The sequence below is a fragment of the Variovorax sp. UC74_104 genome, from assembly GCF_044055375.1.
Lineage (GTDB): Bacteria > Pseudomonadota > Gammaproteobacteria > Burkholderiales > Burkholderiaceae_C > Variovorax.
Map to the genome: position 1 here is coordinate 2,092,315 of NZ_CP171978.1, position 55,573 is coordinate 2,147,887.

Genomic DNA, 55,573 nt, shown 5'->3' on the forward strand with positions numbered 1-55,573 from the left:
GCCGCCGTTCTGGCAGAGCGTCAGCCACCTGAACCCGTTCTTCTACATGATCGACGGTTTCCGCTACGGCTTCTTCGGCGTGAGCGACGCCTCGCCCTGGCTCAGCCTGGGCATCGTCGGCACCGCGTGGCTGGTGGTGAGCGCCATTGCCATCCATCTCCTGCGCATAGGCTACAAAATCCGGGGCTGAACGCCTCCTTCCACGATCCCCATGACCGCTGACCAGCTCCAAGCCATCATCACCGCCCACCTGCCGTGCGAGCACATCTCGCTGGAGGGCGATGGCCGACATTGGTACGCGACCATCGTCTCGGCCGAATTCGAGGGCAAGCGCTCGATCCAGCGCCACCAGCGGGTCTACGCCACCCTGGGTGCGAAAATGCACACCGACGAGGTGCATGCGCTTTCGATGAAGACATACACGCCGGCCGAATGGGCGGCGGTGGAAAAATAACTCCCCGGCCCCTGGCGGCCTCCTGATTTCGCTGGAACTTCGATGGACAAACTTCTGATTCGCGGCGGGCGAGAGCTCCGCGGCGAAGTACTCATTTCCGGCGCCAAGAACGCAGCGCTGCCCGAACTGTGCGCGGCCCTGCTGACCGACCAGCCCGTGGTGCTGCACAACGTGCCGCGCCTGCAGGACGTGTCGACCATGCTCAAGCTGGTGCGCAACATGGGCGTTTCGGCCGAGCGCGACGCGAACGACAAAGATGGCGGCACGGTGCGGCTCAATGCGGCCGAACTCACCAAGCCGGAGGCGCCCTACGAGCTGGTCAAGACCATGCGCGCCTCCGTGCTGGCGCTGGGCCCGCTGCTGGCGCGCTTCGGCCACGCCAAGGTGTCGCTGCCCGGCGGCTGTGCCATCGGCTCGCGGCCGGTCGACCAGCACATCAAGGGCCTGCAGGCCATGGGTGCCGAGATCGTGGTCGATCACGGCTACATGGTCGCGCGCCTGCCGGCCGGGCGCACGCGGCTGAAGGGCGCGCGCATCCTGACCGACATGGTCACCGTCACCGGCACCGAGAACTTCCTCATGGCCGCCGCGCTGGCCGAGGGCGAGACGCTGCTGGAGAACGCCGCGCAGGAGCCCGAGATCGTCGACCTGGCCGAGATGCTGATCCGCATGGGCGCCAAGATCGAAGGCCACGGCACCAGCCACATCCGCATCCAGGGTGTCGAGAAGCTGCACGGCTGCGAACACGCCGTGGTGGCCGACCGCATCGAGGCCGGCACCTTCATGTGCGCCGTGGCGGCGACGGGCGGCGAGGCCTTCCTGCGCCATGCGCGCGGCGACCATCTGGACGCGGTGATCGACAAGCTGCGCGACGCCGGCTGCAAGATCACGTCCGAGAAGGACGGCGTGCGCATCGCCTCCAGGGGGCCGGCCTACGAGCACCTGAAGGCGCAGAGCTTCAGCACCACCGAATACCCGGGCTTCCCGACCGACATGCAGGCCCAGTTCATGGCGCTGAACGTGATCGCGCGCGGCGCCTCGATGGTCACGGAGACCATCTTCGAGAACCGCTTCATGCACGTGAACGAGATGGTGCGCCTGGGCGCCCACATCCACGTCGAAGGCAAGGTGGCGATGGTCGAGGGCGTGCAGCAGCTCTCGGGCGCCACCGTGATGGCCACCGACCTTCGCGCGTCCGCCAGCCTCGTCATCGCCGGCCTCGTGGCCGAGGGCGAGACGCTGGTCGACCGCATCTACCACCTCGACCGGGGCTACGACCGCATGGAAGCCAAACTGCGCGGCCTCGGCGCCGACATCGAACGACTGACCGGAGCCGCAGCCGCATGATTACCTTGGCGCTTTCCAAAGGCCGCATCTTCGAGGAGACGATGCCCCTGCTGGCCGCCGCCGGCATCGAGGTCACCGAAGACCCCGAGAAGTCGCGCAAGCTCATCCTCGGCACCACCCGCCCCGACGTGCGTGTGGTGCTGGTGCGCGCCTCCGACGTGCCGACCTACGTGCAGTACGGCGGCGCCGACCTCGGCGTGACCGGCCTCGACGTTTTGCTCGAACACGGCAACCAGGGCCTCTACCAGCCGCTGGACCTGCGCATCGCCGCCTGCCGCCTGAGCGTGGCCGTGCGCGCCGACTACGACTACGCCTCGGCCGTGAAGCAGGGCTCGCGCCTGCGCGTGGCGACCAAGTACGTGGGCCTGGCGCGCGACTTCTTCGCCAGCAAGGGCGTGCACGTCGACCTGATCAAGCTCTACGGCAGCATGGAGCTGGCGCCGCTCACGGGCCTTGCCGACGCCATCGTCGACCTGGTCTCCACAGGCAACACGCTCAAGGCCAACCACCTCGTCGAGGTGGAACGCATCATGGACATCAGCGCCCGCCTGGTGGTGAACCAGGCCGCGCTGAAGCTCAAGCGCGAGCCGATCCGCCACATCATCGACGCCTTCGCGTCGGCTATTCCGAAGGCTTGAGAAGAGCCATGTCCGAAGAGAACAAGAAGAGCTTCTTTTCGAGACTCGATAGCCACTACGCGGCAGTCGAGATGATCAAGGACGCCTCCAAGGCGCTCTGGATCGTCGCGGCGCTCCAAGCCATTTCGGCGCTGATCGGCGACAGGCTCGGCTTGATCGATGCTGCATTGAATGCCGTCTGTGCGTTCGGCATCGCCCGTTTTCGCAGCCGTGTCGCCGCTGGGTTTGCTCTGATGCTTGCGCTCGGAACCCTGATCTTTGCGGGCTACAGGATGGCCGCCGGTGGCGGCGTAAGCGGAGCGGGAGCCCTGATCGCTGTGTTCGCCGTCTGGGCCTCGGCTCGCGCCCTGGAGGCAACCGTGAAGATCCGGGGCTCGCTGGCCAACAAACCCTCGCACTTTTCGAGCGACTTCGAGTGAGCAACCTCCCAGTCGGATTTTTCCCTCGGTACATACGATGAAATTGAAAGCAGCCCCCCTCCGCCTGTCCACGACTTCAGCCAGCTTCGACGCTGAATTCAAGGCGCGGCTGCATTGGTCGGCGGACGCCGACGCGGCCATCGAGAAGGTGGTGGCGGACATCCTCGCCGACGTGCAAAAGCGCGGCGACGAGGCGGTGCTGGAGTACACCCGCCGCTTCGACGGCCTCGGCGCAGCCGCCATGTCCGAGCTCGAGCTGACGCAGGCCGATTTCAAGGAAGCCTTCGATTCGCTGCCCGCCGCGCAGCGCGATGCGCTGCAGGCCGCCGCTGATCGCGTGCGCAGCTATCACGAGGCCCAGAAGAAGGCCAGCGGCGAGAGCTGGAGCTACCGCGACGCGGACGGCACGCTGCTGGGCCAGAAGGTCACGCCGCTCGATCGCGTCGGCATCTATGTGCCGGGCGGCAAGGCGGCCTATCCGTCGAGCCTGCTGATGAATGCGATCCCGGCCCACGTGGCCGGCGTCGGGGAGATCATCATGGTGGTCCCGACGCCCGTGAAGGGCAGCGTGGCGACGGGCGGCGCGGGCGGGCAGTCGTCCACGAAAGGCGAGCGCAATGTGCTGGTGCTTGCCGCCGCCTACGTGGCCGGCGTGACCCGCGCTTTCACCATCGGCGGCGCCCAGGCCGTGGCCGCGCTGGCCTACGGCACCGCCACCATCCCCGCCGTCGACAAGATCACCGGCCCCGGCAACGCCTACGTGGCCGCCGCCAAGCGCCGCGTGTTCGGCACCGTGGGCATCGACATGATCGCGGGCCCGAGCGAGATCCTGGTGCTGGCCGACGGATCCACGCCGCCCGATTGGGTGGCGATGGACCTGTTCAGCCAGGCCGAGCACGACGAACTGGCCCAGAGCATCCTGCTGTGCCCCGACGCCGCCTACATCGACCGCGTGCAGGCCGAGATCGACCGCCTGCTGCCCACGATGCCGCGTGCGGAGATCATCGCCGCCTCGCTCAACGGCCGCGGCGCGCTGATCCACACGAAGAGCATGGAAGAGGCCTGCGAGATCAGCAACCGCATCGCCCCCGAGCACCTGGAAGTCAGCAGCAGCGAGCCGAACCGCTGGGAGCCGCTGCTGCGCCATGCCGGCGCGATCTTCCTGGGCGCCTTCACCAGCGAGAGCCTGGGCGACTACTGCGCGGGACCGAACCACGTGCTGCCCACCAGCGGCACGGCGCGCTTCTCGAGCCCGCTGGGCGTGTACGACTTCCAGAAGCGATCGAGCCTGATCGAGGTCAGCGAGGCCGGTGCCCAGGTGCTGGGCCCCATCGCCGTGACGCTGGCCGAGGGCGAAGGCCTGCAGGCGCACGCCGAGGCCGCCCGGATGCGGCTGCGTAAGATCTGAAGTCCAACAACAACCCGCATGCGGGAGGAGCACGCCTGATGATCGATCGTCCTTTCGGTTCGCATTTCACCGGTCTCGTCGGTTTCTTCGGTTCGCGCCTGTTCAGGTTCGCCGCCACGGCCATCGCCGGTGCCGCGCTGCTGGCGGCCTGCAGCCAGATGCCGCAGGCACCGCGCGAATCGGTGGCCGCCACGGCCACGCCCAGCGCCGCACCCGCGGCGCCCGCGCCGCAGCTCGGCACGCAGTGGGGCGAGGGCATCGAGTCGAAGACCCGCACGGTCGTCACCAAGCGCCTTTCCGACCGGCCCGACGACGTGGCCTCGCTGGGCTACAACGAAGCTTCCGCCGTTCGGCGCGCGGTGGGCGGCAACCCCGAGCGGCGCCTGAGCCTGATGCTGGCCGACGGCGACGTCGAATGGTCGGTGCTCGACGAGGACGGCCGGCCGCTGCCGCTGCAGCGCGCCCGCCGCGGTGCCGGTGGCGACGACATGTTCCGCCTGGCCGGCGTCGAGGGGGCGCGCTACACGCTGCGTTTTCGCAACCTGAGCGAGCGCAGCTATGAAGTGATCGCCACGGTCGACGGCCTGGACGTGCTCAGCGGCAAGCCCGGCAGCCTGCGCAACGGCGGCTACGTGCTGCAGCCGCTGCAGTCGCTGACCGTCGAGGGCTTCCGCAAGAGCCAGAACGAGGTGGCGGCCTTCCGCTTCTCCGCGCCCGGCCGCGCCTATGCCGCCAACACCGAGGCCGGCGACGTGCGCAACATCGGCGTGATCGGCGCCGCGCTGTTCGAACTCGAGGAGCGCAACGCGCCCCGCCGCCAGCGCCGCGACGCCGCGCCGCAGCAGCCCAGCGCCTTCCCCGCCGACGGTGCCTACGCGCCGCCGCCGCGCTACCGCAAGTGATGTCCATGAAGCGTGCCGCCTTCCTGCTGTTCGCGCTGGCGGCAGCCGCTACCGGCGCGCAGGCCATGAGCATCCGCGAACTGCGCACGCTCGAGGCCGGCGAGAAGGACGGCAAGGCCTACGCCAGCTACTACCTCGTCGGCGTGCTCGAAGGCCTGCGCGAAGGCGTGGAAGCCTCGCAGCGCAACGGGCAGAAGCCCGTGTTCTGCGTCGAGGGCCGCCGCCTCGAGCCCTCCATGGCGCGCTCGCTCTATCAAACGGAGTTGAGCCGCAATTCCGACAGTTACGAAGCCGACATGCCCGTGCAACTGGTCATGATCGGCGCCCTCCGAAACAGCTACCGCTGCACCCGATGACCGCACCTGCCTCCGACTCCGCCCGCCCTTCGCTCGAACGCATCCGAGACGACGTGCGCTCCATGCATGGCTACGCGGTGCAGGACGCCACCGGCTTCATCAAGCTCGACGCGATGGAGAACCCCTTCGGCCTGCCGCCGGCGCTGCAGGCCGAACTCGGCGCGCGGCTCGGTGCGCTGGCGCTCAACCGCTATCCGGGCGAGCGCGGCGCCGACCTGCGCCGCGCGCTGGCCGCGCATGCGCAGATGCCCGAGGGCTTCGAGCTGATGCTGGGCAACGGCTCGGACGAGCTGATCTCGCTGCTGGCCATCGCCTGCGACAAGCCCGGCGCAACGGTGCTGGCGCCGGTGCCGGGCTTCGTCATGTATGCCATGAGCGCGAAGCTGCAGGGCCTGAAGTTCGTCGGCGTGCCGCTCACGGCCGACTTCGAGCTCGACGAGGCCGCCATGCTGGCCGCCATCGAGCGCGAGAAGCCCGCCATCGTCTACCTCGCGTACCCGAACAACCCGACCGCCAACCTCTGGAACGACGCGGTGCTCGAGCGCATCGTCGAGGCCCAGGGCGCGCAGGGCGGCTTGGTCGCCATCGACGAGGCCTACCAGCCCTTCGCCGCGCGCAGCTACATCGACCGGCTCGCGAAGCATGGCCACGTGCTGCTGATGCGCACGCTCAGCAAGTTCGGCCTGGCCGGCATCCGCCTGGGCTATCTGATGGGCCCGGCCGCGCTGGTCGCCGAAATCGACAAGGTGCGCCCGCCCTACAACGTGAGCGTGCTGAACTGCGAGTGCGCGCTCTTCGCGCTGGAGCACGCCGACGTGTTCGAGGCGCAGGCCCGCCAGATCCGCGAGGAGCGCGAGCGCCTGATGATGGGCCTGGGCCGCCTGCCCGGCGTGAAGATCTGGCCGAGTGACGCCAACATGATCCTGCTGCGCGTACCCGATGCAGCCAAGACCTTCGCGGGCATGAAGGCGCACGGGGTGCTGGTGAAGAACGTTTCTAAAATGCACGAACTGCTCGCAAACTGCCTGCGCCTGACCGTCGGAACGGCCGACGAGAATGCGCGGATGCTCGCGGCACTCGAAGCCTCACTATGACCACCCCCACCACCACGGCCCTCGCGGGTGCCGCCGATCGCATTGCGACGGTCACCCGCAACACCGCCGAGACCAAGATCACCGTCAGCGTCAACCTCGACGGCACCGGCAAGGCCAAGCTCTCCACCGGCATCGGCTTCTTCGACCACATGCTCGACCAGATCGCCCGCCACGGGCTGATCGACCTCGAGATCGACTGCCAGGGCGACCTGCACATCGACGGCCACCACACCGTGGAAGACGTCGGCATCACGCTGGGTCAGGCCGTGGCCAAGGCCGTGGGCGACAAGAAGGGCATCCGCCGCTATGGCCACGCCTACGTGCCGCTCGACGAAGCCCTGAGCCGCGTTGTCATCGACTTCTCGGGCCGCCCGGGCCTGGTGATGCACGTGCCCTTCACCAGCGGGATGATCGGCGCCTTCGACAGCCAGCTCACCTACGAGTTCTTCCAGGGCTTCGTGAACCACGCCTTCGTCACTCTGCACATCGACAACCTCAAGGGCGTCAACGCGCACCACCAGTGCGAGACGGTGTTCAAGGCCTTCGCGCGCGCCTTGCGAGGCGCTCTCGAGCTCGATCCGCGCTCGGCGGGGATGATCCCGTCGACCAAGGGCTCGCTCTGAGGACGGCGGCCTGAAAGCTATGAAATCTGTAGCAGCAAACACCGTCGCGGTCGTCGACTACGGCATGGGCAACCTGCACTCCGTGTCGCAGGCCGTGCGCCATGCGGCCGACCAGGTCGGCGTGGAGGTGTTCGTCACCTCCGACCCGGACGTGGTCCGCAAGGCCACCCGCGTGGTTCTGCCGGGGCAGGGCGCGATGCCCGACTGCATGCGCGAGCTGCGTGACTCCGGCCTGCAGGAATCGGTGCTCGAGGCGGCGGCGAGCAAGCCGCTCTTCGGCGTGTGCGTGGGCATGCAGATGATGCTGTCGCGCAGCGACGAAGGTCCGACCGACGGCCTGGGCCTCATTCCCGGCGAGGTGGTCAAGTTCGACCTGGCCGGCCGCCTGCAGCCCGACGGCAGCCGCTTCAAGGTGCCACAGATGGGCTGGAACCAGGTTCGGCAGGCCCAGCCGCACGCGGTGTGGGCGGGGGTTCCCGACCTGAGCTATTTCTATTTCGTGCACAGCTTCTATGCCCGCCCGGCCGACCCCAAACACAGTGTGGGCGAGGCGGAATACGGCGCGAGCTTTACCGCGGCCATCGCACGCGATAACATTTTTGCAACCCAGTTCCACCCGGAGAAGAGTGCGGACCACGGGTTGCAGCTCTATCGCAATTTCCTCCACTGGAAACCCTGAACCTATTTTTCCGACCGGGCCGAACCTCTCACAGCCCGGTTTCCGCACACTCGCGTCACTTCCATGCTCCTCATTCCCGCCATTGATCTCAAAGACGGCCACTGCGTTCGCCTCAAGCAGGGCGACATGGATCAGTCCACCATCTTCAGCGAAGACCCCGCCGCCATGGCGCGCAAGTGGGTCGACGCCGGCGCGAGGCGGCTGCACCTGGTCGACCTGAACGGCGCCTTCGCCGGCAAGCCGCAGAACCACGCGGCGATCAAGGCGATCCTGAAGGAGGTGGGCGACGACATCCCGGTGCAGCTCGGCGGCGGCATCCGCGACCTCGACACCATCGAGCGCTACATCGACGACGGCCTGCGCTACGTGATCATCGGCACCGCCGCGGTCAAGAACCCCGGTTTCCTGAAGGACGCCTGCAGCGCCTTCGGCGGCCACATCATCGTGGGCCTGGACGCCAAGGACGGCAAGGTCGCCACCGACGGCTGGAGCAAGCTCACGGGCCACGAGGTGGCCGACCTGGGCAAGAAGTTCGAGGACTACGGCGTCGAGTCGATCATCTACACCGACATCGGTCGCGACGGCATGCTCTCGGGCATCAACATCGAGGCCACCGTCAAGCTGGCCCAGGCGCTGACCATCCCGGTGATCGCCTCGGGCGGCCTGTCGAACATGGCCGACATCGACCAGCTCTGCGCCGTCGAGTCCGACGGCGTCGAGGGCGTGATCTGCGGCCGCGCCATCTACTCGGGCGACCTCGACTTCGCCGCCGCGCAGGCCCGTGCGGACGAACTGGCCGCCTGACGCCTCCATCGCGCAGCGCGTGCTTTCCGCGCTCGCCATCGCCAATTACCGATCGCTGCGGCAGCTGACCGTGCCGCTGGGCCGGCTCACGGTCGTGACCGGGCCCAACGGCAGCGGCAAGTCCAGCGTGTACCGGGCGATGCGCCTGCTGGCCGACATCGCCAACGGGGGCGTGATCCGCTCGCTGGTGCGCGAAGGCGGGCTTTCATCCACGCTGTGGGCCGGGCCTGAGCGCTTCTCGGCCGCCATGCTGCGCGGCGACGTGCCGGTGCAGGGCACCACGCGCAGCGAGCCCGTGGCGCTCAAGCTGGGCTTTGCCGGTGCCGAGGCGGAAGACTTCGGCTACGCCATCGACATCGGCCTGCCGCCGCCCGTTCCCTCCACCGCCTTTTCGCACGACCCGCAGATCAAGCACGAGGCCATCTGGAGCGGCCCGCTGCTGCGGCCGTCCACGCAGCTGGTCGACCGCAAGGGCGCGGCCCTGCGGCTGCGCGAGGGCAAGGGCTGGCAGGCCGTCGGCCGGCCGATTCCCGCCTTCGCCAGCATGATGACCGAGCACGCCGACCCGCGCGACGCGCCCGAGATGCTCACGCTGCGCGAGCAGATGCGCTCCTGGCGCTTCTACGACCACTTCCGCTCCGACGCCGAGGCGCCGGCGCGCCAGCCGCAGCTGGGCACCTACACGCCGGTGCTGGCCAACGACGGCGCCGACCTGGCCGCCGCGCTGCAGACCATCCGCGAGATCGGTGACGGCGAAGCGCTCGACCGCGCCGTGGACGACGCCTTTCCCGGCGCACGCATCGAAATCCAGGCAACCGGCGATCGCTTCGAGACGCTGATGCACCAGCACGGCCTGCTGAGGCCCCTGACGGCCGCCGAGCTCTCCGACGGCACGCTGCGCTACCTGCTGTGGATCGCGGCGCTGCTCACACCACGCCCGCCCGCGCTGCTGGTACTCAACGAACCCGAAACCAGCCTGCACCCCGATCTGCTTCCCGCGCTGGGCCGCCTCATCGCGCAGGCCGCGCGGCATTCGCAGGTGATCGTGGTGTCGCACGCGGCGCGGCTCATTTCGGCGCTGGACGACAGCGACGGCATGCAGCCGGTGGTGCTGGAGAAGCGCTTTGGCGAGACCCGCATCGCGAACCTCGACATGAGCGAGATTCCGCGATGGGAGTGGCCCGCAAGATAGCGAGCCTGGCTACTCGGCCTTCACCGACATCGTCTGGATGATGGTTTCCAGCTGGGCACTCATCGGCAGGTTGATGCTTTCCCCCGACGGAAGCTTGCGCAAAAACCAGCGCTTGTACTGGCGCTCGATCTCGCCGTCTTCGGCCAGCACCTGGAAGGTGTCGACGACCACCTTGTTGAGCTGCGGATCTCCCTTGCGGTACATGATCCCGTAGGGGTCGTAGGAGAGGAAGTCGCCGACCACCTCGTAGTCGGCCTTGGCTGCGTCCTTGGCGATCAGGCCGTAGAGCAGCACGTCGTCGGTGGCGAAGGCGTCGGCCTGGCCGCTCTTCACGAGCCCGAAGGATTCAGCGTGATCGCGCGCCACCTGCAGGTCGATGTTCAGCTTGAACTTCTGCGAGAGCTCGCGCAGCGTCTTCTCGTTGGTGGTGCCCGCGGTCACGGCCACCTTGCGGTTGGCGAGGTCGCGGAACGACTTGATCGGCGAGCCCTTCTTCACCAGCACCTTGGTGCCGGAGACGAACATCGTGGGCGAGAAGCTCACGCGCTTCTGGCGCTCGAGGTTGTTGGTGGTGGAGCCGCACTCCAGGTCGACCTTGCCGCTCACGACCGCGTCGATCCGCGAATCGGAGGTAACGGGCACCCACTTGATCGTGAGGCTCCTGTTCACCGCGTCCTCGATGGCCGTCACCAGCGCGCGGCACAGCTCGATCGAATAGCCGATGGGCTCGTTGCGCGCATTGAGGTATGAGAACGGCACCGACGACTCGCGGTAGCCGATGGCGATGGTGCCGCTCTCACGGGCCTTGGCCAGCGTGCCGGTGAGTTCCTGCGCCTGCGCCGGCCCTGCCGGCAGGACCGCGAGAACCACGACCGCCAGCAGCGCGGCGAAGAGGGAGGGGAAAGCGGATGGCAGCATGCCGATGCGCTTCATGGCTTTTCTTCGCTTCCGCTCAGGCGTGCGCCGGGTGGGCGAGGGTGGCGTTGGCCTCCTCGTCGAGCGCCTTGGCGTTGACTTCGGCGTCGCTCTCGGAAAGCAGCTCGCCCTCCCACTTGGCAACCACCGCCGTGGCGATGGAGTTGCCCACCGCGTTTGTGGCCGAGCGGCCCATGTCGAGGAAGGTGTCCACGCCCAGGATCAGCAGCAGGCCGGCCTCTGGAATGTCGAAGTGGTTCAGCGTGGCTGCAATCACCACCAGCGAGGCGCGCGGCACGCCTGCCATGCCCTTGGAGGTGAGCATGAGGATCAGCAGCATCGTGATCTGCGTGCTGATCGGCATGTGGATGTTGTAGGCCTGCGCGATGAAGAGCACGGCGAAGGTGCAGTACATCATCGAGCCGTCGAGGTTGAACGAATAGCCCATCGGCATCACGAAGCTGGAGATCTTGCGCTTCACGCCGAAACGATCGAGCGCCTGCAGGATCTTCGGATAAGCAGCTTCCGAACTGGCCGTGGCGAACGACAGCAGGAAGGCCTCCTTGATGAGCACCAGCAGCTTGAACACGCGCGGGCCGAGGAACAGGAAGCCCGCCAGGATCAGCACGCCCCACAGCACGAACAGGCCCAGGTAGAAGTCGCCCATGAACACCGCGAACTTCAGCAGGATGCCCAGGCCGTTGACGGCCACGGTGGCGGCCATTGCGGCCAGCACGGCCAGCGGTGCGAGCTTCATCACGTAGCCGGTGATCTTGAGCATCGCGTGCGAAAGCTCCTCGATGGCGGCGACCAGCGTCTTGGCCTTGTCGCCCAGCGAGGCCAGCGCCACGCCGAAGAACATCGAGAACACCACGATCTGCAGGATCTCGTTGTTGGCCATGGCCTCCACGAAGGACTTGGGCACCGTGTGGCTCACGAAGTCCTTCAGCGTGAATTTCGAGGTGGCGAGGTTGGCGGAGGCGCCGATGTCAGGCAACGGCAGCCCGAGGTTCTCGCCGGGCTTGAGCAGGTTGGCCATGACCAGGCCGATCACCAGCGAGATCAGCGACGCGGTGAGGAACCAGCCGATGGCCTTGCCGAACACGCGGCCGACCGACTTGGCGTCGCCCATATGCGCGATGCCCACCACCAGCGTGGAGAACACCAGCGGGCCGATCAGCATCTTGATGAGGCGCAGGAAGACGTCCGAGACGATGGAGACGTAGTCTGCGATTTCCTTGGCGGCTTTCTTGTCCGGAAAGCTGGTGAAGATCATGTAGCCGACGATGATGCCCAGCACCATCGCGATCAGGATCCATGCGGCCATCGGCAGCTTCTTCATTCGTATCCCCTTTTGTCGTGTGAGAGTGATTCTTTCGGGTACGCGGGACCGAGTTGCACCTTGTCTCCCGATGCAAGCCGCCACAGGGTATCCAAGAAGGCCCCGGCCGCGCAATGGCCCGGGATGCCAGTTCCGTGCCACCGCACGGGCGCTGCCTACAATTCCTCACATGGAAACCAGCCTGATCGAGTTCCGCGGCCAGCCCGCCATGCGCGCCACGGGCGCGGACGGAAGCACCCTCACCGTCGCATTGCATGGCGCCCATGTGCTGTCGTGGACCACGGCCGACGCCGTGGAAAGGCTCTACCTGAGCCCGCGCGCGGTGTTCGACGGACAGGCCGCCATCCGCGGCGGCATACCCATTTGCTGCCCGCAGTTTAACCAGCGCGGCATGCTGCCCAAGCATGGCTTCATGCGCAATTTGCCTTGGGAAAACGCCCCTTCCGACGCCCCCCAGACCCTGCGCCTGGCGCTGCGCGACAACGAAGCCACGCGCAAGCTCTGGCCGCACTCTTTCGAGGCACGGCTGGACGCAACGCTGAGCCCCGGCGGGCTGCGCACGGCGCTCACGCTCGTCAACACCGACGTTGCGCCCTGGTCCTTCACCGCGGCGCTGCACACCTACCTGCGCGTCGACGACATCGCCGAAGCGCGCCTGAAGGGCCTCCAGGGCGCCAATCGCTGGGATTCGCTGACCGACGAGCGCTATGCCGAAAAGGCAGAGGCGCTGCACTTCGACGCCGAATTCGACAGCGTCTACGGCGCTGCCGCCCGGCCGCTGCAGCTGGCGCAGCCCGGCGGCACGGTCGAAATCGCCCAGAGCCCCACCTGCACCGAAACCGTGGTCTGGAACCCCGGCGCCGTGCTCGGTGCGAAACTCGCCGACATGCCCGAAGACGGCTATCGCCACATGCTCTGCGTCGAGGCGGCCCGCATCGACGAGCCCGCGCTGCTCGCGCCCGGCGCCCAATGGCTCGGCTGGCAGCAGCTGCGCGTTCTCTGATTACCCCACCGGTTACTTACACACCATGCTTGCCAAACGCATCATTCCCTGCCTCGACGTCACCGGCGGCCGCGTCGTCAAGGGCGTCAACTTCGTCGAACTGCGCGATGCGGGCGATCCGGTCGAGATCGCCGCGCGCTACAACGCGCAGGGCGCCGACGAACTCACCTTCCTCGACATCACCGCCACCAGCGACGGCCGCGACCTGATCCTGCCGATCATCGAGGCCGTGGCCTCGCAGGTTTTCATTCCGCTGACGGTGGGCGGTGGCGTGCGCACCGTGGCCGACGTGCGCCGGCTGCTCAATGCCGGGGCCGACAAGACCAGCTTCAACTCGGCCGCCATCGCCGATCCGCAGGTGATCAGCGACGCATCGCAGAAATACGGCTCGCAGTGCATCGTGGTCGCCATCGACGCCAAGCGCCGCAGCCCCGAGGAGGCCGCCACGCGCGGCGCGGGCTGGGACGTGTACAGCCACGGCGGGCGCAAGAACACCGGCCTGGACGCCGTCGAATGGGCCGCCGAGATGGCCCGCCGCGGCGCCGGCGAGATCCTCTTGACCAGCATGGACCGCGACGGCACCAAGAGCGGTTTCGACCTGGAGCTGACCCGCGCGGTGAGCAACGCCGTGAACGTGCCCGTGATCGCCTCGGGCGGCGTGGGCAGCCTGGACGACCTGGCCGACGGCATCCAGACCGGCGGCGCCGACGCGGTGCTGGCCGCGAGCATCTTCCACTACGGCGAGCACACGGTGGGCGAGGCCAAGGCTCGCATGGCCGCGCGGGGCATTCCCGTGCGCATCGACCGCTGAATGACCCTGCCGGAGGCCCGCCGAACGACTGTTCGAGGGTCTTTGGCCATCCCCGACAATACCGTCCATGAACTGGCTCGATGAAGTGAAGTGGGACGCGAACGGCCTGGTGCCCGTGATCGCGCAGGAACAGGGCAGCAACGACGTGCTGATGTTCGCCTGGATGAACCGCGAGGCGCTCGAGAAGACCGCCGAGCTGGGCCGCGCGGTGTATTTCAGCCGCTCGCGCAACAAGCTGTGGTTCAAGGGCGAGGAGTCGGGCCACGTGCAGACCGTGCACGAGATCCGCCTGGACTGCGACAGCGACGTGGTGCTGCTCAAGGTCACCCAGCTCGGCCACGAGCCCGGCATCGCCTGCCACACCGGGCGCCACAGCTGCTTCTTCAACAAGTACGAAAAGGGCCAGTGGACGGCGGTCGAACCCGTCTTGAAAGACCCGGAATCGATCTACAAGTGACGGCCACAGTGAACAACGACAGCACCTCCGACGCGCTCGCCCGCCTGGCCGCGGTCATCGAAAGCCGCCTGCCGGCACGTGGCGGCGACCCCGAGAAAAGCTATGTCGCGCGCCTGCTGCACAAGGGCCCCGACGCCTTCCTCAAGAAGATCGGCGAGGAGGCCACCGAGGTCGTGATGGCCGCCAAGGACGCCGACCACGGCGGCGACCGCTCGAAAATAGTGAACGAAGTGGCCGACCTGTGGTTCCACACCATGGTGGCGCTGGCGCACTACGGTTTTTCCCCGTCCGACGTCACGGCCGAACTGGAGCGCCGCGAAGGCACCAGCGGCATCGAGGAAAAGGCGCTGCGCAAGGTGAAGGCACGGGAAGCCGAAGCCCCCAACGATTGAAAGGACACCCGCCATGGCCAACGACATCGTGAACGTGGAACCCGACGACTCCCTCAAGACCTGGGGCTGGGTCAGTTACATCCTGCACCTGATCGTGGCCATCGGCGCCGTCGTGCCGGGGGCACAGGCCTCCGTGCTGCTGCTGCTGATCGCCCTGGTGATCGACTTCGTCAAGCGCGACGACGCGGCCGGCACCTGGCAGGCCTCGCATTTCAGCTGGCGCATCCGCTCGGTGCTGTGGGCGGGGCTGCTGTACATCCTGACTTCGTGGCTCTGGCTGCTGCTCTTCGTGCCGGGCTGGATCGCCTGGAGCCTGATCTCGCTGTGGTTCCTCTACCGGATCGTGAAGGGCATGATCCGGATGAACGACAGCCGTCCCATGGAACCCAAAGATGTCATCTGATCCGAACTGCGTCTTCTGCAAAATCATCGAGGGCAAGATCCCCTCCCGCAAGGTCTACGAGGACGAAGACCTGTTCGGCTTCCACGACATCGCGCCCTGGGCGCCGGTGCATTTCATGCTGGTGCCCAAGAAGCACATTCCCTCGATGGCTCAGCTGACGCCCGAGGATTCGGCGCTCATGGGCAAGATCATGACCCTGGCGCCCAAGCTGGCGCTGGAGCAGGGCTGCAGGCCCTATCCTGACGGCGGCTACCGCGTCGTGGTCAATACTGGCGCCGAGGGCGGGCAGGAGGTCCACCATCTCCATGTCCATGTCATGGGTGGCCCCCGGCCGTGGCTTCGCGGCTGAGCGGCATTAAGCCAAACTGTCACATTCCGCCCGACTAAAATCGGACACATTCTTAGGAGTTCTCCATGGGTTCTTTTTCCATCTGGCACTGGCTGATCGTGCTGCTCGTCGTGGTCATGATCTTCGGCACCAAGAAGCTGCGGAACATGGGTTCGGACCTTGGCGGCGCCGTCAAGGGCTTCAAGGACGGCATGAAGGACGGTTCCTCGTCCGACCCGGCCGCCCCGTCGGCCCCGGCCCAGCAAGTGACCGGCCAGCCGGCCAACAGCGACAAGTCGGCGATCGACGTCGAAGCGCGTCAGAAGTCCTGAGCACGGGCAGCAGCACGTGCTCGACCTCGGCATTGAGAAGCTGGCGCTGATCGGCGTCGTGGCGCTGATCGTCATCGGCCCGGAGAAGCTGCCGCGCGTGGCCCGCACCGTCGGTACGCTGCTGGGCAAGGCGCAGCGCTACGTGAACGACGTCAAGGCCGAAGTCAACCGCTCGATGGAGCTCGACGAGCTCCGCAAGATGAAGACCACGGTCGAGGATGCGGCACGCGACGTCGAGCACAGCATCCACACCGGCGCGAGCGAGTTCGAAAAGCAGTTCAGCGGTTCGGGCGAAACCCTCTCGGCGCTGGCCGAACCCGAGCCGCCACCGCCGCCGGTCTACAAGCACCCCCGCAAGAACTGGCGCCTGAAGCAGGGCGCCACGCCGCAGTGGTACAAGGCGCGCAACGGCGTGCGCACCAAGGCGCTCTCGGGCGCCGCGCGCGTCGCGCGCTTCCGCCCGCACAAGATCAACTAACGGCCGGGCTCCCATTTCCGCGCTCTTCGAGCGTCGGCCGGCGACACGCTATCTTCTTCTTTCCCCAATGGCCGATTCCGACAGCAAGAGCAAAGACAAAGAAGACGAACTCGCGGGCACCGAACAGCCATTCGTCGCGCACCTGGTCGAGCTTCGCGACCGCCTGCTCTATTGCGTCTACGGCCTCGTGGTCGCGGGCATCCTGCTGGCCATCTGGCCCGGCCCCGGCGGGCTGATCGACCTGATCGCGATGCCGATCAAGGCGCACATGCCGCACGATGCGAAGCTGATCGCCATCGGCGTCTTCTCGCCGTTCTTCGTGCCGCTCAAGGTGCTGATGATGGCTGCCGTGCTGCTGGCGCTCCCCTGGCTCATGTACCAGGCCTGGATGTTCATCGCGCCGGGCCTCTACAGCCATGAAAAGCGCTTCGCGCTGCCGCTGATCTTCTTCGGCAGCCTGCTCGCCTATGCCGGCATCGCCTTCGTGCAGCTGTTCGTGCTGGACAAGATGTTCAGCTTCATCCAGCGATTCGCGCCGGCGGCGGTGCAGGCTACGCCCGACATCTCCTCGTACGTCGAGGCGATCCTGTCGCTCTACATCGCCTTCGGCGTGGCGTTCCAGGTGCCGATCGTCGTGATGCTGCTGGTGCGCTTCGAGATGGTGACCATCGAGAAGCTGCGCTCGTTCCGGGGCTACTTCATCGTGGTCGCGTTCGTCGTCGCCGCGGTGCTCACACCGCCCGACGTGGTGTCGCAGCTGGCGCTGGCGGTGCCGATGTGCCTGCTTTACGAGGTGGGCATCATCGGCGCCAAGTATTTCGCGAGCACCGGCAGGAAGCCGGAAGACGAAGAGAGCAGCGGCACCGACTCGGCTTCGAGCAGCTGACCCGGGCGCCGATCGTTCAGCCAGCCCGGGCCTTGCACCCGGGCTTTTTCTTTTTTATTCCTGCTGATTCGGGGGCACCTGCCGCACCGGGCTCTTCGGCCGCAGGCCCGGCGTCACGTCCAGTTCCATCTTGTCGCTGCCGCGCTGCAGCGCGAAGCGCGAGGTGCTGCCCGGCTTCAGGCCGGCCACTGCCGTCAGCAGCGCCTGCACGTTGTCCGTCTTCTTCTCGCCCACCGAGGTGATCACGTCGCCCGGGCGGATGCCGGCCTTGGCGGCGGGGCCGTTCTGCAGCACGCCGGTGATGATCACGCCGGAGTCGGCCTTCACGCCGAAGGTCTCGGCCAGTTCGGGCGACAGGTCGCTCGGCTCCACGCCGATCCAGCCGCGGCGCACCTGGCCTTCCTTGACGATGCCTTCGAGCACGATCTTGGCCATCGACACCGGAATGGCGAAGCCGATGCCCATGCTGCCGCCCGAGCGGGAGTAGATCGCGGTGTTGATGCCCTGCAGGTTGCCGTTGACGTCGATCAGCGCGCCGCCCGAGTTGCCGGGGTTGATGGCCGCGTCGGTCTGGATGAAGTTCTCGAAGTTGTTGATGCCCAGCTGGTTGCGGCCCAGCGCCGAGACGATGCCGCTGGTCACGGTCTGGCCCACGCCGAAGGGGTTGCCGATGGCCAGCACCTGGTCGCCCACCTGCAGCGCGTCGGAGTCGCCCAGCACGATCACCGGCAGCTTGTCGAGCTCGATCTTCAGCACGGCCAGGTCGGTGTCGGGGTCGGTGCCGATCACCTTGCCGCGTGCGTGGCGGCTGTCGTTGAGCGTCACCTCGATTTCGTCGGCGCCTTCCACCACGTGGTTGTTGGTGAGGATGTAGCCGTCGGGGCTCACGATCACGCCGCTGCCCAGGCCCACCTGCGGCTGGTCGTCCTGATCGCCGAAGAAGAAGCGGAACCACGGGTCGTTGCTGCGCGGATGGCGCTGCGCGGCCTTGCTCGTGTTGATGCTCACCACGGCCGGCGAGGCCTTCTTGGCCGGCACGCTCAGGCTGCCGGGCGCAGCTACGCCCGGGTTGTTGCCGGCCGGGGCTTCGACGATCGACACCACGCCGCCCAGCGAGGTCGCGCGCTTGTTGAGCCATTCGGGCTTGAGCGTCGCGACGACGAAGTAGGCCGCCAGCAGGACGGTCACGGCTTGGGCGAAGAGCAGCCAGGTGCGTTTCATGAAAGATTGGTGAAAAAGACGTTGGAAGCCGCAGTGCAACGCGGCAATGTTGTCAATTGTCCCTCAACCGCATCGACCAGAAACCGCTCGCCGAGGTCGAGATTAAGACTTACTGTGTACGTAAACCCGGGTTAACACCTAGCATTGCGGGTCGGACCCATCCGGTCCGGGCTTTTCCGGCCTCCCGCGCTGCCCACCCGGTGGAAGCGGCAGGCATTTCGCCCGCAGCGCGCCATTCTTCGTCTTCTCACCCGGCCTTGCGGCTGGCGCGCGGCCAAGACCTCCCTGCCAGCCATGACTTCAGAAGCAAACTTCCCGGACGGCGCGCAGCCGGCACCGGCGCGCACGCTCGGTTCGAGCGACTACAAGACCCTCGGCCTGTCCGCCCTCGGCGGCACGCTGGAGTTCTACGATTTCGTCATCTACGTGTTCTTCGCCACCGTGCTGGGAGCGCTTTTCTTCCCCACGGACATGCCCGACTGGCTGCGCCAGCTGCAGACCTTCGGCATCTTCGCCGCCGGCTACCTGGCGCGTCCGGTGGGCGGCATCGTCATCGCGCATTTCGGCGACATCTTCGGCCGCAAGCGTATGTTCACGCTGTCGATCTTCCTGATGGCGGCGCCCACGCTGGTGATCGGCCTGCTGCCGACCTACGCGAGCATCGGTGTGGCGGCGCCGCTGCTGCTGCTGGCGATGCGCGTGCTGCAGGGCGCGGCCATCGGCGGCGAGATGCCTGGGGCCTGGGTGTTCGTGGGCGAGCACGTGCCGGAAAAGCGCTACGGCCTGGGCATCGGCGTGCTGACTTCGGGCATCACCGGCGGCATCCTGCTGGGCTCGCTGATCGCGGTGGCCATCAACCGCCACTATTCGCCCGAGCAGGTGAGCGACTTCGCCTGGCGCATCCCGTTCATCCTGGGCGGCGTGTTCGGGCTGGTGTCGGTGTACCTGCGCCGCTTCCTGCATGAGACGCCGGTGTTCAAGGAACTGGCCGGCCGCCGCAGCTCCGCGCGCGAGCTGCCGCTGCGCACCGTGCTGCGCGAGCATCGGCTGGCCTGCGTCTACGTCGCGCTGCTGACCTGGGTGCTGTCGGCCGCCATCGTGGTCGTGGTGCTCTACACGCCCACCTACCTGCAGAAGGTGCATCACATTCCCGCCGCGATGGCGCTGGAGGCCAACGCGCTCGCCACGCTCACCCTGACGCTGGGCTGCGTGCTGGCCGGCTGGGCGAGCGACCGCATCGGCACCCGCACCGTGATGCTGATCGGCTGGGGCGGGCTGTTCGTCACCGCCTACCTGTTCTACAGCGGCCTGCCCGGCACCCCGGCCACGCTCTTCTGGCACTACGGGCTGGTGGGCCTGTTCGTGGGCACCATCGCCACCGTGCCGATCGCCGGCGTGCGCGCTTTCCCGGCGCCGGTGCGCTTTACCGGGCTCTCGTTCGCCTACAACATGTCGTACGCGGTGTTCGGCGGGCTCACGCCGGTGATCCTCACGCTCTGGCTGCAGCGCGACACGATGGCGCCCGCGCACTACGTGGCGGCGCTGGCCGCGCTGGGCTTCCTGCTGGCTCTGCTGCCCATGGCCGCGCGCGGCCATGCGATGCGCGACGGTGGCGTGGCCCCCGCGCGCGGCGCGACAATGGCGCGATGAGCACCACCCGCCACGAACTGCTTCACGCATTCGACCTGCTGCTGGCCCCCGGGCGCTTCAAGGACTACGGACCCAACGGCCTGCAGGTCGAAGGGCGCACCGTGGTCCGCAAGATCGTCTCGGGCGTGACCGCCAGCCGCGCGCTGATCGAGGCCGCGATCAGCGCCGAAGCCGACGCCATCTTCGTCCACCACGGCCTGTTCTGGCGCGGCCAGGACGGCTGCGTCACCGGCTGGATGAAGCAGCGACTGGGCCTGCTTCTGGGCGACGACGTCAACCTCTTCGCCTACCACCTGCCGCTCGATGCGCACCCCGAACTCGGCAACAACGCCCAGCTCGGCCTGAAGCTGGGGCTCGTGGCGCATGCCGGCTCGGCCGGGCGCTTCGGCGAGCAGGAGCTGGGCTTTCTCGGCGCGCCGGAAAGCGGCGAGAGCTTCGGCAGCGCCAAGGCGCTCGCCACGCATGTCGAGAGCGTGCTGAAGCGGCCGGTCACCCTCGTCGACACGGCGCATCGTCCCATCCGGAACGTGGCCTGGTGCACGGGCGGCGCGCAGGGCTACTTCGAGGCCGCCATCGCGGCCGGCGCCGATGCCTTCATCACCGGCGAAATATCCGAGCCGCAGGCCCACTACGCGCGGGAGATGGGCGTGGCCTTCCTGGCCTGCGGGCACCACGCCACCGAGCGCTACGGCGCGCCGGCGGTGGCCGGGCACGTGGCGGCGCAGCTCGGGCTGAAGCACGAGTTCATCGACATCGACAACCCGGCATGAGCGCGGCGCGCAGCACGGAGGTGCCTTTCCAATGAGCGGCCCCATCGCCATCACGCTGGGCGACCCCGCCGGCATCGGCCCCGAGATCATCGTCAAGGCCTTCCGCGACGCACCCGAAGCGACGCGTGGCGCTTTCGTCGCCGGCGACGTGGGCACGCTGCGCAAGGCGTCGCAGGCGCTGGCAGCAGACGGCCGGCCGGGCTGGCCGGTGCTGGAGATCGAATCCGTCGCCGAGGCCGCGACCGTGCCGCCGGGCTGCATTCCGGTGCTGCAGGTGATCGCGCCGCCTTCGCACGTCGAAACGGGCCGCATCAGCGCCGAAGCCGGCCGCGTGGCGGGCGAATGCGTGGTGTGGGCCGCACGGGCCGCGCTGCGCGGCGAGATCGGCGCCATCGTGACCGCGCCGCTGCACAAGGAGGCGCTGTCGGCCGCCGGCTTTCCGTACCCCGGCCATACCGAGCTGCTGCAGGCCGAGGCGGCCGCGCACCTGGGCCGCACGGTGGCCGACGTGCCGGTGCGCATGATGCTGGCCAACGACGAGCTGCGCACCGTGCTCGTCAGCATCCACATGTCGCTGCGCAAGGCCATCGAGGCGGTGCGCTTCGAGGGCGTGCTGGAGACGCTGCGCATCACGCACCGCGCGCTGAGCCATGCGCTGGGCCGCGCGCCGCGCGTCGGCGTGGCGGGCCTCAATCCGCATGCGGGCGAGGGCGGGCTCTTCGGTTCGGAAGAGCGGGAGATCATCGCGCCGGCCGTCGAGGCCGCGCGCGCCGAGGGCATCGACGCCAGCGGGCCTCACGCGCCCGACACCATCTTCATGCGCGCTCGCGCCAGGAACGGCGTGCCGTCCAGCGGCGAATTCGACGTGGTGGTCGCGATGTACCACGACCAGGGACTGATCCCGGTCAAGTACCTGGGGGTGGAGAAGGGCGTGAACGTGACGCTGGGGCTGCCGCTGGTGCGCACCAGCCCCGATCACGGCACCGCGTTCGACATTGCCGGAACGGGGCGGGCCGATGCGTCCAGCCTCGTGGAGGCGCTGCGCATGGCCCGGGTGCTCGGGGGCGTTTGATCAGGAGCGTTTGAGGCTGTCGCGGATCTCGCGCAGCAGCACCACGTCTTCGGGCGTTTCGGGTGCTGCGGCGGGGGCCGGCTCCTCGGTGCGCTTCAGGCGGTTGATCTGCTTGACCATCATGAAGATGATGAAGGCGAGGATCACGAAGTTGACCGCGATGGTGATGAAGTTGCCGTACGCCAGCACCGGGACGCCTGCCTTCTTCAGGTCTGCCAGCGTGTTCGTCACACCTGGCGGCACGGTGCCCAGCACGACATAGAGATTCGAGAAGTCGAGCTTGCCGAACACCACGCCTACCAGCGGCATGATGATGTCGGCCACGAGCGAGTCGACGATCTTGCCGAAGGCGGCGCCGATGATCACGCCGACCGCGAGGTCGATGACGTTGCCCTTGACGGCAAATTCCTTGAATTCACTGAGGATGCTCATGATTCAAAAGGCTGCTGGAGCTCTGCTGTTGAAGGAGAGCCGAGTATGCCCGCGATTGCTCACTTCTCCAGCGCACGCGGCGCCACATCGACATGCGCGGCCGGCAAACCTTCACGACTGCGCGCGGCAATCTGCCGGTAGCCGTCTTCCAGGTGGCGCACGAAGCGCGGCGTGTCGAAGTAGCCGCGGCGCGCGTCCTTGGCCGCGGCGATCCGGCCGCGCAGGTCGGCCAGTTCATCGGGGTGCGTGGCGTAGTGGACGGCCTTGTGCACGTATTCCTCGTGGCTCGCGGCCACCAGTTCCGGCAGCCCGATGGCACGCAGCAGGCTGCCCGCCATGCGCGACACCATCGTCGTGCCCGTGAGCGCCAGCAGCGGCACGCCCGACCACAGCACGTCGTTCGCGGTGGCGCCGCTGCTGTAGGGGAAGGTGTCGATGAACAGGTCGGCCAGGCCGATGCGCGCGAGGTGCTGGTCGACCGGCATGCGCGGCGACACGATCAGGCGCTCGGCCGGCAGGCCCGCCTTCTCCCATTGCGCGCGCAGGTTCTGCTCGAAGCCGTTCGGGCCTTGCGCCAGCCACAGCACCGAGTTTGGAATGCCCTGCACGATGCGCACCCAGGCCTCGAAGGTCTCGGGCTGGATCTTGAAGGACTGCGAGAAGTTGCACAGCACGAAGGCGTCCTCGGGCAGGCCGTGCTCGGCGCGCGTGGGCCTGTGCGGATTGACTGGGCGCCTGGTGTCGATCACCTGGAAGGTCTCGGGCAGGCGCAGCAGTTTCTCGGAGTAGCAGTCTTCCGTGCCCGGCGGCGAGAGGAAGTTGTCGGACACCAGGTAGTCGTAGTTGGGCGTGCCGCTGGTGCCCATGTAGCCCAGCCACATGAGCTGCGCGGGCGCCGCGTGGTAGGCCATCACCTGCGGCTTGGCGCCGCGCGTGTCGCCCGAGAGGTCGACCAGGATGTCGATCTCGTCCTCGCGGATGCGCTCGGCCATCTGCTGGATCGACTGGCCCTGCAGGTCGACGAAATGCTCGGCCGACGCGGCAATGCGTGCCCGCGCCGGATGGCCGTCGTCCGGACCGTAGGAGTAGACGAAGACTTCGAAGTCCTTGCGGTCGTGCTGGCCGTAGAGCTCGGCCGTCAGGTGCGCTACGGGATGGTTGCGGAAGTCGAACGAGTAGTAGCCCACGCGGATGCGCGGCGACGTGCGGCGCGCGCCCGCGTCGGCAAAGGGCCTGATAGCCGCGTTGCGGTCGGCCAGCAGGGCGGAGCGCTGCGTCCAGTTCATGAGGCGGCGCGCGTCGTCGTAGTTCGACATCAGGATGAAGGACGACACCGTCTGGTCGTTGCTCGGGTTGTCGAGCAGCGCCGCGATCCGCTCGCGCAGTTCGGGCACGCCGTTCCAGTCGGCGATGTGCGCCTTCTCGCCCAGCATCCACACCATGGCGGGCATGAAGTCGGGGTCGTCGCGCAGGCACTGTTCGAACTCCGCGATGGCCTCCTTCGACTGGCCAGCCATCACGTAGGTCACGCCCAGGTTGCAGCGCGCGAGCACCTGGCGCGGATGTACCTTCGAGCGCTTTCTTCAGCACTTCGATGGCAGTGTCGAAGCGGCCGAGCCGGAAGTTCGCCGTGCCCAGGTTGTTCAGCAGCAGCTCGTGCTCGGGCAGGCTTTCGAGCGCGAGCCTGTAGAGCTCGGCCGATTCGGCGAAGCGCATCGACACGCCCTCGAGCGCGCCGCACACGCCGTAGAGCGCGGCCACGCCCTCGGGGTCGGACAGCGCCTTGTGGCGCTCCTCGGCCGGCCAGTTGCGCATGGCGCGCTGCATGGGTTCGATGGCTTCCTCGATGCGTCCGCAGGCCTGCAGCGCGCGGGAAAGCATGAAGGCGGCCTCGCAGTCCAGCGGATCGGCGGCGGCGTGCGCGTACGAGTCGAGCGCGGCGGCCCAGTCCTTCTGGTGCGCGCGGATCTTGCCGATGTTCTTGTGCGCGGCGCCGTAGTTGCCGTCCAGCGCCAGCGCCTGGCGGAACTGCACGATCGCCTCGTCGAAGCGGTCCTGCTCCATGTCGATGGCGCCGGCGTTGTTCCAGGCCGCGGGTGCCTGCGGCGCGAGCCGCGTGGCCTCGGCGGCGGCTTCTCGCGCCTGCCGGAACTTCTTCTGCTGCCGGTAGACCGCCGAGAGGTTCACGTAGGCCTCGGGGTAGTGGGGCTGCGTCTTGATCGCGCGGCGAAGGTCCTGCTGCGCTTCGTTCGGCAGGCCCATGTGCATGAAGATCGTCGCGCGGGTGTTGAAGTAGAAGTGGTGCGGCGAACGCGCGATCGCACGGTTCACGTAGTTCAGCGCCAGCTTCGACCGGCCCTGCCGGTACAAGGCCTCGCCCGTCAGGTGCAGTGCGTCGGCATGTTCCGGAAAGCGCGACAGCAGGGCCTCGTAGACCTGGATGGCTTCCGCGAAACGCCCCACCCGGTGCAGCGCCAGTCCCTGCTCCAGGAGTTGCCCGGCGTCCGCGGCCGGCGAGGAGGGAGCGGGGGCGAGAGAAGATGAGTTCATGAAGCCGTGTGATGGACGGGTCATAGGAGGGCGGAGGCCGCCTGCCTGGATGCCGGTTTCTGTACAAGTGAAAAAGGCCGGTCACCCAGTATAGGAGCCAGCCTTTGGGTTGCACCGCTGGCATTCCCGCGGCGCGCAGGCGCCACGGGAGTGCCGGACCGGACTACCAGGACCAGGATGCGCCGATGCCGCCGCCGACCTTGCCGTTGTTGCCGCTGCCGATGTTCACCTTGATCTGCGCGCCTTCGCCGATGCGGAAGCTGGCGGCGGCCGCGATGGCCGAGCGGCCGTCGTAGGAGCCCACGCCGACCCCGACGCCGAAGCTCTTGCCCGCTTCGAGCGCCGGCACCGAGGCTGCAGCCAGCGCGATCGCCGCGCCGGTGCTGCTGGTCTTGCGCATGTCCTGCACCTCGGAGCGGACCTGGTTCAACTGCGAGATGTTGGCCGCATCCGTCGGCAGGACGCCCGGAGCCACGTTCTGCACCCGGCCGTTGGCGACCACGCCGTTGCCCGCCGTGATGGTCCCGCCCGCCGTCACGTTGCCGGTGACGTTGACCGTGCCCGCATTCAGCGTCGTGACGTTGCCGGTCACGGCGTTGATCGTGGTGATGTTGCCGGTCTGCGTGTTCAGCACCGTGATGTTGCCGTTGGCGGCCGTGATCGTCTGGAAGTTGCCGGTGGTGGCGTTCACCGTGCTCGCGTTCACCGTCGTGGCGGAGACCGTGCCCGCGGTCAGTGCGTTGACCGTGGCGCTGGCGGCCGACAGGTTGGTGGTGCTGACGTTCGTCGCGCTCAGCGTGTTGATCGTGCCGCGGCTCGCCGTCAGGTTGGTGGTGCTGACGTTGGTGGCGCTCAGGGTGTTGATGGTGCCGGTGTTGGCCGTCAGGTTCGTCGTGCTGACGTTGGTGGCGCTCAACGTATTGATCGTGCCGTTGCTGGCCGTCAGGTTCGTCGTGCTGACGTTGGTCGAGCTCAACGTGTTGATCGTGCCGTTGCTGGCCGTCAGGTTCGTGGTGCTGACGTTGGTCGCGCTCAACGTATTGATCGTGCCGCTGTTGGCCGTCAGGTCCGTGGTGCTGACGTTGGTGGCGCTCAACGTGTTGATCGTGCCATTGCTGGCGGTCAGGTCCGTGGTGCTGACGTTGGTCGCGCTCAGCGTGTTGATGGTGCCGCTGTTGGCCGTCAGGTCCGTGGTGCTGACGTTGGTCGCACTCAGCGTGTTGATCGTGCCGTTGTTGGCAGTCAGGTCAGTGGTGCTGACGTTGGTTGCACTCAGCGTGTTGATCGTGCCGTTGTTGGCAGTCAGGTCCGTGGTGCTGACGTTGGTGGCGCTCAGCGTGTTGATCGTGCCATTGCTGGCGGTCAGGTCCGTGGTGCTGACGTTGGTCGCGCTCAGCGTATTGATCGTGCCGTTGTTGGCAGTCAGGTCCGTGGTGCTGACGTTGGTTGCACTCAGCGTGTTGATGGTGCCGTTGCTGGCAGTCAGGTCCGTCGTGCTGACGTTGGTGGCGCTCAACGTGTTGATCGTGCCGTTGCTGGCGGTCAGATCCGTGGTGCTGACGTTGGTGGCACTCAACGTGTTGATGGTGCCGTTCGACGCCGTCAGGTTGGTGGTGCTGACGTTCGCCGAGCTCAGCGTGTTGATCGTGCCGTTGCTGGCCGTCAGGTTCGTCGTGCTCACGTTGGCCGAACTCAACGTGTTGATGGTGCCGTTCGACGCGGTCAGGTTGGTGGTGCTGACGTTCGTCGAGCTCACCGTGTTGATCGTGCCGTTCGAGGCCGTCAGGTTGGTGGTGCTGACGTTGGTGGAGGTCAGCGTGGCGATGCTGCCGGTGTTCGACGTCAGGTTGGTGGCATCGATGTTGGTCGAGGTGATGCCCGTCGCCAGCACATTCGTCGAGGTGACGCCGGTCGCCAGGATGTTGGTCGAGGTCAGCGACTGGATCGTGCCGTTGCTCGATGACACGCTGCCGGTGGTCACGCTGCCGGCACTGACTGTGCCGGCCGTGATGCTGGCGGAGCTCAGCGTATTGATCGTGCCGCTGGTCGCCGAGACGTTCGTCGTGGTGACGTTGGTCGAGGACACGGTGCCGGCAGTGATGCTGCCTGCGGACACGGTGCCTGCGGTGAGCGTGCCCGTGCTGATGCTTGTGGAGGTCAGGTTGCCGACGGTGCCGCTGGTGGCGGAAAGGTTCGTCGTGGTGACGTTGGTCGAGGACACCGTGCCGGAGGTGATGCTGCCCGCAGACACGGTGCCTGCAGAGATGCTGCCTGCAGACACAGTGCCCGCTGTGAGGGTGGCCGTGCTGATGCTGGTGGAGGTCAGGCTGGTGGCCGTGGCCGAGGTTGCGCTCAGGCTGGTGGTGGTGACGCGCGTTGCGGTGATGCTGCCTGCCGCTACCGTGCCGGACGTGATGCTGCCCGAACTCAGGGTATTGATCGTGCCGTTGGTCGAGGTGATGGTGCCCGCGGTGAGGTCCGTTGCCGTCAGGTTGGGCGTGGAGATGCCATCGTCGGAAGTCAGTAGCCCGTTGTTGGGACCCCCGGTCACGTTGACATTGTTGCCGCCGACGCGAACCTGAGCATGTGCCACCGGCAAAGTCAGGACATAGCCTGCGCTAAGAAGCACCGAAGCGAGAAGCTGGCTCACGCCCGGACGGCGAACAATGAAAGAGCGAACACTGGGACGCTGGGATGTAGTCATTTGGACTTTCTTCCTTGAAGAAATCAGTTGCCATTTCTGGTCTTCCACACGCCCTCGTCGCGTGGAAGCAGGGTTGGGTTTCATCGAGTTACCCAATGCAACCGATGCTAGGAATCGAGGTCTTGGCTGAACATCACCGGGATCCGTAGTTATGGATGTATGCATGTCGAGCGATGCGGCATCGACGAATGCATGCATGGCCCGCGAAGCCAACGTACATGCGGCTTCGCGCGCATCGCATGAATCGCTTGCCGATGTTTGGAGACGTGATCGCGCACGCGTTCCGCGTGTCGCGGTGCTACGTAACACGCGCGGTAACTCGCACGTAACAACGGCCTGAAAACGGCCTTCCGAAGGGCCTTGCCGGCCCTCGTTTTTCAGCTCGTTGCGAGCAATTTCTTCAACGAAATCAAAGTACTACACGCGCCGAAGCGTCGCGTGCGTCGACGTTCGTCCGAGTGGGCATCGTTCCTGCGGTATCTGAAACGAAAGACAACATTTCGATGCTGCCCACTGGGTAGCCACAGAGCCAGAGGAAGTCGCGTGATCAATTTTTTCTTGGGCATTGACGGCGCATGCGGCGCGGACGAAGTCCGGTGCGCGGGGGCAGGAGAGCGGACATGGAAATGAACTTCCCATACACCACCGCCTCCGCGAGGCCGGCGCCGACTGTCGCGCAGTTGTACGGCGGCGTGTTCCATGCCGCGCTGATCGTTGCGGACGCCGCTGCATCCGCCGATCGCATGCGGCGCATCCTCTGCGACCTCGCGCCGCATCGCCGCGTGGTGGTCGCCTCGGGCCGTGCCGAGGCCTTCAATCTGCTGGCGGCCTTGCCTTATGACCTCGTGCTGGTCGACATGGGGCTGCCGGGCGACGACGGCGTTGCTGTGCTCCACCACGTGCGCCAGACCTATCCGCGTATCGAGAGCGTCGGCATGTCGGCGGCCGATGACCAGCAGCAGGTGAACGCAGCCATCGCCGCCGGCGCCATCGGCTATCTCCTGACGGAATCCGACGATGCGGAGCTTGCCTATCTGCTGCGTTCGATCGAGCGCGGGGGCTCGCCGATGGACTCGCGCATCGCGCGGCGCATCCTCGGTTCGATCGCCGCATCCGCGAAGGCGCGCACGATCGAGGCCATCCGCGTGCAGGGCCAGCCATCGCAACGGCAGCAGCCACCACAACGGCAGGAGGCTCCCGACTCCAGGCTGCCGCAGGACCTGCTGTCGCCGCGCGAGCTCAAGGTGCTGCGCCTGATCGCGCAGGGCTGGAGCAACAGGCAGATCGCCGAGGCGGTGTACCTGTCGGTCAATACCATCGAGTTCCACGCCAAGAGCATCTATCGCAAGCTCTCCGTCAAGTCGCGGACCCAGGCGGTCCACGAGGCGATGCAGCACGGCCTCCTGAACTGAAGTCCCCGCGGCGACAGGCTCCTGTCGCCCCAGGCGGGCGCCCGCATGCGCGGCGCGCCTCGCCGTCGTTCGCCGGCCACGCGCCTGGCGGCCATTGAATATCCCTTTGGCGCCCCGCTACAATCGCGGGTTGACTCCTGCTCCAGCGAAGAAGACAAGAGGATCCCCCCATGAGTGACATGAATTCCGGCTCGACCCGGATCGACACCAGCAAGCGGACTTGGCTGATTGCATCAGGCTGTGCCGGCGTGGCGGGCGGCGTGGCCACCGCCATCCCGTTCGTGAGCACTTTCCAGCCGTCCGAGAAGGCCAAGGCTGCGGGTGCCGCGGTCGAGGTCGATATCTCGGCACTCAAGGTCGGCGAAAAGATCACCGTCGAATGGCGGGGCAAGCCGGTCTGGATCCTCAAGCGCTCCCCCCAGCAGATCGCCGAACTCCCCAAGCTGGACGGCCAGCTCGCCGACCCCCTCTCCAAGCGTCACCCCGACGAATTCACCCCCAAGTACGCACAGAACGAGCACCGCTCCATCAAGCCCGACGTGCTCGTCGTGGTCGGCATCTGCACCCACCTGGGCTGCTCGCCGACCGACCGCTTCCAGGCCGGCCCGCAGCCTTCGCTGCCGAACGACTGGGAAGGCGGCTTCCTCTGCCCCTGCCACGGTTCCACTTTCGACCTGGCCGGCCGGGTCTTCAAGAACAAGCCTGCGCCCGACAACCTGCCGGTGCCGCCGCACATGTACCTGTCGGACACCAAGCTCCTGATCGGTGAAGACTCCAAGAAGGCCTGAGGCGGAAGAAGAACATGGCTGAATTCCACGAGATTTCCCCCAATGCACCGGCCGGCGAGAAGCTGCTGAACTGGGTCGACAACCGTTTCCCGCTGAGCAAGCTGTGGAACGACCAGTGGGGCAAGTACTACGCGCCGAAGAACTTCAACTTCTGGTACATCTTCGGCTCGCTGGCGATGCTGGTTCTCGTGATCCAGATCGTCACCGGCATCTTCCTGGTCATGCACTACAAGCCCGACGCGAACCAAGCGTTCGCATCGGTCGAGTACATCATGCGCGACGTGCCGTGGGGCTGGCTGATCCGCTACATCCACTCGACGGGCGCCTCGGCGTTCTTCATCGTGGTGTACCTGCACATGTTCCGCGGCCTCATGTACGGCAGCTACCGCAAGCCGCGCGAGCTGATCTGGGTGTTCGGCTGCGCGATCTTCCTGTGCCTGATGGCCGAAGCCTTCATGGGCTACCTGCTGCCCTGGGGCCAGATGTCCTACTGGGGCGCCCAGGTGATCGTGAACCTGTTCGCCGCCATCCCCTTCATCGGTCCCGACCTGGCCCTGCTGATCCGCGGCGACTACGTGGTGAGCGACGCCACGCTGAACCGCTTCTTCAGCTTCCACGTGATCGCGGTGCCCCTGGTGCTGCTCGGCCTGGTGGTGGCCCACCTGATCGCGCTGCACGAAGTGGGCTCGAACAACCCCGACGGCATCGAGATCAAGGCCAAGCGCGGCCCCGACGGCCACCCGCTGGACGGCATTCCGTCGCATCCGTACTACACCGTGCACGACATCTTCGGCGTGGTGGTGTTCCTCACGATCTTCTCGGCGGTGATCTTCTTCGCCCCCGAGGCCGGCGGCTACTTCCTCGAATACAACAACTTCATCCCGGCCGATTCGCTGAAGACGCCGAACCACATCGCCCCGGTGTGGTACTTCACGCCGTTCTATTCGATGCTGCGCGCGACCACCGACGACATGGTCAACGTGTTCTCGCTGATCATCGCCGCGGCGGCCATCTGGAACTTCGTCAAAGGCAAGTCGGGCATGGGCCTGAAGATCGCGGGCGTCGTCGTGGCTGCCGTCGTGATCTTCCTGCTCAAGACCTTCGACGCCAAGTTCTGGGGCGTGGTCGTCATGGGCGGCTCGGTCATCATCCTGTTCTTCCTGCCGTGGCTCGACCACAGCGAAGTCAAGTCGATCCGCTACCGTCCGGGCTGGCACAAGTACGTGTACGGCCTCTTCGTTTTCTTCTTCCTGATCCTGGGCTACCTGGGCATCCAGCCTCCCGGCGTCTGGGGCGAACTCGCCATCGGCTCGTTCAAGCTGGACATCGCGCAGACCATCTCGCAGATCGGCACCCTCGTGTACTTCGGCTTCTTCCTCCTGATGCCGTGGTGGAGCCGCAAGGGCGAATTCAAGACCGTGCCCGAGCGCGTGGTCTTCGCCGCCCATTGAGATAACCAGAAGCGCAAGAGAGCTGAGAGAAACACGATGAAGAAAAGCATTTCCGGCTGGCTCGCGGTCCTGGGGCTCGCTCTGGGCCTGACCTTCTCCGCGGCGGCATCTGCCGAGTCCGAGGGCATCGCGTGGGACAAGGCTCCCAACAAGACGACCGATCTCGCATCGCTGCAGAACGGTGCCAAGCTGTTCGTCAACTACTGCCTGAACTGCCACTCGGCCGCCTTCATGCGCTACAACCGCCTGCAGGACATCGGCATCAGCGAGCAGCAGATCAAGGACAACCTTCTGTTCACGACCGACAAGGTCGGTGAGACCATGAAGGCCAACATCGACGCGCGCCAGGCAAAGGAATGGTTCGGCACCACGCCGCCCGACCTGACGCTGGTCGCCCGTTCGCGCGCCGGCCATGGCGGCACCGGCGCCGACTACCTCTACACGTACCTCCGCACCTACTACCGCGACGAAACCAAGGCCACCGGCTGGAACAACCTCGTGTTCCCGAGCGTCGCCATGCCGAACCCCCTGTGGGAACTGCAAGGCGAGCGCCGCCCGGTGTATGCCAAGGTGGAGCAGCACGGCCATGAAGCCGAGGTGTTCACGGGCAAATGGGAGCAAGTCGCTCCCGGCACCCTGACACCCGTGCAATTCGATGCTGCCGTCGGCGACCTGGTGGGCTACCTGCAATGGATGGCCGAACCGGCACAGAACACCCGCGTGCGCATCGGCGTGTGGGTGCTGCTGTTCCTGGCCATGTCGGTGGTGTTCGTGTGGCGGCTGAACGCCTCGTACTGGAAAGACGTCAAGTAGTTCCGTCCACGCCGGCCGGATACCCTCGGGCATCCGGCCCCGCAGAGTGGGTTGCCAACGCGACCCACTCTTTTTGATTTTTAGGAGTCTCTCGCCATGATGGTCTTGTATTCAGGAACGACCTGCCCCTTTTCCCACCGCTGCCGCTTCGTGTTGTTCGAAAAGGGCATGGACTTCGAGATCCGCGACGTCGATCTCTACAACAAGCCCGAAGACATCAGCGTGATGAACCCGTACGGCCAGGTGCCGATCCTGGTCGAGCGCGACCTGATCCTGTACGAGTCGAACATCATCAACGAGTACATCGACGAGCGCTTCCCGCATCCCCAGCTGATGCCCGGCGACCCGGTCGACCGCGCCCGCGTGCGCCTGTTCTTGCTCAACTTCGAGAAGGAACTCTTCGTGCACGTCTCCACCCTCGAGAACCGCACCACCAAGGGCAACGAGAAGGCGCTCGAAAAGGCCCGCTCGCACATCCGCGACCGCCTCACGCAGCTTGCACCCGTGTTCCTCAAGAACAAGTACATGCTGGGCGACAACTTCTCGATGCTCGACGTGGCCATCGCGCCGCTGCTGTGGCGCCTCGACTACTACGGCATCGACCTGAGCAAGAACGCCGCGCCGCTGCTGAAGTACGCTGAGCGCATCTTCTCGCGCCCGGCCTACATCGAAGCACTGACCCCGTCCGAAAAGGTCATGCGAAAGTAAGTAAGCTTCGTGCCTGCTTCCATCGCTTTTCGCTGTCTTTCATGATCAACGCGCTCGAGTCGTCCTCCACCCGCCCGTACCTCATCCGGGCGCTGTACGAATGGTGCACCGACAACGGGTTCACGCCCTACGTCGCGGTGCAGGTCGACGAAACCGTGCAGGTTCCGCGCGAGTACGTGAAGAACGGCGAAATCGTGCTCAACATCAGCTTCGACGCGACCAGCTCGCTCAAGCTCGGCAATGACTTCATCGAGTTCAAGGCCCGCTTCGCGGGCACGGCGCGTGAAATCAGCGTGCCGGTGGGGCGCGTGATCGCCATCTACGCGCGTGAGAACGGGCAGGGCATGGCGTTTCCCGCACCGGCTCCGGCGGCTGTTTCGCAGGATGACGACACCGGCGCTCCGGTGCCTGTCCAGGCTCCCGCACGTGCGCCGCTGCGCGACGCATCGCGCGGCGGCAGCAGCTCCGAGGGCGATGCCGGCAAGATCGTCCACCTGGTGACGGGCGAGGACGGCAGCGAGACAGTCGATGCCGGCGCGCCCACCGATCCGGCCGACGAGCCACCGCGCCCGCCGGCCGGTGGCGGCGCCAGGCCGTCGCTCAAGCGAATCAAGTAGCGGATGGCAGTGGGCGGCCGGGAGCATGCCGGCCGGCACCACTAGAATCACGAACTGACTGGAATTCGCCGCTTTAGCTCAATTGGTAGAGCACCCGCCTTGTAAGCGGAAGGTCGTCAGTTCGATTCCGACAAGCGGCACCACAAAAAAAGAACCCCTGAGTTCCGAAACGGCTCAGGGGTTTTTCTTTTTCTGTCTTTCGGCTCATGCTGAGGCCGATTGAGCGACGCCCTGCATCAGCAGCCCCAGCATCGCCAGTTGCGCCACCAGCGCCTGCCGCTGCGACGAGCGCATGTTTTCCAGCACCGCCGCCAACAGCGCCGAACTCTTCCCCAGCCCCGCCTGCTTCAGCCGCAGCACCTGGGCCTGCGCCCGTGACAGCGCGCTGCCGCCCTGGTGCCGCAGCCCCTGCCTGAGCCAGAGTGCCAGCAGCTCCAGCGTGTCGTCGGCGAGCGCGTTCAAGGGGGGCGCTTCCTCGGTGTCGCTGCGCAGGTCCAGCGGCTGCGGCGCGGCCGCCTCGACCTGGAGTACCACCGCGCGCTGCGCCGTCAGCAGCGCCAGGGGCTGCATGACGGCCTGGTCGCCCTGCAGGTGTACCGTGCCCGCAACGGCGCGCAGCGGGCCGTGTTCGCCGGCAAGCGCGCGGGCCAGCGCGTCGACCGCGCCGGGCGAGACCGCGCGATGCGGCAATGCCAGGTGCAGGCATGCGTGGTCGTCGTCCGCGCTGGATTCGTCCGTCGCGGCGTCGTCCGGCGCCGCCTGGCCGAGCCGTGCATGCAGCACCTGAGCAGCCGCGTCCCAATGGCACGAAGCCACTTCCATGCGCTCGAAGGCGACCACGTGCAGCTGCCCTGACGCGCCAGCGGCAGCACCGCTCGCAGCCTGCCTCGGCCGCACGAAATCCGGCTGCGCCTCGCGCAGATGAGCCACCAGCGCGGCCACGCTGTGCTGCTTCAGCGGCGCGACAAGGTCGTCCCACGACTTGGGCGACAGCGGCAGCACGCCCGTCTGCCGTGCGCCTGCAGTGATGTCGACCAGCCCGTTGGCGCGCCGCGTCGCGGTCTTGGTGATGACCTGCCCGCCCGCCAGCTGCCGCAGCGGAAAGCCCGCGACGCGCCGGTTCATGAGGTTGGGCGCGGCGCCGCCGGCCGCGGCATCGCCTTCGCGCGTCCACTGGCGCTCCAGCACCGTCACGTTCTGGGTGTCCGGGTCGGCGAACAGGATGCTCGCGCCCTCGGCGCTCTCGTCGGACCAGAGCTCGGCCCCGAGCGACACCAGCCGCAGATGGTCGAGCGCGACCTCGCCCTTCACGCCGATGCCGAGGATCTGGCTTGCCGGCAGCTCGGCCCGCGCGGAGCCCGGTTGCTGCGGCCGTCCGGCATGCGCCGCGGCCTGCAGCCGTGCCCACAGCTCGGTGAGCACGCGCAGCAGCCGCAGCGGCTCGAAGCGGCTGCTGCGGGCCTGTTGCGCCTGGAGCAGCTGCCAGAGTTCGTCCAGCGCATCGTCCACCCAGCTCCAGCCCTGCGCGCGGACCTGGTCCCGCACGGCCTCGAAGCGGGCGGCCAGCGCGATCGCGGGCTGGCTCGATCCGTCGAGCCACAGCGACAGCAGCAGGGCGTCGATCTGCGCGCGCAATGCGAGCGCGGCCTCGCCCTGCATCGCGAAAGAGGGTGAGGGCGGCGGCATGGCGTCGCCCGTGTTCTCGCTCGCCGGTGTGTTCGGCTGGACCTCGACCATCACCTCCGCCGAACCCGGCGCCAGCGCTCCGGCCTGCCGGAACGCCCACACCGCGATCACGACGTGCGCGCAGCCGCTGCCCTGCTTGCAGTCGCAGCGCGCATGAACCAGCGAGCTGCGCGAGAAGAAGCGCACGCTGCACATCGGCAGCCGAGCCACCGGCGGCGCGCTGGCGCTGCGCCATGCCTGCACGCCGACCACCGGATGCGCGGCGGCGAGCTTGTTCGCCTGCTCCAGCACCGAGGGCGCGAGGCTCGCGGTGAGCACGGCGTCATCGAACTGAGCGGGGCTCCAGGCGCCTTCCGGTTCGGCCGAGGCTTCTTCGGCCGCGGCGGGCGGTGCGTCGGCCTTTGCCGATGCGGCCCGGGCCTGGTAGGCCAGCACCAGCATCACCCGATGCCGGCACATGCCGCTCGCGGGGCAACTGCACTGCGCGTCGCGCAGCGTGCGGCCCGGCGGCAGGCTGGTGCGCACGCCGTCGTCGAACTGCGCCTGCACCGTGCCGTCGGCGCCGGTCTCGAGCGCGGGCAGCAGGCCGGCCGCCACGTCCTTCTGCGCGCGCTTGACGAAGCCGGCATTGGCCAGCGCCGTCAGCGCCTCGGGCGTCAGCTCGAGCAGATCGGCGCGCAACGATGCGATGTTGTCGCCGCTCATCCCTGCACCTTCTCGGCCAGCCAGCCGGCGAGCTGGCCCGGCGTCATCGCGCCGATCTGAGCGCCTTCTCGCACCAGCCGGGCCGCCATCTCTCGGTCGTAGTTGGGCTCGGCTTTCGAGTCGAGAGCGGCCAGCCCGAGCACCTTGGCGCCGGACTCCACCAGAGCCTTCACGCGGCGCACCAGTTCGTATTCGCTGCCGCCCTCGTAGAAGTCGCTCACCAGCACCACGATGCTTTTCGTCGGGTTGGCGACCAGCGACTGCGCATACGCCACTGCCTTCGCGATGTCGGTGCCGCCGCCGAGCTGCACCTTCATCAGCAGTTCCACCGGATCGGAGACGTCGTCCGTCAGGTCGACCACCGCCGTGTCGAAGGCCACGAGCCGCGTGCGCATGCCGGGCAGCTGCCAGAGGCAGGCGGCCATCACCGCGCTGTGGATCACCGAGTCGACCATCGAGCCGCTCTGGTCGATCAGCAGCACGATGTCCCACGGTTCCGCATGCCGCTTCGTGCGGCTGATGAACACCGGCCGCTCCACGTAGAGCTTGCGGCGCTGCGGATCGTAGCGGTGCAGGTTGGCGGCCAGCGTCTGCCGGAAGTCGAAGTTGCGCGCCACCTTCATGCGCGAGCGGCGGCGCCGGTCGCGGCTGCCGCTGAAGGCCTGGCGCACTTCGGTGGCGAGCTTCTCCATGATGCGCCGCACCACCTCGGCCACCAGCTTGCGCGCGGCCGCCAGCACCTCGGGGTTCATCAGGTGCTTGGTGTGCAGCACCGCGCGCAGCAGAGATTCGGATGGCTCGATGCGCTCCAGCACTTCGAGGTTGGTCACCACCTCGTCGATGCCATAGCGCTCGACGGCGTCCTGCTCCAGCCGCTCGATCACTTCCTTCGGAAAGAGCGTATGGATGGTGTTGATCCAGTCCGGCGTGCTCAGCGACGACGGTCCCAGGCCAGCGCTGCGCTCGCCGCGGCTTGCGCGGTCGGAGTCGCGGCCGTAGAGCCAGTCGAGCGCGGCATCGGCGGCCTGCGCTTCCGCGCTCAGTCCGCCACAGGCAGATTCGGCCGGATCGCCCAGCAGCAGGCGCCAGCGCTGCAGCGGATCGGGAATGTCGAGGCTCATGGGCGAGGGGCTTTCTCGGTGTCTTTTTCTTCTTTTTCTTCTTCTTCCAGCGTCACGCCCCAGGCTGCCAGGCGCGCGAACACCGCGTCCTCCACGCGACGGGCTTCGGCCAGCTGCTCGGGCGGGGCCTCGCCGCTGCGGTGGGCGGTGAGGGTGCGGCGCGACAGGTGCGTGGCGTCGTGCAGCGTCAGCACCTGGTCGGCGAGCAGGCCGCGCTCCTGCGGCGGCAACCAGGCGAAGGCGGCGCGCAGGCTGGGCATGGCGCGCACGAAATCGGCGTTGTCCAGGCCCTGCACGGTGCGGTCCATGCCGGCGACGAAGGCGGGCTCCGAAGCGAGCTGCTCGCGCGCGAGCGCCAGCAGCCCGGTGAGCGCGTCGCCGAGCACCGGGGCGGGCAGGGAATGCAGCAACTGCATGGCCTCGGCGACGCCGCTTTCACCCTGCGCGTGAGCGTCGTCGATGCGGCCGGCCAGGCTCAGCGTGGCGCCCAGCGCCGCACCGCGGCTCACGGGCGCCGCGGCGGAGTCGGCGGCCTTGCGCTGCCACACGGCGAGCGCGCGGGCCGGCTCCAGGTCGAGCAGCGGCTGGGCGTCTGGATGATCCTGCGCATGCGCCAGCACGTCGGCCACGATGCGGCGCAGCGCCAGATGCCCTTCGAGGTGCGACTGCATGTCGGCCGGCGCGATGGCCGCGGGCGGCTCCAGCAGCCACAGCGCGCGGTCGAAGCCCGACTCGATCACCACGCGCAGCACCGGCGCGTCGGCCATGCCCAGCATCTGGCCGTGGCGCAGCAGCGTGTGCAGCACCGACAGGGCAGTGCCCAGCGCCTCGAAGCGCGGCTCGGCGGCGATCGCGGCGCGCAGTTCGCGCAGCAGCGTGTCGCTCAGCGCGGAGAGCCCCGCCCACGCGGCTTGGTTGAGGCCCTCGGCCAGCGGGCCGATGCGGCCCTGGGCCTGGCGCAGGTCGTCTTCGAGCCGGGCGCGCGCCGCGTCGTGCAGGCTCGCGCCCCAGGCGCCGGCCTCGATCAGCGCGGCCTGCTGCTCCAGCGGCTCGGAGAGCGACCACTGCTCTGTGCGCTCGCCCGACATCGCGAGCTTCGGCCCCTGGGTGCGGCGCACGCCGGGCAGCCGCAGGATCGCGAGCCGGTGCAGCACGCGACTCCTCGCACGATCGGTTTCGGTGAGCAGGTCGAGCTTGAGCTGGCCGCGCAGCGCGATGCCGTGCGAAGCGAGTTCGGCCTGCACGGCGGCCACGAGGGGCGGTTGCGGCGTGCCGGGCGCAAGACGGCCAGCGGTGTCGCCGGCCAGCACGTCCATGGCCTGCACCAGCACGGGGTCGGTGCCGGGGCGCATGGCGCCGCGGTACGTCCAGGGCAGCGGCGCGTCCAGCGCGTCCTTCACCAGCGCGCCGGCCAGCGCGTCGAGCCAGTCGGAGCGCAGCGGCTTGTCGTGCCCGCGCAGCCGCGCGAGCCCCTGGGCGCGCAGGTGCACGGCCATCAGGTCGGCGGTGGAGGCGGGCAGCTTCTTGTCGCGCAGGCGCTGCATCACCTGCTGCAGCGCGCGGTGCGCGGCGCCCTCGGGGCCGTGCTCCCACATCCACTGGTAATAAGCCGGCGACGGCATGCCCGAGGCATAGCCGGCGAAGGCGTCGAGGCGCTTGAAGGTGTAGGGCACGAGGTAGGAGCCGAAGCGAAGCGGGGCCTGGAGGCCATCGGCCCGGCTTTCTTCCTCGTCATCGTCGTCGCGGATCTCTGCCGAAGGCTGCGGCGTCTCGGGCAACGTGCCCGGCAGCCCCTGCCACAGCCGGGCCAGAGCAGGCGCGTGATAGCCGCCGCACACCACCAGCGCCTGCGCGCGGCCCGGTTCGCCCGGCTGCGCCATCGCCCAGGCGATCCAGCGCGCCATCATGGCTTCGCGCGCCTGGTTGCCCTGCGAGCCGGGGTCCGGGCCGCGCAGGTTGTCGAAGTAGGTCGAGAGGCGCCGGGCCAGCTCGGCCTCGTCGCAGCCGTCCTCGAAGAGGTGGTCCCACAGCGCATCGCGGCCCTGCACGGAGAGCTTCTCGGTCAGCGCGCGCTCGTAGGCTTCGGCGCGCTCCTCGTGCTCGTGGTCGGCCACGTCGGCATAGCGGTTCTCCATGCGCGAGAAGGCGTCGTGCCAGGCCGGCAGATCGATGAAGCGCACGGCCGCGCCGACCTCGCGCGCCACCTGAAGCGCCTGCCATTCGGGCGAGTGTTCGGCAAAGGGCGACCAGGAGCCGCGGTGCGTGCGGTCGCTCGACAGATAGCTGTAGATCGCCACCGGCAGCCGGTGCGGCAGGTACAGCTCGTCGAGCCGCTCGTTGAAGTCTGCCGGGCCTTCGATGAGCACGTACATGGGCCGCAGCGCACGGATGCGCTCGGCCACCAGCCGCGCGCAGGCCGGGCTGTGGTGGCGCACCCCGACGATGTGAAGTGATTCGCTCATCTTCGTCACCGATGGCGCGCCAAGCGAAGCGAAGGCCCTTCGCGAAACACCGCGGAACCGGCTTTGCCGGGCCGCTGGTGTTGCCCCCTGCAAGGGGGTTGGCGAAGCGACACGCAGTGCGCGAAGCCTGGGGGTTTGCTCATATCAGGGGAGACGGTGGCGTGCCTCGTAGTAGGCGCGCCAGTGGCTGCCGCTGCGTTTTGCCGCCTTCTGCTCGAAGTAGCGCCGCAGCTTCGCCCGGTCGTCCGCGTTGTCCTTCACCACCGTGCCGGCGATGCAGTCGACCAGGTCGGCCGGCGAGCCTTCGCGCTGTTCTAGGAACCACGCGCGCACGCCCACCGCGTGCGCCACGTTCACGGCTTCCGCGGTGGACATCACGGCGGTGAGCCGGTCCATGGCCCCGTCGCTGCTGCTGCCGCCGCCGCCACCGTTGCCGCCATCGCCCTTCGCGGGCGCGCCGCGCAGGTCGCGGAAGGTCGACACCAGCAGCTCCAGCACGGGCGCGGGCACCGTCTTCGGAATGCCGCTCTGCGCGAGCAGCCGCGCCGACGATTCCTGCACCAGCGCCAGTTCGCGGTCGAAGTCGAGGATGGGGAACACGGTCTCGAAATCGAAGCGCCGCTTGAGCGCCGCGCTCATCTCGTTCACGCCGCGGTCGCGCGTGTTGGCGGTGGCGATGATGTTGAAGCCCTCGCGCGCGTACAGCATGCCGTGCTCGCCCGAGAGCTCGGGCACCGCCATCACCCGGTCGGAGAGCATGCCCAGCAGGCAGTCCTGCACTTCGAGCGGGGCGCGGGTGATTTCCTCGAAGCGCACCACCTGGCCCTGCTGCATGCCCAGGTACAGCGGCGCCGGCACCATCGCGCGCGGGCTCGGGCCCTCGTTGATGAGCAGCGCGTAGTTCCAGCCGTACTTGATCTGGTCCTCGGTGATCGAGGCGCCGCCCTGGATGGTGAGCGTCGAGATGCCCGAGATGGCCGTTGCCAGCAGCTCCGACAGCATCGACTTCGCCGTGCCCGGCTCGCCCACCAGCATCAGCCCGCGCCCGGTGGCCAGCGTGACCAGCATGCGCTCGATGCTGGCCACGGGCGCGACGATCTTGGGCGCGATGTCGAGCGCCGCGTCGCCCAGGATGAAAGAGCGCGCGGCCTTCAGGCCCAGCGCCCAGCCCGGCGGGCGCGGGTCCTTGTCCTGCGCGCGCAGGCGGGTGAGCTGGTCGGCGTAGAGGATCTCGGCCGGCGGGCGCTGCAGCGCGGCGGGGGCCGAAGCGGAGGTGGTGTCCCTGGATGTATTGCTTGTGGTGGCCATCTGGTCGTTCAGGCGCGAAGGCCTTCCATGTCACGAATGAGTTCGCTCGCGGAAATCGGATCGAGCTGGTTCAGCGTCTCCGCGTCCTGCATGTTGCCCCAGCCCGAAGGCTTGCCGACCTGCACCTCGCCGAGTTCCTGCTCGGGGTACTCGTCGACCATGCCGACGATGATGCCCGGGTCGAGGTACAGCTCGATCACGCGGTCGGTGCCCAGCGGCTTGGTGAAATACCAGATGCCGCCGCCGTCCTGCGCCTCGCCGCGGCGCCAGCCCTTGTTGACCAGGCCGAGCACGCGGCCCGTGGGCACCTTCGCCTTCTTCCAGCGTTCGAGCTTGTTGCTGCCCTTTTCTTCGTCGGTGAGCGTGTAGACGTCGCGGCCGATCTGCGCGAAGGGCTGCAGCAGCTCGTAGTCGGCGAACACCTGGCCGAAGGCCGCGGCGTCGGCGGCCGGAAGGTCGAGCGCGTGCGGCACGCCGATTCGCAGGTTGTCGCCCGTGGGCAGTTCGAAGGCGTCGTCTTCCGCCGTGGTGTAGCTGCCGTCCTCCGCCACGCGGAAGCAAGCCTTGAGCGTGCCGCCGTAGCTGCCGCCGCCCGGCACCTCGTACACGCCCCAGATCAGCCGCTGCACGATGTGGCGCACCAGCGGGTGCTCGACCAGGAAGGTGCGGAACACCTCCGGCGTCCAGCGCCGGCGCGCGCACATCGCGACTTCGAGGCGCAGCAGCTGCTGGCTCGCGACGGTGCGTGCGTCCTTCTTGAGCAGCTTGAAGCGCTCGACCGCATCCTTGCCCAGCTCGGCGTCGTCGGTCTTCTTGGGCTTGGGCAGGTCGGGCAGGCGCGCGCCGGCCACGCCGTCTGCGCCGATCTCGCGCACGTAGGGCTTGAGCGTCTCGTCGAAGCCCACCTTGAAGGCGCGCGGGCCGAAGTCCAGCCGCATGGTGCCCTGCTCGTCGAGGCCGAGGTCGGGCGCGAGCCGGTCCTCGAGTTCCTCGGTGCTCAGGCCGCGCGCCTCGGCGATGGCGTCGATCTTCTCGCGCGCCTTGTCCTGCAGGCCCTTGAACTTGACCTTCTGCGCGATGCCGTTGAGCAGCATCAGCGCCACGTCGCTGCCGATGTTGGCGAGCACGTCCAGGCCGGTGACGGCGCGCGCATGCGCCGCCTCGCCGGGCCAGGCGCGAATGAAAGGCGTGAGCCTGCGGGCGGTGTCGTCGTTGCCCAGGTGGCCCAGGCTGGTGAGGGCCCAGCCTTCCTTGCTCGGGCCGCCGGCTTCGAGCCAGGCGGTGAAGGCGTCCCAGGCGAAGTCGGCGAGCGAGGCGGCGTCGCAGGCTTCCTTGACCACGGCGATGCCTCCGTAGACCTCCTCGTTGGTCGGGAAGGTGAGCATCTGGCCCAGATGCTCCAGCGCGTCGTCGGGCAGCGCCTTGCCATTCTTCAGCACGGGCCGGCGCCAGCCGCGCGGCTGCCAGAACTCGGGCAGCTTCGCGCGCTTGGTGGGGAAGCGGTCGAGCGGGCTCTCGTCGAGCACGGCGCGCAGCGCCTCCACCACCTCGGGCCTGCCGTAGCGGCCGGCGACCTCGAGCAGCAGCGCCTCGTGGCCGTTGGCATGCAGCAGGCGCAGCGCCGAGCCCGCGCAGTCGCGCGCCTCGCCGGCCTTGCCCAGCGCGGGCGCGATCAGGCCGCAGGCGGTGTGCTCGGGGTACTTCAACAGCCACGCGCGGCCTTCGGCGCGAAGCGTCTTGAGCTTGGCGAAGGCGCGCGCGGCCGGCAGGGCCAGTTCGGCCGCGCCGTAGTACAGCGCGTACGAGAGGTTGTCGGTGGGCTTGGAGCGCACCATCGCCACCAGGCCGGGCAGCACCGCGAGGCCGTGGGTGGCGAGGATGCGGCCGATGTCGTCGCTCTCGGCCTCGCCCGCCACGGCGTTCCAGAACGCGATGCCGATCGGCGCCGGCAGCAGCGGCACGAAGCTCGCGTAGAAGCTGAACCAGTAGTAGCGGTCCTTCTTGCGCTCGGCCACCATCTCGCGCCAGCTCGTGATGAGCCCCTCGGCGTTGCCGGCCGCGATGGCGGCTGCGGCGGTCTTGGCGAACGGCGTGAGGCTCTGGCGGCGCTTGTCGAAGCCCAGTTCGTCGAGCAGCGTCTCGACGTTCTTCGCGGCGGCGTCATGCCGGCCGGTCTGCCACGAGTTCAGGCGCAGCGCACTTTCGCGCTTGCCTTCGTCCCATTGCTCCACCGGCGCCACGGCCAGCGGCTCCAGCACCAGCGCGCCGGCGACTTTCTTCTGCACCTTGGCGAGCCAGGGCGGCGCGGCCAGCACGCCGGGCAGCTCGCTCGCGTCGGCCACATCGGTGGGGCCGGCGAGCAGCGCGAGCTGCTTGTCGATCACCGCCTGCGCGCCCGCGTCGAGCCACGGCCGCAGTGCCGGCAGCGCGGCGCCATGCGCGCGCAGCAGGCGCGTGAGGCTGGGCGTGACGAGGTTGGCGTCCTTGCCGCCCGCCGCGACCAGCCTCGCGAGCGCCGGAATCGCCGCCATCGGCCAGCGATCGACGGCCAGCGCGAGCCGCGCCAATGCCTGCTTCGAACTGCCCGCGGCGCGCGCCAGCGCCAGCACGGCCTCGGGCGTGCCAATGCAGGCCAGCGCGTCGCCCGCATGGTCGTTCGCGGCGCCGCGCTCCAGCACCGGCACGGCGTCCACGCCGCGCTCCTGCACCGTCGTGCTCGTCATGGAGCCGCTGCCCCAGAAGCCGGCCGAATAGCTCAGGCGCACTTTCGCGGCCAGCGCGATGGCGTCGGGGTCGGTGGCCGTGAGCTGCAGCCAGTGCATGTTCTCGGGCGTGGACTTGTCGGCCGCCAGCGTGTGCACGAGCGCGTTCGAGATTTCGGGCGCGTCGGGCAGCAGCATGGCGAGCGCCGGCTGGCGCGTCGGGTGCACCTTGGGCAGGCCGGCCTCGATGCGGTCGCGGCAGTCCTGCCAGACCTCGGGCGCGGCCAGCGACAGGTGCGCGCGCAGCGCCTGTTCGCCGGCTCCCAGCGGGCCGTAGTAGGAGCTGCCCATCTGCCGCGTGACGGTGGCGGTGAAGCCGTACTGGTGCTTCTTCGTTGCCCGGTCGTAGGTGGACTGCACCTCGATCTGCTGCGCGGCGAGCACCATGTCGACGGTGTCCGGCAGCCCGTATTGCTTGACGAGGTAGTTCACCACCGCCTCGCCCATCTCGCTCGTGTTGTAGTTGCCGCCGGTGCCCAGCGCGAGCGCCAGCAGCACGGTGTCGGCCTCGGCATCGGGCGCGGGAATGGGCTGCGTGCTGCGGTCGATCATGCGCTGGGTGGCTGCGCGCAGGGCGGCATCGGTGCCCGTCATGTCGACGTTGAGATCCAGCTTGCGGCGCACCGGCAGCCAGGCCGCGCCGGCGCTCGGCAGTTCATCGAAGGGCTTGGCCGGAAAGCGGCGCGAGGGAAAGGCTTCGCGCTGCATCTCGGGCGAGAGCCGCACGGGCGTGCCGGCCGCGAGCCACGGCGGCGTGTCGGCGCTCACGGCCAGGGGCTCGACGCCGGCCGGTGCCGGCGCGGCGTCTTGCGCCGCTGCCGACGCGGCGCCCAGCTCCTTCGCAAGGGCCTGCGCGTTCTTCGCGGGCGTGCAGTTGTTGCCCCAGCCGTACAGCAGGCCGCTGTTTCGCAGCCGCTTGAAGGCGAGCGCGGCACCCTGTTCGCTCACGCCGTGCTGGCGCTTGAGGACCGCCACGGTGATCAACTCCGTGGACGCGATCTGGTTGGCTTCCATCTGTGCGCGCACCGCTTCGAACGCGCGGTCGGCCTGCGCATCGATGCTCTCGGCGGGGGCGGTGGGAGTTGTGGGAGTTGTGGGAACTGCCGGTGCCGCGGGTGCCGCGGCGGGCTCCTGTGCCGCAGCCGATGCTGCCGGCGCGGCCGTCTGCACCTTGGGTGCTGCCTCGGCCTTGGGCTTCGCCTCGCTCTTGCCGATGGCCACACCGGCCGCCACGCCCACTTCGCTGTAGCCCTTGCCGGTCTTCTCGGTCACCAGCTTGGTCAGCGCGGTGCCGGCCTTGGCGGCGTCGGCGAACGACTTGGTCTGGCTCTGGCCCGCGGTGCCGATGCGGCCCCAGCGGATGTTGAGTTCGGCATCGACCTGCTCGACCTCCCAGAATTTGCTGGCGGTTCCTTCGATCAGCTCAAAACGGCGCATGGAAAAACGTTCTCCTGTGAATCGATGAAATGCGGCTGGCGGTCGCGCGCTGCGGCCTGCATGGCGGGCCGGCGGTTTGCTCCCTCCGCTTGCTCGCCGCCGAGGATAAGGGCCCGGCGTGAAGGCTTGGCCTGCCCGCGGCAGGAAGATGAGGCCTCGTGCGCCGATGCGTACGAAGAAATCATTCAGGCACGCGCCGCCTCGCCCGAAATCTCCCCGGCGAACGCATAGGCGGGCCCCATGCGCTGGCGCTTGCAGTGCTGCAGCGCGCGGCCGGCCGATTCGAGCAGGCCGGCCAGCGTGTCGCCGTCGGCAGGGTGGCAGGCGATGCCGATGCTGAGTTCTCCGCCCGCGAGCAGCCGGCCTTCGTGGGCCACCGGGCGCGCCCCGGCGGTCTCGATGCGGATCGCCATCTCCGCGAGCTTCTGCCGCGGCGGGTTGCCGACCAGGAGGATCGCGAACGAGCTGTGGTCGCTGCCTTCGCCGTCCTCGCCAGGCGCATCGCCCTCCAGCCGGGCCACGAGGTCGTCGGCGCGCACCTGCTCGCGCAGGCGCTGTGCGATGGCGGCCAGGACCGTGTTGCTGGCCGCGCGGCCGTGCCGCTCGCTCACCGCCGCGAAGCCGTTCAGGTCGATCAGCATCAGCGAGAACTGCCGGCCGTCGCGCAGCCATTCCTCGCCACGGCGCTCGAAGCCGGTGCGGCTCGCTGCACCGGTGAGCGCGTCGATGCCGGGGGCGTTCATGAGCGCATGCGCGCGCATTTCCATGGCCCGATCGGCTCGCAGGCGGGCAGCGGCGGCCAGCGCGAGCAACGCCAGTTCGGCGATCACCGCGGCCTGTGCCGGGTTCACCTGCCCGGGCGCCAACGGCCGTTCGCTCCAGCCGGAGATGTGCGCGGCAGAGATGCCCGGCAGCAGCAGAACCGCGCCTGCACAGACCAGCAGGGCGGTCCAGTTCATCCGGCGCCGCACCGCCAGCGCGCCCGCAGCGAGGATCACGGTGGAGGCGATCACCAGTGCCTGCAGCACGCGCAATATCGACGGAAGCCGGGTTTCGACTGCGGCATGGAGCGCCGCGAGAGCCAGCGCGGCGAGCAGCACCAGGGCCGCCTTGTCCAGGCGCGGCGCGAACCGGCGCAGCTCCAGCAGCTGCCGTGCGAACTGCAGCCGGCAGCCCGCCCACAGAACCAGCGCGAGCGCCGCCCAGTGCGCGAGCGGGTCACCGGGTGCGAGGCGTTCGAGTGCCGTGAAGGCCGCGAGCGCGAAGCCGCAGGCCAGCAGATACCAGCCGTGCAGGCGCGCGCCGGACGCCACCAGCAGCACGAGGCCGCAGACCATCAGGCCGGCCAGCAGACCGTGGCTCACGCTGCCCGCCATGTGCTGCGGCGGGCGGCTGGAACGGGGCGGTAACTGGCTGGCATCCGGTCGGTTCTGGGCGGGTGGGCGAGGGTGGCCGATCGTAGCCTCGAAGCGGCGCCCGCCCCGCAGCCGGCGGGAAAGAAAGCAGTGCGAGACAGCCCGCGAAGGATCCGGCCAGGGGCCGGATCAAGAATCAGACGAAGGGACGGGCCTGCTGCTCCTGCCTCTGCGGCGTTTCGCCGCTGCCGGGCTCGGCGATGCGCCGGTGCTGCTCGGCCAGCCTGGAGGCCGACATCACGCGCGACAGCGCCACCTGCATCTTGTTGCGCCAGCCCGCGATCACGCCGCTCTCGTCGCGCATCATCGCCTCGAAGCCGATCCTCGCGACCTCCGCCGGATCGGCCTTGTCGCCTTGCCGGCCGACGCGCGTGTCGAGCATGTCGGCGCGCGCGAAGAAGTGGGTGTCGGTCACGCCCGGCATCAGGCAGGTGACCGACACGCCCGTACCCTTGAGCTCGTCGCGCAGTGCCAAGGCGAAGGAATCGATGAAGGCCTTGCTGCCGTTGTAGACCGCCTGGAAGCTGCCGGGCTGGAAGCCCGCGATCGAGCCGGTGATGAGGATGCGCCCGCGGCCCGCCTCGCGCATCTGCCGGCCCACGCACTGCACGAGGTAGATGGTGCCGGTGATGTTGGTGTTGATGACGTGCTGCACGTCGTGGAAGTCCTGGTCGAGAAAGCCGTGGCCCAGGCCGTGCCCCGCGTTGGCGAACAGCGCGTGCACCGGCCGGCCTTCGGTGGCCGCGAGCAGTGCGTCCACGCCGTCGCGCGTGGCGAAGTCGGCGCGAACCGAGAACACGTTGGCGCCGAGCATGCGCAGCTCGGTCTCGGCCTGCGCCAGCGGCTCGTCGGCGCCGATCAGCAGGTCGTAGCCCTTGCGCGCCGCCAGCAGCGCGAGCTGGAAGCCGATGCCGGAAGAGGCCCCGGTCACAACGGCAAGAGGACGGATATCTGTGGTCTGCATGTCGATCTCCTGGAGTCGTTGGCGACGAGGTTCATGCCGCGCCCACGCTGCCCGTCACCGGCAGCACGATGCCCGTGATGTAGCTGGCGCAGCAGGGAGCGGCGAGGAACACGTAGGCCGGCGACAGCTCCTCCGGCTGGGCCGGGCGCTTCATGCCGGTCTGCCGGCCGAAGTCCTGCACTTTCTCCGCCGGGCTGTCCGCGGGGTTCAGCGGCGTCCAGACCGGCCCCGGCGCCACCGCGTTCACGCGGATGCCCTTGTCCTGCAGGTTGCTCGCCAGCGCCTTGGTGAAGGCGTGGATCGCGCCCTTGGTGGTCGAGTAGTCGAGCAGGTGCGCGCTGCCCTCGAGCCCGGTGACCGAGCCGGTGTTGATGATCGAACTGCCCTCGCGCAGGTGCGGCACCGCGGCGCGCGCCATCTGGAAATAGCCGTAGACGTTGGTGCGCAGCGTGAGGTCGAGCCGTTCGTCGGTGATGTCGCCGATGGAGGCCGCGTGCAGCTGGAAGGCCGCGTTGTTCACGAGGATGTCGAGCTTGCCGAAGGCCTTGACCGTTTCGTCCACCGCCTTCTGGCAGAAGGCCGGATCGCGCACGTCGCCCTTGAGGAGCACGCAGCGCGCGCCCTCGGCCTCGACGTGGCGGCGGGTTTCCTCGGCGTCCTCGTCCTCCGAGAGGTAGGCGATCGCGACGTCCGCGCCCTCGCGGGCATAGAGCACGGCCACCGCGCGGCCGATGCCGGAGTCGCCGCCGGTGATGAGCGCGGTCATGCCCTCGAGCTTGCCGCTGCCCTTGTAGTCGGGGGCTTCGAAGCGCGGGCGCAGGGCCATGTCGGCTTCGTTGCCGGGCTTGCGCAGGTGCTGCGCCGGCATCGGGTTGGCAGGCTGCGGCCGGTGGCCGGCCTGCACGGGTGTTTCTTGTTCTTCTTTTTCTTTCTTCGTCTTCTTCAGCGAGACTGCGTCCGCCTGGTCCTTCGCGTCCTGCGCGCGCTGGACCTCGCGCTGCCGCGAAACGACTCGCGCGGCGGCGCCGTGGTTGTTGCTTCTGCTCTTGCTGTCGACGGATTTCATGGGTGGCATCTCCTTGGCATTTCCTGCGATGGAAGTTCCACCGTAGAACGCCCGCCTGCCGCATGCGTAGGAATCCGTCCCGACCGCACGCCCGTCATGGAGCATGCGGTGGCGGTTTTTCTTTCAAAGGGTAACGCCGGCGACGCACCGCCGCGTCGCCGGCGCCAAGGCTCTGCTGGAACTGCCTCGCTAGAACTCCGCCCCCTCGACCAGGAAGCGCAGGCGCCGCACGCCCTGCCACTCGTCGGCATCGAGCCGGAAGGCCAGCTTGACCTTCGGCGGCAGCGGCTCGGTGTGGCTGAACCAGATCGCGTCGATGGGCTGGCCCTGGTGCCTGAGCTTGAGCGACAGGTGCTTCTCGCCCACCAGCCGCTGCGACACCACTTCCACCTCCTCGCTGAAGGTGGGCGGCGCGAAGCCCTGGCCCCACACCTCGCGGTGCAGCGTGTCGACGAGGTCGATGCGCATGTACTCGCGTGCGATGGGGCCGTCGGTTTCGATCTGGCGCGTGAGCGCGGATTCGGCCAGCAACTCGCGTGCGACCTGCGCGAAGCCCTTCTCGAAGGTCTCGAAGTGCTCGCGCGCCACGGTGCAGCCGGCCGCCATCGCGTGGCCGCCGAAGCGCAGCAGCACGCCCGGATGGCGCTTGGCCACGAGGTCGAGCGCATCGCGCAGGTGGAAGCCCGGAATCGAGCGGCCGGAGCCCTTGAGCTCCTGCTCCTTGCCCGGCGCGCCGCTCGCGGCGAAGACGAAAGTCGGGCGGTGGAAGCGGTCCTTGATGCGCGAGGCCACGATGCCGACCACGCCTTCGTGGAAGCCCGCGTCGAACACGCTGATGGCCGGCGGCGGCGCTTCGATGCCGTCGCCGTCGGCGGCGAACAGCGACTCGGCCAGCAGCAGCGCCTGGTCGCGCATGCCGCCCTCGATGTCGCGCCGCTCGCGGTTGATGCCGTCGAGCATGCGCGCGAGTTCTTCGGCGCGGCCGACGTCGTCGGTCAGCAGGCATTCGATGCCCAGCGTCATGTCCGAAAGCCGGCCCGCGGCGTTGATGCGCGGGCCGAGCGCGAAGCCGAAGTCGAAGGTGGTGGCAGCCGAGGCATTGCGCCCGGCCGCTTTGAACAGCGCCGCAACGCCGGCCGGCATCGTGCCCGCGCGGATGCGGCGCAGGCCCTGCGCCACGAGGCGGCGGTTGTTGGCGTCGAGCCGCACCACGTCTGCGACCGTGCCCAGCGCGACGAGCGGCAGCAGTGCGTCGAGCTTCGGTTGGCTGGCCGTGTCGAACACGCCGCGCCTGCGCAGCTCCGAGCGCAGCGCCAGCAGCACATAGAACATCACGCCCACGCCGGCAATGCTCTTGCTCTCGAATCCACAGCCGGGCTGGTTGGGGTTGACCAGCACGTCGGCCGAGGGCAGCTCGGGCCCGGGCAGGTGATGGTCGGTCACCAGTACCTGCAGGCCGCGCGCCTTGGCGGCGGCCACGCCCTCGACGCTGGCGATGCCGTTGTCGACGGTGATGAGCATGTCGGCGCCGCTCGCGGCCACGCGCTCGGCAATGGGAGGCGTGAGGCCGTAGCCGTCGACCACGCGGTCGGGCACGAGGTAGCTCACGTTCTTCGCGCCCAGCAGGCGCAGGCCGCGCACGCCGACCGCGCAAGCGGTGGCGCCGTCGCAGTCGTAGTCGGCAACGATGCACAGGCGCTTGTCCTGCGCGATGGCGTCAGCCAGCAGCACGGCGGCTTCGCGGGTGCCGTGCAGGGTGTCGGGGGCCAGCAGCAGCGCGAGGCCGTCGTCCAGTTCTTCCTTGGCGCGCACGCCGCGCGCCGCGAAGAGCCTCGCCAGCAGCGGATGCACGCCGGCCTGTTCCAGCGCCCAGACGGTGCGCGGCGGTATCTCGCGGGCTACGATTTTCATAGCGCCTCCAGCACGGTGGCCGCCTGCTTGCGCTCGAAGAGGCTCTTCGCCCAGCGCGCCAGGCCGCGCGGCTGCACGGTGTAGCGCTGCGAGGCGCGGTCGCCGCACAGCGTGAGCGACACGTCGGCCGCGCCGCGCGTGTACTCGGCCAGCAAGGCGGCGAGCGGGCCGGCGTCGAGCGCCTGCCAGGCGGCGGCCCAGCCGATGCCGTCGTCGCGCAGCGCGGCAATGCGCAGGGTGTCGTTCACGGTCGGCACCACCGCCGGTTCCGCGGCTTCCTTCTTCAGGGCGCCGGTGCCGGCCAGCCAGAAGGAATTGATCGGCGGCACGCCGCGCGCGGCGCGCTCGTCGTTCACGCGCTGGGTGTACAGCAGCATCTGCATCTCGTTCTGCAGCCGGCGCAGCGGCCGCGCGGCGTCGGCCAGCGGCGACCACTGCGAGATGGGGTAGCCCACCGCGCGGTCGATGGAGGCGGTGGCCAATCCGTCGAAGATGGGCGCGCGCGCCAGCCAGCGGCCGGGCACGGGCGAGGGGTGCAGCGCGATGCCGTCCTCCTCGAAGAAGGGGCGCGCGGCTTCCAGCAGGGCGGCCGATTCGGCGGCGTCGATCTCGATGGAGCCCGGGTCGCCCAGCACCACGTCGTCGATGCCGACCTGCCAGTTGCACAGCGTGACCAGGCCCCAGCCCCCGGTGTCGCCGGGGTCGGCGATGCCCAGCCGGCGCGCTTCGAGCGCGGCCCAGGGGATGCAGCCGTCGGGCGCGGCGATGCCGAGCGCCTGCGCCAGCGCGCGTTCGTGCGGAGGCGAGCGCGTGCTTTCGTCCTGCGTATCGGTGTCGGCTAGGGTGAGGCGGGAGAGCAGGCTCTCCAGATTCGGGAGCCGCAGAGCGGGCAGGGCCGCGCGGCATGACGGGGAACCGCGGCCGGCGAAGGGAATCAGTAGTTGGCGTGGGGAGGTTTCGGCCATCCCCTTATTGTCCGGGAAGCCTCAGGGGCATCCGGAATGCCACAATTCCGACCCTATGCGATTTCCCTATGAACTGCAGCTCGGCTGGCGCTATACGCGCGCAGGCCGGGCGACGCGGCGCAACGGCTTCATCTCCTTCATCTCCGGTGTCTCGATGCTCGGCATCGCGCTGGGCGTGGCGGCGTTGATCATTGTGCTCAGTGTGATGAACGGCTTCCAGAAGGAAGTGCGCGACCGCATGCTCGGCGTGGTGTCGCACATCGAGATCTTCTCGCGCGACGGGCAGGCGCTGCAGAGCCTCGACCAGATCATGGCGGCCGCGCGCAAGCACCCCGAGGTGGTCGGCGCGGCGCCCTTCATCAACACCCAGGCGCTCATCGCGCGCGGCGAGGACATGAAGGGCACGCTGGTGCGCGGCATCGATCCCAAGCTCGAGCCCGAGGTCACCGACATCAACGGCATCGCCTCGCGCGGCACCTTCGACAAGCTCGTGCCGGGCCAGTTCGGCATCGTTCTCGGCGCCGAGCTGGCGCGTTCGCTCTTTGTGCAGCCGGGCGACCAGGTCACGCTGGTGGCCCCGGGCGGGCAGGTCACGCCGGCGGGCGTGGTGCCTAGGCTCAAGCAGTTCACCGTGGTCGGTACCTTCGATTCGGGCCACTACGAATACGACTCCGCGCTGGCCATGGTGCACGAGCAGGACGCCGCCAAGGTGTTCCGCCTCGAAGGCCCCACCGGCATCCGCCTGAAGCTCAAGAACCTCAACGAGGCGCGCGACGTGGCCGACCAGCTGGCCGTGACGCTGCCGGGCGAGTTCCTCATCCGCGACTGGACGCGCCAGAACAAGACCTGGTTCGCGGCGGTGCAGGTCGAGAAACGCATGATGTTCATCATCCTCACGCTGATCGTGGCGGTGGCGGCCTTCAACCTGGTCTCCACGCTCGTGATGACCGTGACCGACAAGCGCGCCGACATCGCTATCCTGCGCACGCTGGGCAGCTCGCCGCGCAGCATCATGGGCATCTTCGTGGTGCAGGGCGCGATGGTGGGCGTGATCGGCACCGTGGCCGGCCTGCTGCTGGGCCTGGGCATCGCCTACAACATCGACGTGATCGTGCCCTTCCTGGAGCAGCTCTTCCACGCGAGCTTCCTGCCGAAGGACATCTACCTGATCAGCAAGATGCCCAGCGATCCGCAGCAAAGCGACATCGTGCCGATCGCGATCATTTCCCTGGTGCTGGCCTTCGTCGCCACGCTGTATCCGAGCTGGCGCGCCAGCCGCGTGAACCCCGCCGAAGCCCTGCGCTATGAGTGAAGTAGTTCTGAAAGCCCGTGGACTGACCAAGCGGTTCCACGAGGGCAGGCTCGACCTGACCGTGCTGCACGGTGTTGACCTCGACGTACATGCCGGCGAAACGCTGGCCATCGTCGGCGCCTCCGGCTCCGGCAAGAGCACGCTGCTGCACCTGATGGGCGGGCTCGACGAACCCACCACCGGCAAGGTCGAGCTGCTGGGCAAGGACATCGCGCACGCCGATCCGGCCGAGCAGGGGCGCCTGCGCAACCAGCACCTGGGCTTCGTCTACCAGTTCCACCACCTGCTGCCCGAGTTCAGCGCGCTGGACAACGTGGCCATGCCGCTGAAGATCCGCCGCGTGGAGAAGCAGGCAGCCGCACAGTCGGCCGCGAAGATCCTCGAGAGCGTGGGCCTGGGCCAGCGCCTGCACCACCGCCCGGCTGAACTCTCGGGCGGCGAGCGCCAGCGCGTGGCGATAGCGCGCGCGCTGGTCACGCAGCCGGCCTGCGTATTGGCCGACGAGCCCACCGGCAACCTCGACCGAAGCACGGCCGACACGGTGTTCGCCTTGATGCTGGACCTCGCGCACCGGCATGGCACGGCTTTCGTCATGGTCACGCACGATCAGGATCTGGCGAAGCGGTGCGATCGGGTGCTGCAGCTGGTGGCGGGGCGGCTGGCGGGGTGATTCGGGCCGGCCTGGCACGGCCGGCGCAATGTCGCGAAACTGGGGGGCGCCTGTCCGTCAGGACGGGCCGAAGTCCAAAACCACAGGAGCCCGTTTCATGCTGCCCATGTTCTCAATGGAATCCGACGACGACACCAAGCCTGCGGCCACCGCCGAGCCGCGCAATTCCTACCTGGAAGAAAAGGCGTTCAAGTCGCGCACGCTGCTGATCTTCGGCGCCATCACCGATTCGGTGGCCGCCGACGTCACGCGCCGGCTCATCGCGCTGGATGCCGACAGCGCCGAAAAACCCATCGACATCCTCGTGAGCTCGCCCGGCGGGCACCTGGAGTCGGGCGATGCCATCCACGACATCGTGCGCTTCATCAGCGCGCCGGTGAACATGATCGGCACCGGCTGGGTGGGCAGCGCGGCCACCCACCTGTTCCTGGCGGCGCCGCGCGAGCGCCGCGTGTGTCTGCCCAACACCCGCTTCCTGATCCACCAGCCCAGCGGCGGCGCGGGCGGTCAGGCGACTGACATCGCCATCCAGGCGCAGGAAATCATCAAGGCCCGCCAGCGCATCGCGCACGAGATCGCGCGCGAGACTGGCAAGCCCATTGACGTGGTGCTGGCCGACATCGAGCGCGACCGCTGGCTGTCGGCGGAGGAGGCCGTGGAGTACGGGCTGGTCTCGCGCATCATCCAGCGCAAGACCGAGTTGCACGGCTGACCGGAGCGGGATCGAATCAGGCCTTGGGCTTGTAGGCCACCACGTCGATCTCGACCCGCGCGTCGATCATCAGCCGGGCCTCGGTTGTCGAGCGCGCCGGCTTGTTTTCACCGAAATAGCTCATGTAGATGCGATTGAAGGCACCGAAATCGCGCGCGTCCTGCAGCCAGCAGGTGCTCTTGCACACGTCGTCGAAGGTGGCGCCTGCCAGGGCGAGCACGGACTTGATGTTCTCCATCACCTGGCGCGTCTGCGCCTCGATGCCGCCCACCACGATCTCGCCGTCCTTGTTCACGGGCACCTGGCCCGAGACGTAGATGAAGTCGCCGGCGCGCACGGCCGGGGAGAAGGGGCGGACCTGGCGGTCGGAGGCAAGGGGAGGGGCGCCGAGGTATTCGAGGGGCATGGGTACTCCTTGTGTGATGAAAGGAAAAGAGAAACGCAAGAGCGGAAACGAGCCGCGAGTATCCCTCTGATTTGAAAATCTATTTCAAAAATCAGGCCAAACGAGGGTTAACACGGATGATTTGGCATGGATACTGCTTCAAAGTCCGGGCCAGAGAGAAAATTTCTTTCACAAATCAGTCCGCCCCATGAAGGAGTCCCCCATGCCCCACGTCGGTCTTGTCCAGCGCCTGCCCCTGATGTCGAAGCGCAGCCTGCTGGGCGCCTCCCTGCTCGCGATGCTGTGCGCCGCGCTGCCCCACCAGAGCGCCCACGCGCAGGGCCCGCGCAACTTCGCCACGCTGGCGATGGTGGCGGAGCCGCAGACGCTCGACCCGATGGCCTCCACCGCCGACCTGGTCGGAACCATCATGCAGCACGTGTACGAGACGCTCTACACCTTCGACGCCAAGTGGAACGTGGTGCCGATGCTGGCCGAGGGCATGCCGAAGATCTCGGCCGACGGCAAGACCTACGCCATCACCCTGCGCAAGGGCGTGATGCTGCACAGCGGGCGCGAGCTCACGGCCGACGACGTGGTGGCCAGCCTGCAGCGCTGGATGGACCAGTCGCCGCGCGGCAAGGCCGTGGGCAAGGCAATCGACAGCCTCAAGGCCAAGGGCCCGCTGGCGGTGGAGATCGTGCTGAAGGAACCCTACGCGCCGCTGCTCTCGCAGCTCGCGCTGCCCAGCGGCATGGCCGCCATCATGGCCAAGGACTCCATCGCCTCGCCGCTGAAGGATTTCGTGGGCACCGGCCCCTACAAGTTCAAGGAGCGCCGCCCCGATCAGTTCGTGCTGCTCACCCGCTTCGACAAGTACAGCGCGCGCAAGGAAGCCGCCAGCGGCTACGGCGGCAAGCGCGAGGCGGTAATTGAAGAACTGCGCTTCGTGCCCGTGCCCAACGCCAGCACCCGCGTCGAGGGTGCGCTGGCCGGCCAGTACGACTTTGCCGACCTGCTGCCGGTGGAAGCGCTGCCGCGCCTGGAGAAATCGGGCGGCAAGACGGTGCCGATCATGACGCCCTCGTTCGGCTTCCCGTACCTCGTGCTCAACACCAAGGAAGGCGTGGCCGCCAGCCAGCCGGTGCGCCAGGCGATCCAGACCGCGCTGGGCGAGGGCGAGATGCTCGCCGCCGGCTTCGGCGACACGCGCTTCTTCACGGCAGAGCCCAACCACTTCC

Annotated in this window: 52 protein-coding genes, 1 tRNA gene and 1 pseudogene (2 of these 54 running past the window's edge); 36 read left to right on the forward strand and 18 right to left on the reverse strand. The window is 68.1% G+C overall.

Annotated elements, in window-relative coordinates:
- The 13 genes from ACHMXA_RS09710 to ACHMXA_RS09770 all read left to right on the forward strand — a co-directional run.
- On the forward strand, positions 1–190 hold the 3' portion of the coding sequence (locus ACHMXA_RS09710) for an ABC transporter permease (RefSeq protein WP_395320437.1). The gene continues 575 nt to the left of window position 1, outside the view; 190 of the gene's 765 nt are visible here — the last part of the coding sequence; its start codon lies off the left edge, out of view; it ends in the stop codon at positions 188–190.
- 21 nt (positions 191–211) lie between these two features.
- The gene (locus ACHMXA_RS09715) at positions 212–454 is read left to right on the forward strand and encodes a BolA family protein (RefSeq protein WP_019654412.1); all 243 of its coding nucleotides are present in this window, start codon (positions 212–214) and stop codon (positions 452–454) included.
- A gap of 42 nt (positions 455–496) precedes the next feature.
- Complete coding sequence (murA, locus tag ACHMXA_RS09720; RefSeq protein ID WP_395320440.1) at positions 497–1,801, forward strand: UDP-N-acetylglucosamine 1-carboxyvinyltransferase; 1,305 nt, start codon at positions 497–499, stop codon at positions 1,799–1,801.
- A complete protein-coding gene (gene hisG, locus ACHMXA_RS09725; RefSeq protein WP_126182678.1) occupies positions 1,798–2,439 on the forward strand; it encodes an ATP phosphoribosyltransferase in 642 nt (213 codons plus the stop codon). Before murA ends, hisG begins: the two co-directional genes overlap by 4 nt.
- Before the next feature lie 8 nt (positions 2,440–2,447).
- Positions 2,448–2,858, forward strand: a complete 411-nt coding sequence (locus ACHMXA_RS09730; RefSeq protein WP_395320442.1) for a hypothetical protein — start codon at positions 2,448–2,450, stop codon at positions 2,856–2,858.
- Between the two features lie 37 nt (positions 2,859–2,895).
- Positions 2,896–4,266 (forward strand): histidinol dehydrogenase, encoded by a 1,371-nt coding sequence (hisD, locus tag ACHMXA_RS09735; RefSeq protein WP_395320444.1) that lies wholly within the window; start codon positions 2,896–2,898, stop codon positions 4,264–4,266.
- A 38-nt stretch (positions 4,267–4,304) separates the two neighbouring features.
- Positions 4,305–5,168, forward strand: a complete 864-nt coding sequence (locus ACHMXA_RS09740; RefSeq protein WP_395320446.1) for a hypothetical protein — start codon at positions 4,305–4,307, stop codon at positions 5,166–5,168.
- A 5-nt stretch (positions 5,169–5,173) separates the two neighbouring features.
- Positions 5,174–5,524 (forward strand): hypothetical protein, encoded by a 351-nt coding sequence (locus tag ACHMXA_RS09745; protein WP_395320448.1) that lies wholly within the window; start codon positions 5,174–5,176, stop codon positions 5,522–5,524.
- A complete protein-coding gene (gene hisC, locus ACHMXA_RS09750; RefSeq protein WP_176667958.1) occupies positions 5,521–6,618 on the forward strand; it encodes a histidinol-phosphate transaminase in 1,098 nt (365 codons plus the stop codon). Before ACHMXA_RS09745 ends, hisC begins: the two co-directional genes overlap by 4 nt.
- The gene (hisB, locus tag ACHMXA_RS09755; RefSeq protein ID WP_395320451.1) at positions 6,615–7,241 is read left to right on the forward strand and encodes an imidazoleglycerol-phosphate dehydratase HisB; all 627 of its coding nucleotides are present in this window, start codon (positions 6,615–6,617) and stop codon (positions 7,239–7,241) included. The genes hisC and hisB overlap by 4 nt, the downstream gene beginning before the upstream one ends.
- 19 nt (positions 7,242–7,260) lie before the next feature.
- A complete protein-coding gene (hisH, locus tag ACHMXA_RS09760; protein WP_395320453.1) occupies positions 7,261–7,920 on the forward strand; it encodes an imidazole glycerol phosphate synthase subunit HisH in 660 nt (219 codons plus the stop codon).
- Positions 7,921–7,983: 63 nt separating this feature from the next.
- A complete protein-coding gene (gene hisA / locus ACHMXA_RS09765; protein WP_093196354.1) occupies positions 7,984–8,724 on the forward strand; it encodes a 1-(5-phosphoribosyl)-5-[(5-phosphoribosylamino)methylideneamino]imidazole-4-carboxamide isomerase in 741 nt (246 codons plus the stop codon).
- 19 nt (positions 8,725–8,743) lie between these two features.
- The gene (locus tag ACHMXA_RS09770; protein ID WP_395321274.1) at positions 8,744–9,916 is read left to right on the forward strand and encodes an AAA family ATPase; all 1,173 of its coding nucleotides are present in this window, start codon (positions 8,744–8,746) and stop codon (positions 9,914–9,916) included.
- A gap of 9 nt (positions 9,917–9,925) precedes the next feature.
- On the opposite strand, the gene ACHMXA_RS09775 is transcribed toward ACHMXA_RS09770, so the two are convergent.
- Positions 9,926–10,834 (reverse strand): amino acid ABC transporter substrate-binding protein, encoded by a 909-nt coding sequence (locus ACHMXA_RS09775; protein ID WP_395321276.1) that lies wholly within the window; start codon positions 10,832–10,834, stop codon positions 9,926–9,928.
- Positions 10,835–10,868: 34 nt separating this feature from the next.
- Positions 10,869–12,173, reverse strand: a complete 1,305-nt coding sequence (locus ACHMXA_RS09780; RefSeq protein ID WP_176667962.1) for a dicarboxylate/amino acid:cation symporter — start codon at positions 12,171–12,173, stop codon at positions 10,869–10,871.
- Between the two features lie 169 nt (positions 12,174–12,342).
- Between ACHMXA_RS09780 and ACHMXA_RS09785 the strand changes: the two genes are divergently transcribed.
- The 9 genes from ACHMXA_RS09785 to tatC all read left to right on the forward strand — a co-directional run bounded on the left by ACHMXA_RS09785 (position 12,343) and on the right by tatC (position 17,263).
- A complete protein-coding gene (locus ACHMXA_RS09785; protein WP_395320456.1) occupies positions 12,343–13,176 on the forward strand; it encodes a D-hexose-6-phosphate mutarotase in 834 nt (277 codons plus the stop codon).
- A 25-nt stretch (positions 13,177–13,201) separates the two neighbouring features.
- Complete coding sequence (hisF, locus tag ACHMXA_RS09790; protein WP_019654398.1) at positions 13,202–13,987, forward strand: imidazole glycerol phosphate synthase subunit HisF; 786 nt, start codon at positions 13,202–13,204, stop codon at positions 13,985–13,987.
- 58 nt (positions 13,988–14,045) lie between these two features.
- The gene (gene hisI / locus ACHMXA_RS09795) at positions 14,046–14,444 is read left to right on the forward strand and encodes a phosphoribosyl-AMP cyclohydrolase (RefSeq protein WP_395321277.1); all 399 of its coding nucleotides are present in this window, start codon (positions 14,046–14,048) and stop codon (positions 14,442–14,444) included.
- Positions 14,441–14,836 carry a phosphoribosyl-ATP diphosphatase gene (locus tag ACHMXA_RS09800; RefSeq protein WP_126023016.1) on the forward strand — a complete coding sequence of 132 codons (396 nt, stop codon included), beginning with the start codon at positions 14,441–14,443 and terminating at the stop codon, positions 14,834–14,836. Before hisI ends, ACHMXA_RS09800 begins: the two co-directional genes overlap by 4 nt.
- 13 nt (positions 14,837–14,849) lie before the next feature.
- Positions 14,850–15,239, forward strand: a complete 390-nt coding sequence (locus ACHMXA_RS09805; RefSeq protein WP_176667964.1) for a hypothetical protein — start codon at positions 14,850–14,852, stop codon at positions 15,237–15,239.
- Positions 15,229–15,588 carry a histidine triad nucleotide-binding protein gene (locus ACHMXA_RS09810; RefSeq protein WP_395320459.1) on the forward strand — a complete coding sequence of 120 codons (360 nt, stop codon included), beginning with the start codon at positions 15,229–15,231 and terminating at the stop codon, positions 15,586–15,588. The genes ACHMXA_RS09805 and ACHMXA_RS09810 overlap by 11 nt, the downstream gene beginning before the upstream one ends.
- A gap of 65 nt (positions 15,589–15,653) precedes the next feature.
- Positions 15,654–15,899 (forward strand): Sec-independent protein translocase subunit TatA, encoded by a 246-nt coding sequence (gene tatA, locus ACHMXA_RS09815; RefSeq protein ID WP_395320461.1) that lies wholly within the window; start codon positions 15,654–15,656, stop codon positions 15,897–15,899.
- A 16-nt stretch (positions 15,900–15,915) separates the two neighbouring features.
- Positions 15,916–16,377 (forward strand): Sec-independent protein translocase protein TatB, encoded by a 462-nt coding sequence (gene tatB / locus ACHMXA_RS09820; protein ID WP_019654392.1) that lies wholly within the window; start codon positions 15,916–15,918, stop codon positions 16,375–16,377.
- Positions 16,378–16,444: 67 nt separating this feature from the next.
- Positions 16,445–17,263, forward strand: a complete 819-nt coding sequence (gene tatC, locus ACHMXA_RS09825) for a twin-arginine translocase subunit TatC (protein WP_176667967.1) — start codon at positions 16,445–16,447, stop codon at positions 17,261–17,263.
- Between the two features lie 54 nt (positions 17,264–17,317).
- Here tatC and ACHMXA_RS09830 read toward each other — a convergent pair whose 3' ends face one another.
- Complete coding sequence (locus ACHMXA_RS09830) at positions 17,318–18,484, reverse strand: trypsin-like peptidase domain-containing protein (RefSeq protein ID WP_176667968.1); 1,167 nt, start codon at positions 18,482–18,484, stop codon at positions 17,318–17,320.
- 294 nt (positions 18,485–18,778) lie between these two features.
- On the opposite strand from ACHMXA_RS09830, the gene ACHMXA_RS09835 reads away from it, so the two are divergent.
- Genes ACHMXA_RS09835 through pdxA form a run of 3 tightly spaced genes read left to right on the forward strand, consistent with a single transcriptional unit; the run spans position 18,779 to position 21,976 of the window.
- Positions 18,779–20,134 (forward strand): MFS transporter, encoded by a 1,356-nt coding sequence (locus tag ACHMXA_RS09835; RefSeq protein WP_395320465.1) that lies wholly within the window; start codon positions 18,779–18,781, stop codon positions 20,132–20,134.
- Entirely contained in the window at positions 20,131–20,904 is a 774-nt protein-coding gene (locus ACHMXA_RS09840) for a Nif3-like dinuclear metal center hexameric protein (RefSeq protein ID WP_395320467.1), read from the forward strand. The genes ACHMXA_RS09835 and ACHMXA_RS09840 overlap by 4 nt, the downstream gene beginning before the upstream one ends.
- A 31-nt stretch (positions 20,905–20,935) precedes the next feature.
- Positions 20,936–21,976 carry a 4-hydroxythreonine-4-phosphate dehydrogenase PdxA gene (gene pdxA, locus ACHMXA_RS09845; RefSeq protein WP_395320469.1) on the forward strand — a complete coding sequence of 347 codons (1,041 nt, stop codon included), beginning with the start codon at positions 20,936–20,938 and terminating at the stop codon, positions 21,974–21,976.
- Here the strand turns inward: pdxA and mscL are convergent, their stop codons facing one another.
- From mscL to ACHMXA_RS09865, 4 genes and pseudogenes are all read right to left on the reverse strand, one after another.
- On the reverse strand, positions 21,977–22,408 hold the full coding sequence (gene mscL, locus ACHMXA_RS09850; protein WP_395320471.1) for a large conductance mechanosensitive channel protein MscL: 432 nt from the start codon (positions 22,406–22,408) through the stop codon (positions 21,977–21,979).
- 59 nt (positions 22,409–22,467) lie between these two features.
- Positions 22,468–23,961, reverse strand: a complete 1,494-nt coding sequence (locus ACHMXA_RS09855; protein WP_395320473.1) for a hypothetical protein — start codon at positions 23,959–23,961, stop codon at positions 22,468–22,470.
- 52 nt (positions 23,962–24,013) lie between these two features.
- Positions 24,014–24,982: pseudogene (locus tag ACHMXA_RS09860) on the reverse strand (tetratricopeptide repeat protein); the annotation flags it as partial.
- A gap of 139 nt (positions 24,983–25,121) precedes the next feature.
- Positions 25,122–27,509 (reverse strand): beta strand repeat-containing protein, encoded by a 2,388-nt coding sequence (locus tag ACHMXA_RS09865; protein WP_395320475.1) that lies wholly within the window; start codon positions 27,507–27,509, stop codon positions 25,122–25,124.
- 773 nt (positions 27,510–28,282) lie between these two features.
- On the opposite strand from ACHMXA_RS09865, the gene ACHMXA_RS09870 reads away from it, so the two are divergent.
- The 7 genes from ACHMXA_RS09870 to ACHMXA_RS09900 all read left to right on the forward strand — a co-directional run bounded on the left by ACHMXA_RS09870 (position 28,283) and on the right by ACHMXA_RS09900 (position 33,594).
- The gene (locus ACHMXA_RS09870; protein WP_176667974.1) at positions 28,283–29,074 is read left to right on the forward strand and encodes a response regulator transcription factor; all 792 of its coding nucleotides are present in this window, start codon (positions 28,283–28,285) and stop codon (positions 29,072–29,074) included.
- Between the two features lie 170 nt (positions 29,075–29,244).
- Entirely contained in the window at positions 29,245–29,862 is a 618-nt protein-coding gene (petA, locus tag ACHMXA_RS09875) for a ubiquinol-cytochrome c reductase iron-sulfur subunit (protein ID WP_176667975.1), read from the forward strand.
- 14 nt (positions 29,863–29,876) lie between these two features.
- Positions 29,877–31,313 (forward strand): cytochrome bc complex cytochrome b subunit, encoded by a 1,437-nt coding sequence (locus ACHMXA_RS09880; protein WP_176667976.1) that lies wholly within the window; start codon positions 29,877–29,879, stop codon positions 31,311–31,313.
- A 36-nt stretch (positions 31,314–31,349) separates the two neighbouring features.
- The gene (locus tag ACHMXA_RS09885; RefSeq protein ID WP_176667977.1) at positions 31,350–32,126 is read left to right on the forward strand and encodes a cytochrome c1; all 777 of its coding nucleotides are present in this window, start codon (positions 31,350–31,352) and stop codon (positions 32,124–32,126) included.
- Between the two features lie 96 nt (positions 32,127–32,222).
- Positions 32,223–32,834 carry a glutathione S-transferase N-terminal domain-containing protein gene (locus ACHMXA_RS09890; protein ID WP_007835362.1) on the forward strand — a complete coding sequence of 204 codons (612 nt, stop codon included), beginning with the start codon at positions 32,223–32,225 and terminating at the stop codon, positions 32,832–32,834.
- A gap of 41 nt (positions 32,835–32,875) precedes the next feature.
- The gene (locus tag ACHMXA_RS09895; protein WP_395320479.1) at positions 32,876–33,451 is read left to right on the forward strand and encodes a ClpXP protease specificity-enhancing factor; all 576 of its coding nucleotides are present in this window, start codon (positions 32,876–32,878) and stop codon (positions 33,449–33,451) included.
- Positions 33,452–33,518: 67 nt separating this feature from the next.
- Positions 33,519–33,594, forward strand: a tRNA-Thr gene (locus ACHMXA_RS09900).
- Between the two features lie 61 nt (positions 33,595–33,655).
- On the opposite strand, the gene ACHMXA_RS09905 is transcribed toward ACHMXA_RS09900, so the two are convergent.
- The 10 genes from ACHMXA_RS09905 to ACHMXA_RS09950 form a co-directional block, all read right to left on the reverse strand.
- The gene (locus tag ACHMXA_RS09905; RefSeq protein WP_395320481.1) at positions 33,656–35,842 is read right to left on the reverse strand and encodes an SWIM zinc finger family protein; all 2,187 of its coding nucleotides are present in this window, start codon (positions 35,840–35,842) and stop codon (positions 33,656–33,658) included.
- Positions 35,839–36,963, reverse strand: a complete 1,125-nt coding sequence (locus tag ACHMXA_RS09910) for a VWA domain-containing protein (RefSeq protein WP_395320483.1) — start codon at positions 36,961–36,963, stop codon at positions 35,839–35,841. Before ACHMXA_RS09910 ends, ACHMXA_RS09905 begins: the two co-directional genes overlap by 4 nt.
- The gene (locus tag ACHMXA_RS09915; RefSeq protein WP_395320485.1) at positions 36,960–39,425 is read right to left on the reverse strand and encodes a DUF5682 family protein; all 2,466 of its coding nucleotides are present in this window, start codon (positions 39,423–39,425) and stop codon (positions 36,960–36,962) included. The genes ACHMXA_RS09910 and ACHMXA_RS09915 overlap by 4 nt, the downstream gene beginning before the upstream one ends.
- A 144-nt stretch (positions 39,426–39,569) precedes the next feature.
- Entirely contained in the window at positions 39,570–40,733 is a 1,164-nt protein-coding gene (locus ACHMXA_RS09920) for an AAA family ATPase (RefSeq protein WP_395320487.1), read from the reverse strand.
- An 8-nt stretch (positions 40,734–40,741) separates the two neighbouring features.
- The gene (locus ACHMXA_RS09925) at positions 40,742–44,932 is read right to left on the reverse strand and encodes a WGR and DUF4132 domain-containing protein (protein WP_395320489.1); all 4,191 of its coding nucleotides are present in this window, start codon (positions 44,930–44,932) and stop codon (positions 40,742–40,744) included.
- 185 nt (positions 44,933–45,117) lie between these two features.
- Positions 45,118–46,296: a diguanylate cyclase domain-containing protein gene (locus tag ACHMXA_RS09930; protein WP_395320491.1), complete on the reverse strand. Its 1,179-nt coding sequence runs from the start codon at positions 46,294–46,296 to the stop codon at positions 45,118–45,120.
- 187 nt (positions 46,297–46,483) lie between these two features.
- Positions 46,484–47,311: an SDR family NAD(P)-dependent oxidoreductase gene (locus tag ACHMXA_RS09935; RefSeq protein ID WP_395320493.1), complete on the reverse strand. Its 828-nt coding sequence runs from the start codon at positions 47,309–47,311 to the stop codon at positions 46,484–46,486.
- 31 nt (positions 47,312–47,342) lie between these two features.
- Entirely contained in the window at positions 47,343–48,377 is a 1,035-nt protein-coding gene (locus ACHMXA_RS09940) for an SDR family oxidoreductase (protein ID WP_395320495.1), read from the reverse strand.
- Positions 48,378–48,566: 189 nt separating this feature from the next.
- Positions 48,567–50,288 (reverse strand): single-stranded-DNA-specific exonuclease RecJ, encoded by a 1,722-nt coding sequence (recJ, locus tag ACHMXA_RS09945; protein ID WP_395320497.1) that lies wholly within the window; start codon positions 50,286–50,288, stop codon positions 48,567–48,569.
- The gene (locus ACHMXA_RS09950; RefSeq protein WP_395320499.1) at positions 50,285–51,253 is read right to left on the reverse strand and encodes a hypothetical protein; all 969 of its coding nucleotides are present in this window, start codon (positions 51,251–51,253) and stop codon (positions 50,285–50,287) included. Before ACHMXA_RS09950 ends, recJ begins: the two co-directional genes overlap by 4 nt.
- Positions 51,254–51,308: 55 nt before the next feature.
- On the opposite strand from ACHMXA_RS09950, the gene ACHMXA_RS09955 reads away from it, so the two are divergent.
- The 3 genes from ACHMXA_RS09955 to ACHMXA_RS09965 all read left to right on the forward strand — a co-directional run bounded on the left by ACHMXA_RS09955 (position 51,309) and on the right by ACHMXA_RS09965 (position 53,947).
- Positions 51,309–52,565, forward strand: a complete 1,257-nt coding sequence (locus ACHMXA_RS09955) for a lipoprotein-releasing ABC transporter permease subunit (RefSeq protein ID WP_395320501.1) — start codon at positions 51,309–51,311, stop codon at positions 52,563–52,565.
- A complete protein-coding gene (gene lolD, locus ACHMXA_RS09960) occupies positions 52,558–53,235 on the forward strand; it encodes a lipoprotein-releasing ABC transporter ATP-binding protein LolD (RefSeq protein ID WP_176667990.1) in 678 nt (225 codons plus the stop codon). The genes ACHMXA_RS09955 and lolD overlap by 8 nt, the downstream gene beginning before the upstream one ends.
- A 97-nt stretch (positions 53,236–53,332) precedes the next feature.
- Positions 53,333–53,947 (forward strand): ATP-dependent Clp protease proteolytic subunit, encoded by a 615-nt coding sequence (locus tag ACHMXA_RS09965; RefSeq protein ID WP_395320503.1) that lies wholly within the window; start codon positions 53,333–53,335, stop codon positions 53,945–53,947.
- A 16-nt stretch (positions 53,948–53,963) separates the two neighbouring features.
- On the opposite strand, the gene ACHMXA_RS09970 is transcribed toward ACHMXA_RS09965, so the two are convergent.
- Positions 53,964–54,353, reverse strand: a complete 390-nt coding sequence (locus tag ACHMXA_RS09970) for a RidA family protein (RefSeq protein WP_395320505.1) — start codon at positions 54,351–54,353, stop codon at positions 53,964–53,966.
- 202 nt (positions 54,354–54,555) lie between these two features.
- Here ACHMXA_RS09970 and ACHMXA_RS09975 point away from each other — a divergent pair, with 202 nt between their 5' ends.
- Positions 54,556–55,573 carry the 5' portion of an ABC transporter substrate-binding protein gene (locus tag ACHMXA_RS09975; protein WP_395320507.1) on the forward strand. 557 nt of this gene lie beyond the right edge of the window, so only the first 1,018 of its 1,575 coding nucleotides appear in the window; its start codon is at positions 54,556–54,558; its stop codon lies beyond the right edge, outside the window.

What these genes read in the sequence shown, in the direction of transcription:
- ACHMXA_RS09775 (WP_395321276.1), bottom strand. Translation starts at nt 10,834, where the DNA reads ATGCTGCCATCCGCTTTCCCCTCCCTCTTCGCCGCGCTGCTGGCGGTC.
- ACHMXA_RS09890 (WP_007835362.1), top strand. Translation starts at nt 32,223, where the DNA reads ATGATGGTCTTGTATTCAGGAACGACCTGCCCCTTTTCCCACCGCTGC.
- tatA (WP_395320461.1), top strand. Translation starts at nt 15,654, where the DNA reads ATGGGTTCTTTTTCCATCTGGCACTGGCTGATCGTGCTGCTCGTCGTG.
- ACHMXA_RS09740 (WP_395320446.1), top strand. Translation starts at nt 4,305, where the DNA reads ATGATCGATCGTCCTTTCGGTTCGCATTTCACCGGTCTCGTCGGTTTC.
- ACHMXA_RS09785 (WP_395320456.1), top strand. Translation starts at nt 12,343, where the DNA reads ATGGAAACCAGCCTGATCGAGTTCCGCGGCCAGCCCGCCATGCGCGCC.
- ACHMXA_RS09805 (WP_176667964.1), top strand. Translation starts at nt 14,850, where the DNA reads ATGGCCAACGACATCGTGAACGTGGAACCCGACGACTCCCTCAAGACC.
- ACHMXA_RS09915 (WP_395320485.1), bottom strand. Translation starts at nt 39,425, where the DNA reads ATGAGCGAATCACTTCACATCGTCGGGGTGCGCCACCACAGCCCGGCC.
- recJ (WP_395320497.1), bottom strand. Translation starts at nt 50,288, where the DNA reads ATGAAAATCGTAGCCCGCGAGATACCGCCGCGCACCGTCTGGGCGCTG.
- lolD (WP_176667990.1), top strand. Translation starts at nt 52,558, where the DNA reads ATGAGTGAAGTAGTTCTGAAAGCCCGTGGACTGACCAAGCGGTTCCAC.
- ACHMXA_RS09870 (WP_176667974.1), top strand. Translation starts at nt 28,283, where the DNA reads ATGGAAATGAACTTCCCATACACCACCGCCTCCGCGAGGCCGGCGCCG.
- murA (WP_395320440.1), top strand. Translation starts at nt 497, where the DNA reads ATGGACAAACTTCTGATTCGCGGCGGGCGAGAGCTCCGCGGCGAAGTA.
- ACHMXA_RS09970 (WP_395320505.1), bottom strand. Translation starts at nt 54,353, where the DNA reads ATGCCCCTCGAATACCTCGGCGCCCCTCCCCTTGCCTCCGACCGCCAG.
- tatC (WP_176667967.1), top strand. Translation starts at nt 16,445, where the DNA reads ATGGCCGATTCCGACAGCAAGAGCAAAGACAAAGAAGACGAACTCGCG.
- ACHMXA_RS09885 (WP_176667977.1), top strand. Translation starts at nt 31,350, where the DNA reads ATGAAGAAAAGCATTTCCGGCTGGCTCGCGGTCCTGGGGCTCGCTCTG.
- ACHMXA_RS09745 (WP_395320448.1), top strand. Translation starts at nt 5,174, where the DNA reads ATGAAGCGTGCCGCCTTCCTGCTGTTCGCGCTGGCGGCAGCCGCTACC.
- ACHMXA_RS09910 (WP_395320483.1), bottom strand. Translation starts at nt 36,963, where the DNA reads ATGAGCCTCGACATTCCCGATCCGCTGCAGCGCTGGCGCCTGCTGCTG.
- hisD (WP_395320444.1), top strand. Translation starts at nt 2,896, where the DNA reads ATGAAATTGAAAGCAGCCCCCCTCCGCCTGTCCACGACTTCAGCCAGC.
- ACHMXA_RS09920 (WP_395320487.1), bottom strand. Translation starts at nt 40,733, where the DNA reads ATGGCCACCACAAGCAATACATCCAGGGACACCACCTCCGCTTCGGCC.
- hisB (WP_395320451.1), top strand. Translation starts at nt 6,615, where the DNA reads ATGACCACCCCCACCACCACGGCCCTCGCGGGTGCCGCCGATCGCATT.
- ACHMXA_RS09730 (WP_395320442.1), top strand. Translation starts at nt 2,448, where the DNA reads ATGTCCGAAGAGAACAAGAAGAGCTTCTTTTCGAGACTCGATAGCCAC.
- ACHMXA_RS09830 (WP_176667968.1), bottom strand. Translation starts at nt 18,484, where the DNA reads ATGAAACGCACCTGGCTGCTCTTCGCCCAAGCCGTGACCGTCCTGCTG.
- ACHMXA_RS09955 (WP_395320501.1), top strand. Translation starts at nt 51,309, where the DNA reads ATGCGATTTCCCTATGAACTGCAGCTCGGCTGGCGCTATACGCGCGCA.
- hisH (WP_395320453.1), top strand. Translation starts at nt 7,261, where the DNA reads ATGAAATCTGTAGCAGCAAACACCGTCGCGGTCGTCGACTACGGCATG.
- ACHMXA_RS09715 (WP_019654412.1), top strand. Translation starts at nt 212, where the DNA reads ATGACCGCTGACCAGCTCCAAGCCATCATCACCGCCCACCTGCCGTGC.
- ACHMXA_RS09880 (WP_176667976.1), top strand. Translation starts at nt 29,877, where the DNA reads ATGGCTGAATTCCACGAGATTTCCCCCAATGCACCGGCCGGCGAGAAG.
- ACHMXA_RS09810 (WP_395320459.1), top strand. Translation starts at nt 15,229, where the DNA reads ATGTCATCTGATCCGAACTGCGTCTTCTGCAAAATCATCGAGGGCAAG.
- ACHMXA_RS09835 (WP_395320465.1), top strand. Translation starts at nt 18,779, where the DNA reads ATGACTTCAGAAGCAAACTTCCCGGACGGCGCGCAGCCGGCACCGGCG.
- ACHMXA_RS09965 (WP_395320503.1), top strand. Translation starts at nt 53,333, where the DNA reads ATGCTGCCCATGTTCTCAATGGAATCCGACGACGACACCAAGCCTGCG.
- hisF (WP_019654398.1), top strand. Translation starts at nt 13,202, where the DNA reads ATGCTTGCCAAACGCATCATTCCCTGCCTCGACGTCACCGGCGGCCGC.
- hisC (WP_176667958.1), top strand. Translation starts at nt 5,521, where the DNA reads ATGACCGCACCTGCCTCCGACTCCGCCCGCCCTTCGCTCGAACGCATC.
- hisG (WP_126182678.1), top strand. Translation starts at nt 1,798, where the DNA reads ATGATTACCTTGGCGCTTTCCAAAGGCCGCATCTTCGAGGAGACGATG.
- hisA (WP_093196354.1), top strand. Translation starts at nt 7,984, where the DNA reads ATGCTCCTCATTCCCGCCATTGATCTCAAAGACGGCCACTGCGTTCGC.
- petA (WP_176667975.1), top strand. Translation starts at nt 29,245, where the DNA reads ATGAGTGACATGAATTCCGGCTCGACCCGGATCGACACCAGCAAGCGG.
- ACHMXA_RS09905 (WP_395320481.1), bottom strand. Translation starts at nt 35,842, where the DNA reads ATGAGCGGCGACAACATCGCATCGTTGCGCGCCGATCTGCTCGAGCTG.
- mscL (WP_395320471.1), bottom strand. Translation starts at nt 22,408, where the DNA reads ATGAGCATCCTCAGTGAATTCAAGGAATTTGCCGTCAAGGGCAACGTC.
- ACHMXA_RS09895 (WP_395320479.1), top strand. Translation starts at nt 32,876, where the DNA reads ATGATCAACGCGCTCGAGTCGTCCTCCACCCGCCCGTACCTCATCCGG.
- pdxA (WP_395320469.1), top strand. Translation starts at nt 20,936, where the DNA reads ATGAGCGGCCCCATCGCCATCACGCTGGGCGACCCCGCCGGCATCGGC.
- ACHMXA_RS09940 (WP_395320495.1), bottom strand. Translation starts at nt 48,377, where the DNA reads ATGAAATCCGTCGACAGCAAGAGCAGAAGCAACAACCACGGCGCCGCC.
- ACHMXA_RS09925 (WP_395320489.1), bottom strand. Translation starts at nt 44,932, where the DNA reads ATGCGCCGTTTTGAGCTGATCGAAGGAACCGCCAGCAAATTCTGGGAG.
- ACHMXA_RS09935 (WP_395320493.1), bottom strand. Translation starts at nt 47,311, where the DNA reads ATGCAGACCACAGATATCCGTCCTCTTGCCGTTGTGACCGGGGCCTCT.
- ACHMXA_RS09950 (WP_395320499.1), bottom strand. Translation starts at nt 51,253, where the DNA reads ATGGCCGAAACCTCCCCACGCCAACTACTGATTCCCTTCGCCGGCCGC.
- ACHMXA_RS09780 (WP_176667962.1), bottom strand. Translation starts at nt 12,173, where the DNA reads ATGAAGAAGCTGCCGATGGCCGCATGGATCCTGATCGCGATGGTGCTG.
- ACHMXA_RS09840 (WP_395320467.1), top strand. Translation starts at nt 20,131, where the DNA reads ATGAGCACCACCCGCCACGAACTGCTTCACGCATTCGACCTGCTGCTG.